Origin of the sequence: Candidatus Chlorohelix allophototropha (assembly GCF_030389965.1) — a bacterium.
GTDB classification, from domain to species: domain Bacteria; phylum Chloroflexota; class Chloroflexia; order Chloroheliales; family Chloroheliaceae; genus Chlorohelix; species Chlorohelix allophototropha.
The window spans coordinates 1-57,671 of the sequence record NZ_CP128402.1 but is presented as its reverse complement, the minus strand read 5'-3'; the positions used below and the strand labels follow the sequence as shown (position 1 = coordinate 57,671).

General features: G+C 46.3%; 37 protein-coding genes, 2 pseudogenes and 1 CRISPR repeat array (1 of these 40 running past the window's edge). Of the genes and pseudogenes, 30 read left to right on the top strand and 9 right to left on the bottom strand.

Features of this window, described 5'->3' with window-relative positions; translation table 11 throughout:
- The 24 genes from cas7d to OZ401_RS24710 form a co-directional block, all read left to right on the top strand.
- Positions 1-776, top strand: the 3' portion of a protein-coding gene (gene cas7d / locus OZ401_RS24825) for a type I-D CRISPR-associated protein Cas7/Csc2 (protein ID WP_341472244.1). Its footprint begins 238 nt before the window's first position; 776 of the gene's 1,014 nt are visible here — the last part of the coding sequence; its start codon lies off the left edge, out of view; the stop codon is at positions 774-776.
- Positions 777-793: 17 nt separating this feature from the next.
- Positions 794-1,501, top strand: a complete 708-nt coding sequence (cas5d, locus tag OZ401_RS24820; protein WP_341472243.1) for a type I-D CRISPR-associated protein Cas5/Csc1 — start codon at positions 794-796, stop codon at positions 1,499-1,501.
- Entirely contained in the window at positions 1,498-2,376 is an 879-nt protein-coding gene (gene cas6 / locus OZ401_RS24815; protein ID WP_341472242.1) for a CRISPR-associated endoribonuclease Cas6, read from the top strand. Before cas5d ends, cas6 begins: the two co-directional genes overlap by 4 nt.
- Positions 2,363-3,001, top strand: a complete 639-nt coding sequence (gene cas4, locus OZ401_RS24810) for a CRISPR-associated protein Cas4 (RefSeq protein WP_341472241.1) — start codon at positions 2,363-2,365, stop codon at positions 2,999-3,001. The genes cas6 and cas4 overlap by 14 nt, the downstream gene beginning before the upstream one ends.
- On the top strand, positions 2,979-4,076 hold the full coding sequence (cas1d, locus tag OZ401_RS24805) for a type I-D CRISPR-associated endonuclease Cas1d (RefSeq protein ID WP_341472240.1): 1,098 nt from the start codon (positions 2,979-2,981) through the stop codon (positions 4,074-4,076). Before cas4 ends, cas1d begins: the two co-directional genes overlap by 23 nt.
- Positions 4,077-4,082: 6 nt before the next feature.
- Positions 4,083-4,382 carry a CRISPR-associated endonuclease Cas2 gene (gene cas2 / locus OZ401_RS24800; RefSeq protein WP_341472239.1) on the top strand — a complete coding sequence of 100 codons (300 nt, stop codon included), beginning with the start codon at positions 4,083-4,085 and terminating at the stop codon, positions 4,380-4,382.
- Between the two features lie 192 nt (positions 4,383-4,574).
- Positions 4,575-10,101: direct repeats of the CRISPR family, unit length 37 nt; unit sequence GTCAGATTGAACCTAATTCCGATTGAGGAATTGAAAC.
- Positions 10,102-10,146: 45 nt separating this feature from the next.
- Positions 10,147-10,380: a hypothetical protein gene (locus tag OZ401_RS24795; RefSeq protein ID WP_341472238.1), complete on the top strand. Its 234-nt coding sequence runs from the start codon at positions 10,147-10,149 to the stop codon at positions 10,378-10,380.
- A 565-nt stretch (positions 10,381-10,945) separates the two neighbouring features.
- Positions 10,946-14,512, top strand: a complete 3,567-nt coding sequence (locus tag OZ401_RS24790; RefSeq protein WP_341472237.1) for a helicase-related protein — start codon at positions 10,946-10,948, stop codon at positions 14,510-14,512.
- Between the two features lies 1 nt (position 14,513).
- Complete coding sequence (locus OZ401_RS24785) at positions 14,514-15,233, top strand: hypothetical protein (RefSeq protein ID WP_341472236.1); 720 nt, start codon at positions 14,514-14,516, stop codon at positions 15,231-15,233.
- A gap of 106 nt (positions 15,234-15,339) precedes the next feature.
- Positions 15,340-15,840: an REP-associated tyrosine transposase gene (locus OZ401_RS24780; RefSeq protein ID WP_341472235.1), complete on the top strand. Its 501-nt coding sequence runs from the start codon at positions 15,340-15,342 to the stop codon at positions 15,838-15,840.
- 214 nt (positions 15,841-16,054) lie between these two features.
- Entirely contained in the window at positions 16,055-18,937 is a 2,883-nt protein-coding gene (locus OZ401_RS24775; RefSeq protein WP_341472234.1) for a DUF1156 domain-containing protein, read from the top strand.
- Positions 18,938-19,110: 173 nt separating this feature from the next.
- Complete coding sequence (locus OZ401_RS24770; protein ID WP_341472233.1) at positions 19,111-19,479, top strand: four helix bundle protein; 369 nt, start codon at positions 19,111-19,113, stop codon at positions 19,477-19,479.
- A 129-nt stretch (positions 19,480-19,608) separates the two neighbouring features.
- A complete protein-coding gene (locus OZ401_RS24765; RefSeq protein WP_341472232.1) occupies positions 19,609-22,977 on the top strand; it encodes a Swt1 family HEPN domain-containing protein in 3,369 nt (1,122 codons plus the stop codon).
- Positions 22,978-23,048: 71 nt separating this feature from the next.
- Complete coding sequence (locus tag OZ401_RS24760) at positions 23,049-24,308, top strand: TIR domain-containing protein (protein WP_341472282.1); 1,260 nt, start codon at positions 23,049-23,051, stop codon at positions 24,306-24,308.
- Positions 24,305-26,506 (top strand): serine/threonine-protein kinase, encoded by a 2,202-nt coding sequence (locus OZ401_RS24755; protein WP_341472231.1) that lies wholly within the window; start codon positions 24,305-24,307, stop codon positions 26,504-26,506. Before OZ401_RS24760 ends, OZ401_RS24755 begins: the two co-directional genes overlap by 4 nt.
- A gap of 806 nt (positions 26,507-27,312) precedes the next feature.
- On the top strand, positions 27,313-27,663 hold the full coding sequence (locus OZ401_RS24750; protein WP_341472230.1) for a DUF4258 domain-containing protein: 351 nt from the start codon (positions 27,313-27,315) through the stop codon (positions 27,661-27,663).
- Positions 27,664-27,761: 98 nt separating this feature from the next.
- Positions 27,762-28,415, top strand: coding sequence for an RNA polymerase sigma factor (locus tag OZ401_RS24745; protein WP_341472229.1), 654 nt, complete (start codon positions 27,762-27,764; stop codon positions 28,413-28,415).
- 1 nt (position 28,416) lies between these two features.
- On the top strand, positions 28,417-29,019 hold the full coding sequence (locus OZ401_RS24740; RefSeq protein ID WP_341472228.1) for a hypothetical protein: 603 nt from the start codon (positions 28,417-28,419) through the stop codon (positions 29,017-29,019).
- Positions 29,019-29,753: an ImmA/IrrE family metallo-endopeptidase gene (locus OZ401_RS24735; protein WP_341472227.1), complete on the top strand. Its 735-nt coding sequence runs from the start codon at positions 29,019-29,021 to the stop codon at positions 29,751-29,753. Before OZ401_RS24740 ends, OZ401_RS24735 begins: the two co-directional genes overlap by 1 nt.
- Positions 29,754-29,835: 82 nt before the next feature.
- Complete coding sequence (locus OZ401_RS24730) at positions 29,836-30,831, top strand: hypothetical protein (protein WP_341472226.1); 996 nt, start codon at positions 29,836-29,838, stop codon at positions 30,829-30,831.
- A gap of 12 nt (positions 30,832-30,843) precedes the next feature.
- The gene (locus OZ401_RS24725; protein ID WP_341472225.1) at positions 30,844-32,667 is read left to right on the top strand and encodes an ATP-binding protein; all 1,824 of its coding nucleotides are present in this window, start codon (positions 30,844-30,846) and stop codon (positions 32,665-32,667) included.
- A 75-nt stretch (positions 32,668-32,742) separates the two neighbouring features.
- Complete coding sequence (locus OZ401_RS24720) at positions 32,743-33,969, top strand: metallophosphoesterase family protein (protein ID WP_341472224.1); 1,227 nt, start codon at positions 32,743-32,745, stop codon at positions 33,967-33,969.
- Positions 33,966-37,076, top strand: coding sequence for an AAA family ATPase (locus OZ401_RS24715; RefSeq protein WP_341472223.1), 3,111 nt, complete (start codon positions 33,966-33,968; stop codon positions 37,074-37,076). The genes OZ401_RS24720 and OZ401_RS24715 overlap by 4 nt, the downstream gene beginning before the upstream one ends.
- Before the next feature lie 267 nt (positions 37,077-37,343).
- Positions 37,344-37,673 (top strand): hypothetical protein, encoded by a 330-nt coding sequence (locus OZ401_RS24710; RefSeq protein ID WP_341472222.1) that lies wholly within the window; start codon positions 37,344-37,346, stop codon positions 37,671-37,673.
- Positions 37,674-37,900: 227 nt separating this feature from the next.
- Here the strand turns inward: OZ401_RS24710 and OZ401_RS24705 are convergent, their stop codons facing one another.
- Together OZ401_RS24705 and tnpA are read right to left on the bottom strand one after the other, a co-directional pair.
- Positions 37,901-38,980: an RNA-guided endonuclease InsQ/TnpB family protein gene (locus OZ401_RS24705; RefSeq protein ID WP_341472221.1), complete on the bottom strand. Its 1,080-nt coding sequence runs from the start codon at positions 38,978-38,980 to the stop codon at positions 37,901-37,903.
- On the bottom strand, positions 38,981-39,379 hold the full coding sequence (gene tnpA, locus OZ401_RS24700) for an IS200/IS605 family transposase (protein ID WP_341472220.1): 399 nt from the start codon (positions 39,377-39,379) through the stop codon (positions 38,981-38,983). It abuts the gene before it with no gap.
- 257 nt (positions 39,380-39,636) lie between these two features.
- Between tnpA and OZ401_RS24695 the strand changes: the two genes are divergently transcribed.
- From OZ401_RS24695 to OZ401_RS24670, 6 genes and pseudogenes are all read left to right on the top strand, one after another.
- Positions 39,637-40,422 (top strand): A24 family peptidase, encoded by a 786-nt coding sequence (locus OZ401_RS24695; protein WP_341472219.1) that lies wholly within the window; start codon positions 39,637-39,639, stop codon positions 40,420-40,422.
- Positions 40,423-40,505: 83 nt separating this feature from the next.
- Entirely contained in the window at positions 40,506-43,166 is a 2,661-nt protein-coding gene (locus OZ401_RS24690; RefSeq protein WP_341472218.1) for a preprotein translocase subunit SecA, read from the top strand.
- Positions 43,167-43,342: 176 nt separating this feature from the next.
- Positions 43,343-44,485, top strand: a pseudogene (locus tag OZ401_RS24685) (IS3 family transposase).
- A gap of 39 nt (positions 44,486-44,524) precedes the next feature.
- Positions 44,525-44,719: pseudogene (locus OZ401_RS24680) on the top strand (transposase); the annotation flags it as partial.
- A gap of 48 nt (positions 44,720-44,767) precedes the next feature.
- Complete coding sequence (tnpC, locus tag OZ401_RS24675) at positions 44,768-46,216, top strand: IS66 family transposase (RefSeq protein ID WP_341472217.1); 1,449 nt, start codon at positions 44,768-44,770, stop codon at positions 46,214-46,216.
- Positions 46,217-46,546: 330 nt separating this feature from the next.
- A complete protein-coding gene (locus OZ401_RS24670; protein ID WP_341472216.1) occupies positions 46,547-47,644 on the top strand; it encodes a DNA cytosine methyltransferase in 1,098 nt (365 codons plus the stop codon).
- 52 nt (positions 47,645-47,696) lie between these two features.
- Here OZ401_RS24670 and OZ401_RS24665 read toward each other — a convergent pair whose 3' ends face one another.
- The 7 genes from OZ401_RS24665 to OZ401_RS24635 all read right to left on the bottom strand — a co-directional run bounded on the left by OZ401_RS24665 (position 47,697) and on the right by OZ401_RS24635 (position 57,668).
- Entirely contained in the window at positions 47,697-49,481 is a 1,785-nt protein-coding gene (locus tag OZ401_RS24665; RefSeq protein WP_341472215.1) for a hypothetical protein, read from the bottom strand.
- A complete protein-coding gene (locus tag OZ401_RS24660) occupies positions 49,481-52,774 on the bottom strand; it encodes a DEAD/DEAH box helicase (protein WP_341472214.1) in 3,294 nt (1,097 codons plus the stop codon). Before OZ401_RS24660 ends, OZ401_RS24665 begins: the two co-directional genes overlap by 1 nt.
- Positions 52,775-52,794: 20 nt before the next feature.
- Positions 52,795-53,583: a phosphoribosyltransferase gene (locus OZ401_RS24655; RefSeq protein WP_341472213.1), complete on the bottom strand. Its 789-nt coding sequence runs from the start codon at positions 53,581-53,583 to the stop codon at positions 52,795-52,797.
- Between the two features lie 818 nt (positions 53,584-54,401).
- Positions 54,402-55,262: a ThiF family adenylyltransferase gene (locus tag OZ401_RS24650; RefSeq protein WP_341472212.1), complete on the bottom strand. Its 861-nt coding sequence runs from the start codon at positions 55,260-55,262 to the stop codon at positions 54,402-54,404.
- A complete protein-coding gene (locus OZ401_RS24645) occupies positions 55,252-56,019 on the bottom strand; it encodes a Mov34/MPN/PAD-1 family protein (protein ID WP_341472211.1) in 768 nt (255 codons plus the stop codon). The genes OZ401_RS24650 and OZ401_RS24645 overlap by 11 nt, the downstream gene beginning before the upstream one ends.
- Positions 56,020-56,832, bottom strand: coding sequence for a hypothetical protein (locus OZ401_RS24640; protein WP_341472210.1), 813 nt, complete (start codon positions 56,830-56,832; stop codon positions 56,020-56,022).
- Complete coding sequence (locus tag OZ401_RS24635) at positions 56,763-57,668, bottom strand: hypothetical protein (RefSeq protein ID WP_341472209.1); 906 nt, start codon at positions 57,666-57,668, stop codon at positions 56,763-56,765. The genes OZ401_RS24640 and OZ401_RS24635 overlap by 70 nt, the downstream gene beginning before the upstream one ends.
- Between the last annotated feature and the right edge of the window lie 3 nt (positions 57,669-57,671).

Here is a 57,671-nt window from a genome sequence, read left to right as displayed (position 1 = left end):
AGTTGTTGCGCCGCTATGGTGTCACCAGTGATGTGCCAACTGCCGCTAATTACTGCGAATATAACAGTGAGCGATTTTGTAAGGTCTGTCCGGATTGCATCTATTACGGATTTGCTATCGGTAGCGAGGGTAGCGAACGTTCCAAAGTGCTGGTGGATTCGGCTTTCTCACTCTCCGATTACGATGAGTCGCATCAGTCAATGACCTTTAACGCCCCTTATGAACATGGCACGATGAGCAAAGATGGTGCAACCCGTAGTAGTTTCGGGGAGCAAGACCATGTGTTACCCCAGGTCTTTTTCCCAACGGTTATTACGGTGCGTGACCCTACCGAAGCCGAGTTTATCTATGTTTTGAACAATATCTTGCGTACTAAACGTTATGGCGCACAGACTACCCGCACCGGCACGCTGGAAAATCATCTAGTGGCGGTAGTATTTGCCGATGGCGAGATTTTCTCCAACCTCAAACTAACCCAGACCCTCTATGACACTCTTGAGGAGAAAAAGGGACCATTTGTAGCGACCAACTTGATACCAAAAATAGAAGCCGCCTTGCCTAACTTGCTGCAAGAAGACCGGGTGGTTAGTACGCTGGTAAGCGGTGAGCAACTGACGGCGCTGGTTGATGAAGTTGGCGTATTGGTCAGTGACGAGGGTCGCCTTAGAGAAGTTTTACAGCAGGCTTTTGCTGAGAGTAAAAAATATGCTGAAACCTTTGGTTCAAAGGCGGGCGACAAAAAGGGTAAGGGCAAAAGCAAGTCCACCGAAGCCTAGTTGGAAAGGGTTTTATTATGGCTAAATATGTAGCCCGTTGTCTTTTGACCTTGCATGATAATCTCTACTATGCTAGCCGGGAGTTAGGGCGGTTTTATGAAACGGAAAAATACCTGCACAATTATGGTCTGACCTATGCGTTAGGTCTGGTGAAACCCGCTCCAGCCTATTTCAATAGTGTGCAAGTGCCGCGTTATCAGGAGGAGTTAAAACTAGAGCGGGTGCGGGGTTGTTATGTCACCCCTGCCCGCCCGCTCAAGGTAGATTTTGCTTTTAATACCTTCAAGATGGCGACTGTGCCATATTATAGTTTTACTCCCCAAGTAATCGAAAATCGGGTGGTGTTTGGTCGCGCCAAAGAATTAGCTCCCGAGTCAGTTTTTGAGTTTTTTGTCTTTGCCCCTCAGAAGTTAAATTTGCCGCGGTGGGTACGGCTGGGGAAGTGGATGGCAAAAGCTGAGGTTGATAGCCAATGGTATGAGTTGGGTAGTAGTGAAGCTCCTGTTGTGGAAGTAAACCAACCCCAACTTATAGACTGTCCGCTTAATCCACTGGACATACCGCGCCAACGTCTTTTTTCTTATGATGTTATCCCAATGCCGCCTGTCAGTTTGCTGGCTAATCCCAGCGTTACGGGAGCGTGCTGCCGGCTAGGAAAAGAGCGTGATAGCAAGTTACTTCCCTTGAATATGGGCTTTTTTGCCGGGGAGGGAACTGGAAAATGAGTCAAGCCCAATTGTTTTCGGTGTTAATCCATTTACGGGCAACGGCGGCTGGTCAAATTAATAGTTTTGCAGGTTATTTGGCGCATGCCGCTTTTCTTGATCTGCTCAGACAGGTTGACCCTGCTTTAAGCCAGACTTTGCACAACTTGAACCAACGCAAGCCTTTTACTCTGAGTAGTCTGCTTGACCTTGAAAATGGCATACGACAGACTGAAGGTGGTCTCAAGATTAGCCCATCCCGGCTCTATCAATTGCGTCTCACCAGCCTTTCCCCAGAAATTTTTAACACCTTTACGGCTCGGTTTTTTAGCTTAGATTCCAGCCAACTAAAAGTGCGAGTAGGGGAGATGCTTTTTCAGGTGGTGCGGATTGAGGGAAGTGGGGATAGCCATTGGGTCGGGCGCAACAGCTTTGAGCAACTAGCTGAAGCGCCTCAAGCCCGTGCCTGGACTTTTCAGTTTGCCAGCCCCACCGCTTTTAGTTTGGGGGAACAGGATTGGGGCGGACGCAAGTTTAACCTTTTTCCTGACCCCGGCAATCTTTTTGACAGTCTGGCGGGTGGCTGGAACGATTTTGCGCCAGAGGGCTTTTTGACAATTGATAAAAGCGAGCTTCGTCAGTATGTAGAAAAATATCTGGTGGTTTCGGGCTACCACTGCCAGACCGAGCTAATCCAGTTCAAACAACATCAGCAGCTTGGTTTTACTGGTCAGGTTAGCTACAAATTGATGGAAAAACAACCTTCACCAACTTTATTGCAAACTCTGAACCGATTGGCGGCTTTGGCTCTATATACTGGGGTTGGCTACAAAACCACTATGGGTATGGGGCAAGTCCGTTGCATGAGCCTGACTAAATACTATGAAACAAACTGAACCTGAGACAATTGCATTATCCTATTTGAATGCTTTGGAATATTGCCCACGACGTTTCTATTACGAGTTTGTCGAGGGCGATATGCTGGTCAATGAATTTGTGTTAGCCGGTACGCTGTTGCATGAACAAGCTGACCAACCGGGTCACCGCACCACTGCTGAGGGCGAGGTGCAGATTAACCATCTTTATCTTGCCAGCGAGAAACTGCGCTTGACCGGGTTCGCCGATATAGTGGAGGAACAAGACGGGCAGTTTATTCCGGTGGAATATAAACACGGACGACAGGGCAAATGGTTAAACGATCATGTACAGCTTTGCGCGCAGGCTTTATGTTTGGAAGAACGTCAACCCGATAAGCCGCTCATTGCTTACGGTTTTGTTTTTTATTTTGGTTCACGACGGCGAGTGCGGGTAGATTTCACACCAGAATTGCGAGCCAGAACCGAGGAGCTTATCCGGCGGGCTTTTGAAATTGCGGTACAGCCTAGCCCGCCCCGACCGCTGGATGGCAAAATGGCAGTGCGCTGCCGGGATTGTAGTCTGGCTCCACTCTGTCTACCAGAAGAAGTTAAACAGTTAAATTCACACAAAGGAGGCTGGCTTGCCGACTCTTTATCTGACTGAGGATCGTGCCTTGGTGCGTCGGGATAGCGAAGATTGTTTGTTGGTTCAAATTCCTGATAGACGTGGCGAGGGCGGGGTTATTTTGTCGCCAGCCCGCAAGGAGCGCATACCATTAATTAAAGTGGATGGGGTGGTGGTGATGGGGGAAGTGACCATGACCGCTTCGGCTTTACATCTGCTATTGGAGAGAAATATTGAGGTTAATTTCCTTAGTCATTTTGGACAGTTCAAAGGTCGTCTTTCGCCACCGCTTACCAAAAACTCGCTGTTGCGTCTGGCGCAGCACCGTGCTCATAACGATTTAGCCAAACGAAGCGAACTGGCACGCCGTTTTGTCATCGGCAAGCTAAGTAATCAGCGTACTTTGTTGCAGCGATATAATCGTCGCCAGTCTGATCCAGCAATTAGTCAGGAGGTGGATTTAATTGCTACTTTGCTACGGAAGCTGGCAACTCTGGCTATTGATAATCCGGGTGAGGGTGCGGTTTTATCCAATGGCGATAGGGCAATTGCCAATAGTTCGATAGAGACTATTCTGGGACTGGAAGGGGCTGGGAGCGCCGCCTATTTTCGTTGTTTTGGTAAGTTGTTGACCGATCCAGAGCAGTGGCCTTTTGGAGGAAGGGTTAAACGTCCACCTACCGACCCGATTAACGCTATGCTCAGTTTTGGTTATTCGCTACTCACCAATCAAGTAGCGAGCGCGGTTCAGTCGGTGGGTTTTGATCAATATATTGGTTATTTGCATAGCTCGGTTTATGGTCGTCCGGCGTTGGCGTTGGACTTGATGGAGGAATTTCGCCCATTAATTGTGGACTCAGTGGTGTTGACTTTGCTCAACAATCGGATGCTATCTATGACGGATTTTACGGTGGAGTTGGATGCTTATCGAATGAAAAACGAGCCGCGCAAGATATTTTTAACTAAATTTGAGGAGCGGCTGAATGAGGAAATTACACATCCTGTGTTTGGTTATAAGGTTAAATATAGGCGGTGTATCGAATTACAGGCGCGGCTAGTAGCGAAATTTCTAACTGGCGAAATTCCTGAATATGTGCCGTTTACGGTTAGGTAGGTTCAGATGTCAAATAATCGTAGCAATTTGACCACCTGTTATATTATTGCGTATGATATTCCTAACGATAAGCGACGTTCTAAAGTCCACAAAATTTTGTGTGGCTTTGGGAAATGGACGCAATATTCGCTATTTGAATGTTTTCTGAGCAAAAAAGAGTTGGTGTTGTTGCGTTCCAAACTTGCCAAACATCTGATTGCAGAGAAGGATAGTGTGCGTTTTTACCCTTTGTGTGCCAATTGCTTAGACAAAGTGGAGACGGTGGGTGGGGCGTTACCTGCCGAAGATACTCTATTTATCTTATAGCAGGGCGAGAGGCGGAGCGCAGGAGTTAACAGGCGTAACCTCTCGCGATGGCTTTGCAATGGGGCAAAGATTCAATATTGGGTGTTAAAATTGGTCAAATCAGGGGTTGCAAGGATATGGTATACTGGAAATAATGAAGCCTCTCGTAAACAAGTCAATTTTTGGCTTTGGAATGGGTTTCCGAGAGGTCCTGTCAGATTGAACCTAATTCCGATTGAGGAATTGAAACTTTTATCTCAAAAAGGGAACTAAAAAGCGCATGCTTGTCAGATTGAACCTAATTCCGATTGAGGAATTGAAACATGACCCGCCGGCAATACCTGACCCCGCAATATCACGGTCAGATTGAACCTAATTCCGATTGAGGAATTGAAACGTACATATGCTATTGCCATACAATCGCGCGCCGCACGGTCAGATTGAACCTAATTCCGATTGAGGAATTGAAACATAACATCTAATTTGTATGTCATTTTTACATATTCCGTCAGATTGAACCTAATTCCGATTGAGGAATTGAAACAAACGTATTAGAGGCTGTGTGTGCCTTTGTGTTCGGGTCAGATTGAACCTAATTCCGATTGAGGAATTGAAACCCGTTTGGAGAAGATTGTCGCCGGGCAATGATGGGCGTCAGATTGAACCTAATTCCGATTGAGGAATTGAAACCGTGCTGGTTGGAGCTTTGAACAAATAGCTTGGTATCTGGTCAGATTGAACCTAATTCCGATTGAGGAATTGAAACATCGAGAAACTTGAGTTGGACAGCCACATCGCCCTCGTCAGATTGAACCTAATTCCGATTGAGGAATTGAAACATAGCCGGTCAAGAAGCTTACACCGAGAACGCCGTTGGGTCAGATTGAACCTAATTCCGATTGAGGAATTGAAACATGAATTTTTAATCAAGCTACTCAGAGATAATGCCGTCAGATTGAACCTAATTCCGATTGAGGAATTGAAACGCATTTGACGGACAAGAATAAACTGTAGTTCATATGGTCAGATTGAACCTAATTCCGATTGAGGAATTGAAACTATTACAAACCAAGTCACTACCTGTTTTATTACTTCGGTCAGATTGAACCTAATTCCGATTGAGGAATTGAAACGGTCTGTTGGTTGGAGCATTAACAGGCGTGATTAACGTCAGATTGAACCTAATTCCGATTGAGGAATTGAAACATGACACGCCGTAGCTACCTAACGCCGCAATATCACGGGTCAGATTGAACCTAATTCCGATTGAGGAATTGAAACTGTAAGGGTCTATACTCGCGTCATCTGAGTTTGCAGTCAGATTGAACCTAATTCCGATTGAGGAATTGAAACATTAGTGCTTTGCTGGCAGCGTTTATTTTGCTTGCTAGTCAGATTGAACCTAATTCCGATTGAGGAATTGAAACTCAGAAGAAAAAAAGCAGGGGCGGTAACACGCCCCGTCAGATTGAACCTAATTCCGATTGAGGAATTGAAACAGTTGTTATCGGAACACCGGAATAATTGACACTAGCAGTCAGATTGAACCTAATTCCGATTGAGGAATTGAAACTGTTCTGCTCGCCCCATGCGTGGGCTTCGGTGATGTCAGATTGAACCTAATTCCGATTGAGGAATTGAAACCCGACAAATACCCACTCGACCGGGTCTAGCCCCTCTGTCAGATTGAACCTAATTCCGATTGAGGAATTGAAACACGCGGATCGTCCGTTTGCCTTTTCCCGGCTGTGCGTCAGATTGAACCTAATTCCGATTGAGGAATTGAAACGCAATTGTCAGATAAATCTTATCTCGTTGGCGAAGGTGTCAGATTGAACCTAATTCCGATTGAGGAATTGAAACGACGCTGCACTGGCGGTAGTGGAAATGTTGTTGTCAGATTGAACCTAATTCCGATTGAGGAATTGAAACCAGAGCGACTTGCCATTATTCATACTCGCAAAGCGTTTGTCAGATTGAACCTAATTCCGATTGAGGAATTGAAACACCTTCTCGGCAAAGGCTTTAATGGCTACTTCGCTAAGTCAGATTGAACCTAATTCCGATTGAGGAATTGAAACCCTTTAATGTATTGGCATGCGGATTCAGTCTCCACCAAGTCAGATTGAACCTAATTCCGATTGAGGAATTGAAACATTAGCAGGGGCATATTCTCCTGTAATACTGAAATTGTCAGATTGAACCTAATTCCGATTGAGGAATTGAAACATCATAATACCACTCTCTCAATTCGTCAATATATAAAGTCAGATTGAACCTAATTCCGATTGAGGAATTGAAACAATATATTATAGTCTATACACTCTATTATAGATGATGTCAGATTGAACCTAATTCCGATTGAGGAATTGAAACTCCATGTAATTAAAAACAGTACCTACGCCACGAACGTCAGATTGAACCTAATTCCGATTGAGGAATTGAAACTAAAATCACCTTCTGCTGTAGAAAATAGGGTTTTAGGTCAGATTGAACCTAATTCCGATTGAGGAATTGAAACAATCCGCAAAGGCTAACGCACCCTGCATAAAGATATGTCAGATTGAACCTAATTCCGATTGAGGAATTGAAACATTGACATTGTAGACCTTTACAGACAAGTTTTAGGGCGTCAGATTGAACCTAATTCCGATTGAGGAATTGAAACACCGACTTCAACTTGCCATGCGTCGGTGTAATAAGGTCAGATTGAACCTAATTCCGATTGAGGAATTGAAACATCAGGTTCCGGCTCGTCATAGCAACCTTGGCAAAGGTCAGATTGAACCTAATTCCGATTGAGGAATTGAAACCACTCGCTGGCGCGGCCTATCTGTTTGCCACCTTCACGTCAGATTGAACCTAATTCCGATTGAGGAATTGAAACTTTTAAGTATTCAATCTGACTTTGATAAGGGCAGTCGTCAGATTGAACCTAATTCCGATTGAGGAATTGAAACTCTTCTTTAGTCTCGGCAAGCTTGTGGATTGCGGCGGTCAGATTGAACCTAATTCCGATTGAGGAATTGAAACGTTGCTGACGTTGTGGACTGGCATGCTGATGCTTCCAGTCAGATTGAACCTAATTCCGATTGAGGAATTGAAACACTGAGCATACTGGTTAAAGCATCGCGCTCTTTAGTTGTCAGATTGAACCTAATTCCGATTGAGGAATTGAAACATTTTTCACCGTTTGAGCCTGAGTAAAGTTTTTTATTGTCAGATTGAACCTAATTCCGATTGAGGAATTGAAACAAAGATTACGCCCAACTGAGCAAATCCAGCATTGACGGGTCAGATTGAACCTAATTCCGATTGAGGAATTGAAACAGCCTTCATTACCAATAGCTGACCATGACGTACCGTGTCAGATTGAACCTAATTCCGATTGAGGAATTGAAACTCTTCTTTAGTCTCGGCAAGCTTGTGGATTGCGGCGGTCAGATTGAACCTAATTCCGATTGAGGAATTGAAACAAACAGAGGGGCGTGGCAACGCGCTTCTACTCAAGGTCAGATTGAACCTAATTCCGATTGAGGAATTGAAACAGGCGGTGTGCCATTGTTGACGTAACCGTATATTTCGTCAGATTGAACCTAATTCCGATTGAGGAATTGAAACGATAAGCTCATCATCGCTCATTTTCTCGAATGATACTGTCAGATTGAACCTAATTCCGATTGAGGAATTGAAACGAGGAGTAACGCCGTCCTGAGAACCGCCAACATTTAGTCAGATTGAACCTAATTCCGATTGAGGAATTGAAACTCAGTCCCCTTCAACGGGGCAAAGTAATTTCAAAAGTCAGATTGAACCTAATTCCGATTGAGGAATTGAAACATTGGCTTGTCCCATGCCGGACACGTTGGAAGGAAGTCAGATTGAACCTAATTCCGATTGAGGAATTGAAACCTTTGCCTGACCACTGGGGGGTGATTGCCGTAAACGCGTCAGATTGAACCTAATTCCGATTGAGGAATTGAAACGGATTAGCACCTGTGGGACTACTCGCCCAGCGTCGTCAGATTGAACCTAATTCCGATTGAGGAATTGAAACGCAAAGAGAGACGCATAAGCCCTGTTGATAATCTGCCGTCAGATTGAACCTAATTCCGATTGAGGAATTGAAACAGAAAAAGAAAGATACGGGCGTTCGCCTCCGCTATGGGTCAGATTGAACCTAATTCCGATTGAGGAATTGAAACACCTGAATATGACACCGCCATGAAGTATATAGCCACAGTCAGATTGAACCTAATTCCGATTGAGGAATTGAAACGGAATTCAAACGTGCCGTTTCCTGTCGCCACCACATCGTCAGATTGAACCTAATTCCGATTGAGGAATTGAAACAACCCAAACATCACCGAAGTGGAGCTGTACCGAAGAGTCAGATTGAACCTAATTCCGATTGAGGAATTGAAACAGTTCGCTATCCTCGGCTTTGTCGTTCTCGCGCCAGAGTCAGATTGAACCTAATTCCGATTGAGGAATTGAAACACTAGAACTGTAACAACGCTATTACTGGTATTAACTGTCAGATTGAACCTAATTCCGATTGAGGAATTGAAACAAGGCAACTTCTGCTTGCTCCATGTCAGCCGCGACTGTCAGATTGAACCTAATTCCGATTGAGGAATTGAAACTTCCGGTTCGTGGCGCGGGCGGGGTAATCCTGAAGTCAGATTGAACCTAATTCCGATTGAGGAATTGAAACGCCCCTTCGGGTGGCACGAAGCCGGGGAACTATAACGTCAGATTGAACCTAATTCCGATTGAGGAATTGAAACGATATGCTGAACGTATCGGCAAGCTGGGCGGGTGATGTCAGATTGAACCTAATTCCGATTGAGGAATTGAAACTTTTCGACTACATAAATCAGGTGGGGCAGCTATTCAGGTCAGATTGAACCTAATTCCGATTGAGGAATTGAAACAGGCTATATCGGTCTCGAAATCGAAATCGAGTATTTCGTCAGATTGAACCTAATTCCGATTGAGGAATTGAAACTATCCAACGATGGTGGGGATATCGCCCTGGTGGCAGGGTCAGATTGAACCTAATTCCGATTGAGGAATTGAAACGGGAAATACAGCAGGAGTGCGGCTGGGGTACGAGTAGTCAGATTGAACCTAATTCCGATTGAGGAATTGAAACACCCAGTCCGGCATGGAAAAAGCTTTCGAAAAAGCCGTCAGATTGAACCTAATTCCGATTGAGGAATTGAAACTCACATTTTCTACAAAGACAGCGAAAGCCCGGAATACGTCAGATTGAACCTAATTCCGATTGAGGAATTGAAACAGCAAAAGCCCGGTCAATCCGGGCGCAATGGAAAGGGTCAGATTGAACCTAATTCCGATTGAGGAATTGAAACAACCCAAACATCACCGAAGTGGAGCTGTACCGAAGAGTCAGATTGAACCTAATTCCGATTGAGGAATTGAAACGTCAAAATCGGCATAGTCCACGCGCCCGCCGTGCGTCAGATTGAACCTAATTCCGATTGAGGAATTGAAACAAACCAGTGTGCGAGGATATGGGGTTAGACCCCACGTCAGATTGAACCTAATTCCGATTGAGGAATTGAAACGACATCTCGACTGCCGGTACAGGCGAAGCGATTTACGTCAGATTGAACCTAATTCCGATTGAGGAATTGAAACATTTATCCCCTAACGGTTGGTTGACCGCTTTTATTCGTCAGATTGAACCTAATTCCGATTGAGGAATTGAAACACGGTCGTTTGCAGCCGTTCGTCTCCGCCGACCCAAATTACCAGCTTGGAACTGGCGGTTAGAACGGGAGTACGCGCCGAAGCGGAGTTGCATCGGGGTTTGTGCCTACCCAACAACTATTGCCCCTTTGCCAGCGATTGCACCGAATTGGCAGCGCACAAGAAGGCACAGGCAATTCAAAGGCGTGGGTCAGCGCCACCGCCACCGCCACCCACTACCAAAGCGCCAATACCGATACCAATCCGGTTGCACGATGCCGCTACCTTTGATGTACCCTGACATATCCCCTTTGCCACCAAACCAATAGTTTAACTAAAAGGCAGGACTCAGCAGTTTACTTTAAGACTTTATGGTGATAAAGTATCTATACAACATGCTGCCTGTATTTTAAGCAGCATTTACGGGATGGTGGACACAAAATCCCCAATCAGCGCTACATTACTGAGTGAAATGGAATTTTAATAAGGGCATTAAATCGGTCAAGGAAGGTCGGTTGCGCCATAAAGGTAAGCAGAAACGGTGAAAAAGTTTTGGGCTTATTTTTGGTTGCCCGTTCTAACATTACCAGTCTGCTTACCTGTCTGTAGTGGTAGCAAGTCTACCCTTCCTTCTTAATAGAAAGAATGCTTGGCAGTATGGGCTGTGCTACAAAATACCCATCGAAATTCGTGTCGAACTTTCTCAAAATGATGGGAATATATCATATAGGGGTTAGAGTTTCACAATATCAGTTCATTGCCGTATGGTTTCCTAACATCGGTTTACGGGCAGCTTGCGACGACTCTTCCACCGCCACTTCCGACAGCAGCAGGCTTGTCGTTTCGTTTAGAAAGATAGCGCTAAAATGACCCGTCTTGAGGATTTAAACCGTGGTGTGGCGGTAAAAGGAGTTCTTCCCGTTGGTATTGTGACGGTGGTGGATGCGGTTTGGCGTGGCTCCGCGGCGCTAGAACTAACCTACAAAACCGCTGAAGGCAGCCTAGGTAATCAATTGCTCTACCGCTACGATGAAGCTACTTTGGAAATTGTCATGCCTGCCTATACCTGGAGTTTCGAGGCGGATGGGGCTATGCTCAGGCTGGTTTCAGAAGCCTACCGCATCCATCTGGCGCACCTCTTCGACCCCATGCTCGCGGTGCATACCTCGCTGGTTGAGCCGTTACCCCACCAAATAACTGCCGTATATGGCGAAATGCTATCCCGTCAACCCCTCAAATTTCTGCTGGCGGACGACCCCGGCGCGGGCAAAACCATTATGGCAGGGCTGCTTATTAAAGAGTTGCTCATTCGGGGCGACCTCACCCGCTGTTTAGTGGTTTGCCCCGGCAGTCTGGTGGAACAGTGGCAGGATGAACTGGATCGTCGTTTTCACTTGCCCTTTGAAATTCTTACCACCGACAAACTGGAAACAGCCCGCAGCGGCAACTGGTTTGCCGAAAACAATCTGGCGATTTGCCGTCTGGATAAACTCAGCCGGGACGAACGGGCGCAAGCCAAGCTGGAACAAACCGATTGGGACCTTATTATCTGCGATGAAGCCCACAAAATGAGCGCCCATTTTACCGGAGGCGAGGTGGGTTACACCAAAAGATACCGGCTGGGACAGCTTTTATCCAAACTCACCCGCCATTTCCTACTAATGACCGCCACTCCCCACAACGGCAAAGAAGCGGATTTCCAGCTATTCATGGCGCTGCTCGATCCCGACCGCTTCGAGGGCAAATTCCGGGAAGGGGTACATGCCAGCGACAATTCGGACATGATGCGACGCTTGTCGAAAGAGCAACTCCTGAAATTCGATGGCACGCCCCTTTTCCCGGAACGATTGGCTTACACCGTCAACTACAAACTGTCTGGGGCAGAGGAATACCTGTACGAGGAAGTGACCGCCTATGTGAGGGAGGAGTTCAACCGGGCGGATATGTTGGAGAGTGAGGGACGCAAGGGTACAATTGGCTTTGCTCTCACCAGTCTGCAACGGCGCTTGGCTTCTTCTCCCGAAGCAATCTACCAGTCCCTCAAGCGCAGAAAGGAACGCCTCCAGAAGCGGTTGCAAGAGGAGAAGCTAAACAAGGCGAGCGCTAACGACCCGCTTGAAATATTGAGCGACCTGCCAACCTATACGCCCGATGATTTGGAAGAACTGGACGATGCCCCTGATGAGGAGTACGAGCAAGCTGAAGAACAGGTAGTTGACCAAGCCTCTGCCGCCCGTACCATTGCCGAACTGGAAGCAGAAATCGTCATACTGGAAGGGCTGGAAGCGCTGGCGTTGCAGGTTAGGCACAGCCGCAAGGATGCCAAGTGGGAGCAACTCTCCAACCTGCTGCAAACCGGCGCCGAGATGTTTGACCAAAGTGGCACCCGCCGCAAGTTGGTAATTTTCACCGAACACCGCGATACCCTCAACTACCTGACCGAACGCATCCGCTCCCTACTGGGACGCAGCGAGGCAGTGGTGACTATACATGGGGCGATTAATCGGGAAGAACGGCGCAGGGCGCAAGAAGCCTTCACCCAACAGAAAGAAGTGCAGGTTTTGGTAGCCACCGATGCTGCCGGAGAGGGTATTAACCTACAACGGGCGCACCTGATGGTGAACTACGACCTACCCTGGAACCCCAACCGACTGGAGCAACGCTTCGGGCGCATACACCGCATCGGGCAGACCGAAGTATGCCACCTTTGGAATCTGGTGGCAGCCGATACCCGCGAGGGTGAAGTGTATTCCCGTTTGCTGGAGAAGCTGAAACAAGAGCGGGAATCGCTGGGCGGGCAAGTCTTTGATGTGCTTGGCAAAGTCACCTTCGATAACAAACCCCTGCGCGAACTGCTGCTGGAAGCCATTCGCTACGGGGACAGCCCCCAAGTACGGGCGAAACTTACTCAGGTGGTGGAACGCGCCCTTGACCACCAGCATCTGATAGAACTGCTGGAAGAACACGCCCTAGCACGGGATACCATGGATGCCTCGCGGGTGCAACGAGTACGCGAAGAGATGGAGCGGATCGAGGCGCGGCGTTTACAGCCGCATTACATCGCCTCCTTCTTTCTGGAAGCCTTCAAGCAACTGGGCGGCAGTATTCGGGAGCGTGAACAACGCCGCTATGAGATAACCTTTGTGCCGGCGGTAATCCGCAATCGGGAAAGAGGGGGCGGCAGTCGAGAGCCGGTATTGCCCCGCTACGAGCGCATCACCTTTGAGAAAGAACTGGTGCAAGTGCCGGGCAAGCCGATAGCAGCTTATGTCAGCCCCGGTCATCCCTTGTTGGAAGCTACGCTCGGTCTGATTCTGGAACGCAATCGGGCTTTGCTCAAAGCGGGCGCAGTTCTAATAGACCCGGCAGACCCCGGCGAAGAAATCCGGGCATTATTCTACATCGAACACGGCATCCAAGATGCGCGGCTGGACAAGAACGGGCAACGGCGGGTTATCTCGCGCCAGATGCAATTCGTGGAACTGGAGGGGCAAGACAAGGCGCGTACTGCCGGATATGCCCCGTACCTGAACTACCGCCCTCTGGAAGAAGGGGAAGGGGCGTTGTTGGCGCACGCGCTGGAATCGGAATGGCTGAAGGGCGATTTAGAACGGCAGGCGCTGGAGTACGCCATCAATGAACTGGTGCCACGCCACATGCAGGAAGTACGCGCTCCCAAAGAGGAACTGGTGGCTAAAACAATGGCAGCGGTCAAAGAGCGGCTGACCAAAGAGATAATCTATTGGGATAAAAGAGCCGATGAGTTGAAGGCTCAAGAGCTTGCCGGGAAAACCCCCCGCCTCAACTCCGGCAAAGCTCGGCAACGCGCCGATGATTTGCAGGTGCGTTTGGACAAGCGCATGGCGGAACTGGAGCAAGAAGGGCATCTCTCGCCGCTGCCCCCGCTGGCAATCGGTGGGGCGTTGGTAATTCCTACCGGATTGTTGGCGCGGTTGAAGGGCAATCGGCAGACGGCAGCCAGCTTGTTTGCCCGCGAGACAAAGCGGGTGGAATTGGCGGCAATGGCAGCGGTGATGGCGATGGAGCAAGGATTGGGTTACGTGCCGAAGGATGTGAGCGCGGACAAATGCGGTTGGGACATAGAATCGAAAGTACCGGGCACGGGCAAGCTGCGCTTTATTGAGGTGAAGGGGCGCATAGCCGGCGCGGAAACGGTGACGGTTTCCAAGAATGAAATATTGGCAGCATTGAACAAACCGGAGGATTTCATTCTGGCGTTGGCGCAAGTGCCACAGGATGCGGAGTTTAATGAGGGGGATGCCTACCGGATAGCCGAAAGTAGGGGAAATTACAGCCCTGCTAACGGTTGCGTGGTACGCTATGTTAAACAGCCCTTTAATGAGAAGCCGGATTTTAGTGCAGTGAGCGTCAACTACGACTGGCAAAAACTATGGGAAAGAGGAACAGCATAAAATGAGCCTAAATAATGACCAAGCACAATATAGCGAGATTATTCAAGCACTGGCGGCTGCCGCCCAAGAAGTGGGTAGAGAAAAGGGAGAAACCCTTGCAGAACTGAAAAGCGAATACCACCGTTTGGAACAGACCGGGTTTTTATGGTTTCTGATATTGCAAAGCGCTTCTACCTTGGGCGGTTCTAATGGGTCTAAAGGGTTGATAGATAACAAGGACAATTATAACAGGGTAGCTTTTGAAGCCCTTGTCGCGCTGAGTGGAGCTGACAGAATAATGCTGCTTGAGGAGGTTCTGCGGCTGGCTAAAGTACGCTATCCAGAAAAAAAGTCTAAAGAACTTTCTTACAATGTAGCGCTTATTTTAGATATGGGCGGGTTGAAAGCGGCAGAAGACAAGCTTTTGAGCCAAGAGGGTCGAGCTGGCAAGATTAAGTTCTTGAAGTTATTTAAGGGCATCGGAGATAAATATTCCCGCAACATGATGATGGATGTCTATCACCCTGATTTTCGAGATTCGATTGCGCTTGACTCACGCTTGAAAGAAATAGCCGAGAAAATAGGGTTGCCGGAGAAAGCGCGGGAGAGCTACGAAGGCTTGGAAACCTTCTATCTGGAAGTGGCGCATCAAGCTGGTTTGGAAGGCTGGGAGTTGGATCGCTTGCTGTATCAATTTAAAACCGAAATACTGACAAGCTTTAAGAATAAAAGGGTCGGCTGACAGAGCAGCCTCTCACTAGAATGCCTCTCACTAGGCAGGCTCTCACAAGGGGAAATTGGTGGGAGGGAGCTCTGTCTCCCGATGTTCTGTATGACAAGGTGTGGAAATGGCAATAATTTTACCTCCAATAGGTTCTCAGGCTCTTCGGAAGGGCAGAGTTTCTGAAGCAGGTAGCCTATATTTCATAACCAAAAATGCCCGTGAGCGCATTAATAAAGACTGGTCGGTAGAGGAAAAAATGAGAAATGGCACTTTGGTGCAGGAAGGCGTGCCGGAAATTATTTTCAAGTCGCTGGCTTGGTTACAGGAAAAGCAACTTATAATACTGATAGCATATTGTCTCATGCCAGACCATTTGCATTTATTGTTTCAGCTAGGGGAAAAAGATAATCTGGCATCGGTAATGAAAAGGTTTGGCTCTTTTACTGGGCTGGAAGTAGCTCGAAAGACCGGAAAAGGGAATTTATGGGTAGAAGGATATTATGATCATGTCTTGCGAACCGAAGATGAGATTTCGTCAATAACAACATATATCGAAAACAATCCACTAAGAGCCGGTCTGGTGGAAAATGTAGAGGACTGGCTTTGGTTATCAAGGGTGGGCTGATGTCGGCTGACAGAGCAGCCTCTCACTGGAGCAGCCTCTCACTGGAGCAGCCTCTCACTGGAGCAGCCTCTCACTGGAGCAGCCTCTCACTGGAGCAGCCTCTCACTGGAGCAGCCTCTTACTGGAGCAGCCTCTTACTGGAGCAGCCTCTCACTGGTGTGAAGGAGTTAATTAGTGTGAGGGAGCTCTGTCTCCCGAAGAAAGAATGGACACAATGACCGAATACCGCAAGAAACTGATTGAAGTGGCGCTGCCGCTGGAAGCGATAAATATTGCCTCGGCGCGGGAAAAAACTATCAAAGTTGGAAAACCAACATCAGTACACTTATGGTGGGCTCGTCGCCCACTCGTTGCTTGCAGAGCAATTATTTTCGCCTCGATTATTGATGACCCAGATCAGGAGGGTGTGCCTGCCGCGCTGCTAAAAAGAATTGATGAATTGCCCAATCCTCCCGGCATTTCCCTGAGTATGGAAAAGCTGCGACTGGAATTTACCAAGCTGGACGAGGCGACGCTGAATCAGAAACGTATCGGGATGGTGCGCCGCGCCAAGCTGTTTAACTTTATCGAAGGGTTGGTGCAGTGGGAGAACAGCAACGATGAAAAAACGTTGAAAACCGCCCGCGAGTTGATAATGGCGGCAACGGATGGCAACCCCCCGACTTTTTTAGACCCATTTTGCGGAGGCGGCTCTATTCCGCTGGAGGCGCAGAGATTAGGATTGGAAGCGCACGGCAGCGACCTCAACCCGGTGGCGGTCTTGATTACCAAAGCCCTCATCGAGCTACCGCCGAAATTTGCCAACCAACCGCCCATTAACCCGGAATCGCGTAAGAAATTCGGACATGGGACGAGTTGGAAAGGCGCGTCAGGATTGGCGGAAGATGTGCGCTACTACGGGCAGTGGATGCGAGACGAGGCTTTCAAACGTATCGGTCATTTGTACCCCAAAGTGCAATTGCCTAGAGAAAAGGGCGGGGGGGAAGCAACTGTAATAGCTTGGCTATGGGCGCGAACGGTAAAATGCCCCAACCCGGCTTGTGGGGCGCAAATGCCTTTAGTCAGTTCGTTTTCTTTATCTACCAAAAAAGGAAAAGAGGTATGGATTGAGCCACAAATAAGCAACGCACAAAAAACTATTACTTTTAATATAAAAAGTGGTGCTGGGACTCCTTCCCTTTCATCAAAAATGAGTAGAGGTGCTAAATTTAAGTGCCTAATTTGTAATCAATCTGCAGAAGAGAAGTATATTAAACGGGAGAGTATTGAGAACAGAATGGGGGCTAAAATGCTAGCAATAGTAGCGGAAGGTTCTAAAGGACGTATATATCTTCCCCCAAATATAACTCATGAGAGTATATCTCTTGTAACACGCCCAACAGATGTTCCAAACTCACCACTTTCTTATGATCCACGAAATATTTGGTGTACCTTATATGGTCTTGATACATTTGATAAATTATTTACACCAAGACAGTTAGTGGCACTAACAACATTTTCTAATTTAGTTGACTTTACTTTTGATCGAATAATCAAAGATACTAATAACCTGGATTTAGGGATTGAGAAAGCAAATGCTTATGCAAATGCAATAATAACCTATTTATCACTTGCAATTTCAAGAACTGCCGATTGGGGAAGCACCTTGGGCAGATGGGAAAGTAAAGCCCAAGTACCACAACAAATATTTGCAAGGCAGGCAATAGCAATGGCTTGGGATTACTCTGAATGTAATATTTTTTCTATAAGTACAGGTTCTTTTATTGCTTCTATTACAAATGTTTGTAGAAGTCTTCTAAATTTGCCAATTCACGATAATTGTAAGGAAGGTAAAGTTTTAAACAGAGACGTCACATCAATAAGTAATTGGTCTGGTTTGATTTCGACTGACCCTCCTTATTATGACAATATAAGTTATGCAGGATTATCCGACTTTTTTTACGTTTGGTTGCGTCGCTGTTTAGGAAAAATTTATCCAGATTTGTTCAGTACATTACTTGTACCTAAATCTGCTGAATTAGTAGCCGATCAATATCGTTTCAAAGGAAATAAAGAAGAAGCACAGATATATTTTGAGAATGGTTTAAGTAAAGCTTTTACCCGTTTGCAAGAGTTAACCCATTTAGACTATCCAATAACAGTATATTATGCCTTCAAGCAAGCTGAAATTGGGAACATTGTTGATAGCAGTTCAACATCAATTTCTTCAACTGGCTGGGAAACCATGCTGGAAGGTCTGATAAAAGCCGGTTTTGCCATCACAGGCACATGGCCAATTCGTACTGAAATGAGCTCAAGAATGGTTGGACAAGGTACAAATGTTTTAGCCTCTTCCATTGTATTGGTGTGCCGCTCGCGTCCGCAAAGCGCGGCTTTAGCCACCCGCCGCGATTTCCTCAACGCCCTCAAGCGGGAATTGCCCGCCGCCCTGCGCCAACTGCAAGAGGGCAACATCGCCCCGGTGGACTTGGCGCAAGCCAGCATCGGACCCGGCATGGCGGTTTTCTCCCGCTACTCCAAAGTAGTCGAATCGGATGGCACACCCATGCGCGTCCGCACCGCCCTGCAACTCATCAATCAGTCGCTGGACGAAGTGCTGGCAGAGCAGGAAGGCGAGTACGATGCCGACACCCGCTGGGCAATAAAATGGTTCGAGCAGTACGGCTTGACCGAAGGGGCATACGGTAGCGCGGAAACTCTCTCCAAAGCGGTAAACACCGCCGTAGAGGGCTTGGTGGAAGCGGGCTTTCTCTATTCCAAAGCGGGCAAAGTGCGCCTGTTGCACCGTGATGAGCTTGACCCGGACTGGGACCCGCGCACGGATCGCCGCCTGACCGTCTGGGAAGTAACCCAACATCTCATCCACGCGCTGGACAAGCAGGGAGAGCCAGCCGCCGCCGAACTGCTTACCAAAGTGGGCGGGCTAGGCGAAATCGCCCGCGACCTAGCCTATCGCCTCTACACCACCTGCGAACGTAAAGGCTGGTCGCAAGAAGCGCTGGCATACAACACGCTGGTGGTACAGTGGCCCGAAATCCTGAAGCTGTCGGCGGAGAAACAGGCTAATACAGTGGTGCAGGGAAACTTAGGATTTTAGATTTGGGATTTTGGATTTTAGATTAAAAACAGAGGGAACTCGCAATCTAGGAGATTTTGGATTTTAGATTAAAGACAGGGAACTCGCAATCTAGGAGATTTGGGGTTTTAGATTAGGGAATTCAATCCAAAATCGGCAATCCAAAATCTAAAATGGAATGTGGGTAGATTTGGATGAATGAACAAGAGTTTAAAAACAGGACGAAGCAACTTGGACTTCGGATAATAAAGCTGGTAGAGGCTCTGCCGCCCGGAAAAACAGGAGATGTGTTGGGTAAGCAAATATTACGCTCAGCTACTTCCGTTGGGGCAAATTATCGGGCAGCTTGCCGAGGCAAATCTGCGGCAGATGTAATCGCAAAACTAGGGATAGTGGAAGAAGAAGCGGACGAAACACAATACTGGCTGGAACTGATTGCAGAAGCGGGACTCGTTCCCCTAGCGCGAATAACCGACTTGATGGCAGAAACTAATGAAATAGTTGCTATGACAGTCGCATCAATCAAGACACTCAGAAATCGTCAAAAATCAAAAAACCAGTAGAGGATCGGATTTTAGATTTTAGATTAAAGACAGGGAACTCGCAATCTAGGAGATTTGGGGTTTTAGATTAGGGAATTCAATCCAAAATCGGCAATCCAAAATCTAAAATGGAATATTGGAGGAATATAGATGGCATTGAGCAACCGGGATAGAGTATCAAAAGGATTGGATTTGCTGAGAGATGGCTTGAAACCCTATTTCCAGCGAGAATTTCAGGCATTGTACAAAGATGGCTGGATGGATTACGCTCGGCAATCGCTGGCTAACGACTACGCCCTGAACAACCAGCCCTTTGCCAATTGGGATGCCGCCCCGCTGCTCAAAATCATGTGGGATCAGTGGAATATCGTTTTTAACCGCACTCTGGGGCAGAGCGAGCGCAGCTTAGTCAGCGAATTGCGGACGGTACGCAATAATTGGGCGCACCAACAAGCCTTTACCCTAGACGATGCCTATCGCGCCTTGGACAGCATTCAGCGTCTGCTTACCGCAGTCAATGCCCCCGAAGCCCGCGAACTGGAGAAACAGAAACAGGAAATCTTGCGGTTGCGCTTTGAAGAGCAAGCCAAAGTGGAGAGTCGGAAAGTAGCCATTGCCCCCATCGAGGGACAACCCGCCGCAGGTTATCGCCCGTGGAGGGAAATCGTCACTCCGCATACAGACGTAGCGCGGGGCACTTACCAGCAAGCCGAATTTGCCGCCGATTTGGGTCAGGTGTATCGGGGTGAAGGTACGGATGAATACCGCGACCCCCGCTCCTTCTTCCAGCGCACCTTCCTAACCGAGGGCTTGAAAACCCTGCTATCGGGCGCGTTAAAACGCCTCAGCGGAACGGGCGGTGACCCGGTAGTAGAACTGCAAACCAACTTTGGGGGTGGCAAAACCCACTCCATGCTGGCATTATTCCACCTCTTTTCCGGCGCAATTCCCGGAGATTTATTGGGCGTGGAAGAGATACTAAAAGAAGCGGGGGTAACTACCCTGCCAAAGGTGCAACGGGCGGCGCTGGTGGGACAAGCCCTCTCTCCGGCGCAACCGCAGCGCAAAGCGGACGGCACCGAAGTATTCACCATGTGGGGCGAACTGGCGTGGCAACTACTTGGGCGGGATGGCTACGAACTGGTAGCCGAATCTGATCGTAAGGGGGTTAGCCCCGGCTCGGATATATTGCGCCAATTGTTCAGCGCGGCTGCCCCCTGCCTGATACTGATTGACGAGTGGGTCGCCTACTTGCGAATGTTGTACGGTAAGTATGACTTAACGGGCGGCTCTTTCGATTCCAACCTGACCTTTGCCCAAGCTCTAACCGAAACCGCCAGAGCCGTCCCCCGTACGTTGGTAGTCGCCAGCTTACCTGCCTCCGACATCGAAATCGGGGGAGAGGGTGGGCGCGAAGCTCTCTCTCGTCTGCGTAACACCTTTGGGCGCATGGAATCGGCATGGCGACCTGCCAGCGCGGAAGAAGGCTTTGAGATAGTCCGCCGCCGCCTGTTCGAGCCAATCACCGAACCCTCGCTTTATACTGCCAGAGATGCGGTGGTAAAAGCCTTCACCGAGATGTACCGCACCCAGAGTGCCGAGTTCCCTTCTGCTTGCCGCGAAGCCGACTACGAACGGCGCATGAAAGCGGCTTACCCCATACACCCGGAACTGTTCGACCGGCTCTACAACGACTGGAGTACCCTTGAGAAATTCCAGCGCACTCGCGGCGTATTGCGTTTAATGGCGGCAGTAATCCATGCCCTGTGGGAAAGGGATGATCGCAGCCTGCTCATACTGCCCGCCAACGTGCCGGTGGACGACTCTACCGTGCAGACCGAACTGACCCGCTATCTGGACGACACGTGGGTTCCGGTAATCGAAAAAGATGTGGATGGGCAACATTCCTTGCCTTTGCGCCTTGACCGGGAAAACCCCAATCTAGGGCGTTATTCTGCCGCGCGTCGGGTAGCCCGCACCCTCTATCTCGGTTCTGCCCCCACCCTGAATACCGCCAACAAAGGGCTGGACGACCAGCGCATCAAGTTGGGATGCGCCCAACCGGGGGAGAGCGTGGCAACCTTTGGCGATGCCCTGCGCCGCTTGACCGATCAAGCCACCCACCTTTATGTGGACGGCAAGCGTTACTGGTTCTCCACTCAACCCAGCGTAAACCGACTGGCGCAGGATCGTGCCACCCAACAAAAGGATGACGACATTTATCTGGAAATCTTGGCGCGGTTGCGAGTCGAGCAGAAAGACCAGAAGAACCGGGGCGATTTCAGCGCAGTACATCTCGCTCCGGCAAACAGCAGCGAAGTGCCGGACGAGCGAGAGACGCGCTTGGTGATGCTTGCCCCCGAACATTGGCACAGCCGCAACGCCAAAGACAGCCCGGCACGCAAGGAAGTCGGCATTATTCTCGACCAGCGCGGCAGCAGCCCCCGCCGATACCGAAACGCCTTGGTATTTCTTGCGCCGGATAGCGCTCGCTACAAGGATTTGGAACAAGCGGTGCGGCAATACCTCGCTTGGAAATCAATTGAAGATGAGCGCGAAACCCTAAACCTCGACAACTTCCAGTCCAATCAAGCTAAAGTTAAGCGTGGGCAGGCAGATGATACTATCAAGCAACGCATCCCTGAAACCTACATCTGGTTGCTGGTACCGGGACTACCCAGTCCCAACGCGCCCAACACCGAACTGGAGTGGGAAGAATTGGGCTTGCAAGGGAGTGACCCGCTGGCAGTAAGGGCGAGTAAAAAGCTCAAAAACCAAGAACTACTCATCACCCAATTGGGGGCAACTCGTCTGAAAATGGAACTGGATCGGATACCCTTGTGGCGGGGTGAACGGAACGGCGCAGATGTGGGAGTAAAGCAGTTGGTGGACGACTTCGCCCAATACCTCTACTTGCCGCGCCTTAGAGACCCTCATGTATTGACCGAGTCCATTCAGGCAGGGGTGGCTTCGATGATGTGGGAGAGCGAAACCTTCGCCTATGCCGAGGGCTGGGATAGCCAATGGGAAAAGTACCGGGGGTTAAAAACCGGGCAAATAACCTCAGTAATTTTAGATGGGGAAAGTCTGGTAGTTAAATCCGAAGTGGCACAACGCCAAATAGAGGAAGAAGACGCGACACGTCGAGCAGCCGAAGCGCGGCGGGAACGCGAAAGAGCCGAGAAAGCCGGTAACCCACCCCCACCGGCACATATCCGAAAGCTAGAACCGGACGTACCAGACGAGCGGGATGTGCCGCCAATTGATACGCTCAAGAAAGAAGGACTACACCGCTTTCATGGCAGCATCACACTGGATGCGCTCAGACTCAGTCGGGATGTAGGGACGATTTCAGAGGCGGTAATTCAGCATCTGGCGGGGCTGCTGCGCTCGAAGGTTAAAATTACGCTGGAGATAGAAGCCGACTTGCCGGAAGGCACACCGGATAACGTGGTTCGCACCGTCACTGAAAACTGTCGCACTCTAAAATTCGAGCAGTTCGGGTTTGAGGAAAATTAATATTGTAGCTAAGTTTTCACAAAGTCTGTTTCTCGACCCATGGAGAAGATGGTTGCGCTCAAGCTTTGACAATGCTCAAGCTCAGTATAATTTATCAAGAACAATACATGCTAAAACTTATAATTCGCTTTAATAAAAACCCTGAAACTAGTTTTCGCACTAATAGCCCTGAAATTATCCTGGGTAGGACCAACAGCACTAAAAATCCGGATTACCTGGATCTTAGCCCAGATGAATCGGTCTCACGAATGCATGCCAGAATCTTCTTTGAGTCCGGGACTTGGTGGTTGGAAGATAAAGGTAGCAAAGCTGGTACCAGGCTTAACGGTAAAATTATTGCTCAGAAAATCGCTCTTTCATCTGGAGATACTCTCTATCTTGGGAAGACTACAATTAAAGTTGAATTTGCTGCTCCAGAAGAAGCAGGCTATATTGATGAAATTCTGGAGATTGATGAAACGAAAACTCCTACCATTATCTCAGAGGACCAACATCTGGCAATTTTTGCCCGGCTCTCTGAACTGGTTGCATATTCTGAGAGCTTACAAAATATACTACAGGGGTTTATAAGTGAAATTAGAAGTAGATTTCCTCTGGCAGATAATATATCGCTGGCTTTAATCGAAAACAATGAGCTGATAATAAGAGCGAGTTGGCCTCCTTTTCAAGCACACCTCAGTTTTACTCTAGCAAACAAAGCAATAGCTCATAAACAAGCATTTAGATGGATTTTAGATGATGTTAAAGATAAACTGGTGCCCAGTGTTACCGATGCAACTTCGGCATTATATGTTCCGATGATTTTCAATTCAAAAATAATTGGTTTGATACACCTGGATACTAGCAGAGTTGGGATTAGTTTTTCCGAACTTGACCTCCAGCTTTTAAGTGTAATTGCAAATATAATAGCGCCTTCTCTTAAAGCCAGTGAGAGAGATGAATTGCCTGAAACCCCTTCAGTGTTTATTTCCTATAGTCACAAAGATATTGCCTTTGTTAAAAAACTCGCAAGCGATTTGCGAAGGCGAAAGATAAAAGTCTGGTACGATGAACGATTGAGAGAAGGCGAAGTCTGGCGGAACCAGTTGGCACTCAGTATAAAGAATACAGATGTCTTCCTTCTCATATTATCCCCTACCAGCACTAACTCAGAGTATGTAGAGTGGGAGCTGACTATCGCACAGTCTTTGCATAAAAAAATTCTTCCCGTTATGTATGAGAAAACCCCGTTACCTTTAACAATTTTACCGCTGCAATATTTTTCAATTGGGCAAGATTATCAGGAATTTACCCTTTTATTGGCTGAAAGAATCTATAAGGAGCGCACATGACAGTTGAACTACGTTATAAGCAAGGTGACCAGATCGGGGGGAAGTATATAGTGCATAGTGCACTTGCCGGAGGAATGAGCGAAGTTTATCTTTGCCTTGAAAAAAATAACAATAGACCCTTTGCTTTAAAAACGTTACAGGCTAAATATTTTAACAATTCCAGGTTTCTTGAATCCTTCAAGTTAGAGGCAGGAATTTGGAGTTCCCTCGGGAAGCATCCAAATATTGTGAGGTGCCACTACCTTGATGAATTAGACAATATCCCTTTTCTTTTTTTAGAATGGGTTTCCAGCGATCAGAATAAAGGTACGGATCTGAGTAGTTGGATTAAACAACGTCCCCTCTCTCTCAGGATGGCTCTTGATATTTTAGCTGACCTCTGCCGAGGACTGATCTATGCCCAGGAGAAACAAGCCGGAATAGTACATCGTGATCTGAAACCAGGCAATATATTGATGGGTCAGAGTCATACTGCTAAGATAACTGATTTCGGCATTGCAAAAATAATTGAGGCTACTGGGATAAAGTCCAATTCCTTCCTGAAGAAGGATATATTCGTAAGTGATGGTACCCCTGAATATATGGCACCCGAGCAGTGGTTAAGGCAGGAACTTGATTACCGGACTGATATATATGCGCTAGGTTGTATATTATTTGAAATGCTTACGGGCGATCATCTCTTTGGTAAGATCCCCAGAGATAAGCTCCGCGAAAAGCATTTGCACTCCAGTATCCCTGATTTTGCGGTACAGCTAAATCTTCCATTTACGGTTAAAAGGTTACTGGAAGGATGCCTGGCAAAGAAAAAAGAGGATCGCTTTCCCTCTCTTCAAGCCCTTTACCAGGAGGTGGTAAATTTCTATATTTCCAAATACGGGGAAGCTCCTAGAGAATTGGTGGCAAACCAGGATTTTTCTTATGCCGATTATAGCAATAGAGGCGCTACTTATCTGGATCTGGGAATGTACCAGGAAGCTTTACTGGATATTAATAAGGCTTTAGAATTTACGCAATCAGAAGCCCTTATTTACAGTAACCGCGGTCGGGTGTATATGAACCTGAAAGAGTATGAAGCTGCTCGTAACGATTTTGAGAAAGCTCTTGCACTTGAACCGGATAACGCTAATTATCATAATAATCTTGCGAATCTCTATCTGGAATTAAAGGATTATGATAGCGCTCTCGAATATTATAACCTGGCAATTGAACTTGATCCTAAACTTGCTTATCTTTATTCAAATAAAGCCCGGATATATGACCACTCAGGAGATTATACCAGTGCTTTGGTATGTTTGAACAGGGCCGTGAATCTGGAACCTACTGATGCAAAGTACTTACATGATCGAAGTATTATCTATTCGAAGTTAAATCAACAAGAAAACGCACTATCAGACTGTAATAAGGCCCTTACAATGAGGCCTTATGAAGCCGCTTTCTACAGTAGCCGCGGCCTAATTTATCAAAAATTACAAGATTATCCCTTGGCTTTGCAAGAGTTTGCCAGAGCACTTCAGCTTAATAGTCAGGATTCTATCACCTATTATCAGAGAGCTTCACTTTTCAATAAATTGGGACGTTCTACTGAGGCTATAGCGGATTTAAATACAGCGATTGAGCTCAAACCAGACCATGCCGATGCATATCTTGAACTTAGCGGTGCTTATTATGTACTAGGTAATAAAAAGAAAGCCGTCGAAGTTTTAGACACACTGATTAGTATGAAGCCCGATAACAGTAGCGCTTTCCATAATAGAAGTTGTTATTATTCTGATCTACAAATGTTTAATGAAGCTTTAAGGGATGCCAATCGAGCACTGGAACTGGAACCTGATTTACTTTATACCCACAATATACGCGGATGTATATTCTCCGAATTAGGAGATTATGAATCAGCCTTGATGGATTTCAATCGAGCTCTAGAAATGAATTCGGAGTATGCCAAGGCCTATTCTAACCGGGGGAATACCTTTTGGAAACTTAATAGAGACAATGAGGCTCTATCAGATTATTTTCAGGCAATTCACTTTAATCCGGCTGATGGTATAGCCTACTTCAGCATTGGACGGATATACTTAAAATATGGAATGCTGCACGATTCTCTCCCTTTTCTGGAAAAGGCTAACCAGCTAGGTTTTTCTGAAGCTGCTGCATATATAGCTAGAATAAATGAAGCGCTTCCCGAGAATTCTGCTCAGTAAGCCACATAAAAATACCCTAGTTTGGGAGTGGAAATAATTGGGATAGGAATAATGTAATTATTGCGAAGATTCACACAATAGGGTTCAAAAGCTATGGCTATATACTCCGTATATACCTCAGATTAAATTTATCAAAGTTCTAATCGGAATTAATTTAGATGCCACTGATCTTTGATATATTCGTTGCCAAATCCTTAAAGAGCTCCATAAAATAACTTATGATAATAGTTAGTTAGATATGGTTCTACATTTCTACATTTTTGATAGGTTCGGGTAACCGTTCACGGGTGGTATTTTTCTTCTGGTCTTAGCCACAAGCTAACCACAACAGATTGATTTGGTTAGGTTACCACAAATCAAATTTTTTCATGAGTTATACAACATATTATATAGCTGTAAATCAAACTATACGAATTTTTAACCTCCGTGAACAGTTACAGGCTCGGTGGTAGTTACAGGGATCCGGTTTATAGATCTGAGTATAAAGAACTAAAGATTTTGATGGGTTTTTAGCCTCAAAATCAATTTAAGAAATTTAGATGTTAACGCTCAGGTCTAAAAAGTCTTCCTATGACTATGTAGAATAAGAATTACAACCCCCGTAATACTTCAAATATTTCATTGCGAATTAAAATTTATTGTAATCTACTTTGTAATCTTGAAGGGATAAACTTAGGTTAAATATTAGCAATAACTGAATATTTCTAATTATAAAAATGGTACTTCCGATCATGTAACATTTTCTGCTCTTCTTGGAATAACATTTCGAGAAGCACATAAAAAGTTATTAAGAGGAGGCAGTATTTATGAAAAGGAAAAAATCACGAATTGCATTTGCTAAACAAGTTGAACTAATGGAAATAGGATACCGTTTATCCCGACATGCCTGGGAACGGATGCAGCAGCGAAATTTAAGCCAAGAAGAAATTTATTACGCAATTAAATATGGTCAGCTTTTGAGGCGAAACGGTCTTTACTTCCATTTCCTGGCTGAAAAAGATATACCTACTGCTGATTGCACCCAACCCTGGATTAAACGAATAATTGGCCTGGTAGTGCTAGTAGACCCTCAAGATAAATATATTATTACTGCCTATCGGCATTGCAAAGGGTTGCGTGAGATTAAGAAACTGCCTCGTTACCGATTCGTAGCATAAAGGAGTTTTAAATTTCCTGGTTATAACCTGTAACAAATCGGTCTTCAATTGGAATATATTCTCAGCGGTAAGATAGATAAGGAGGTTAAAGTTCAAGCGTGAAAAATGAAGATAACCTGCCGGGAGGTGGGATAGTTTCACAGATTGAGATATATGATTCCACCTCCCATAATAAAATCCTTATTAGTCAGTATTTGGAAGAACATAGCCAGAAATTTGAAAAAACGCTATGTGTACTCGTTTGGAATAGGCTGGGGTCGGGTCATGATACAAAAGGTATTGCCGGTGAAATATTGAGTGAGGTAACCAGTATTGCTCTTTCTAAAGCCCCCGATTTTGATACCTCACAGCACGTTGAACAGTGGCTTTACGGAATAGCCCGAAATGTCGTGAGACAACGCTTTGAAAAAATAGTAAAACTGAATAAACGAGAAGTAAGTGTAACAACTTTAGCTGCTAAGTCAGCGTATCAAGCAGAGGGTGACTTTTTTGATCAATTCACCGCTATGGCAATTGAAGATTTTGCGGAGGCTTCAGTTATACAACTCTCCTTCCAGCCTATTTTTGAAAAGGTTTTACGCACACTTTCTCAACCAGATCAAGAAATTTTACGACTGTATTTAATCAAGCAGTTGGATGGAGCCGAAATGGCCAGCGCATTAGGCATTGGGGGAGGTGCGGCAAGAGTACGTTTATCTCGAGCCCTGAACCGAGTGCGAAATGCCATGATTGAACAGGGGTGGAGTCAATAATATGAGTGATAGCTTCAATATAGATAATAAGAAAGCTCAGATCGAGCGTGAGAAGATACTATATCGCTACACCACTGCCCTGGAACAAGGGGATGATGAAACAGTTCTGGTTTTGCTTTCACAAGCTCAGAATGACCCGGTTCTCAAACAAAAGATGAATGAAATTACTGAATATTTCTATGCCGAAGTCGTAGAAGAGATTAAGGCAGCCGAAGATAAACTCGTCAGAGATTTAGCCCTTCAACATATCCAGCAAACAGAAGAGCCAGGTGAACTACCACCACTCACTCTAGGCAATGTTGTAGCGCGATTGCAGGCAGAAGCCGCTACCGGAGGACCATTACGCCTCGAAATTAACCAACTGCTTTCACAAGTGAGCCAGGAAGCCAGTTCCCTACCCCTGCCGGCTACACTTAGTCAAGCGGCAATCAAATTCCTTTTCAGACAAGCAGGCTTTACAGCCAGTGACCGCTTACTCAAATTGTTTCGGGAAAAAGCAGTTTTTCTTTCAATGGGTCGAGAGAAAGGGATGGCTCAACTAGCTGCCGCTCGCCGTCAGGCTAGAGCACGTAATAAAAAGCTGCAAGGAGAGGAACATTCTTGATGTTAGAAACCAATCTTGATACTGCCAGTATTAGGCAGGTTATTGCCAATTTATATAAGGGGGCAGGGATAAATTTCCCCACGAGTACCAGACCAATCACTTCACTTGGTGGTTTAACTGGTAGTCTTAGCCTGATATGGCATGAGGTCCCCAAATTAACCAGTCGTTCCGCCAGCGAGATATTATTACAACAGGGGGGTCTCCTTAACCCCTTAACTGAGGTAAACGATGAAAAGTTGGCCGGGTTTATGTATGCAAATGCAAGCTGTGGGGCTATTTTTGTGGAGCAGGGAGATCGCTTAACCCGTCGGCGCTTTTCTGCTGCTCATGAGCTAGGTCACTACCTTTTACATTTTATCCCTCTCCTGGAAGCCGCAAAAGAGACCGGGGAAGAGGAATTGCCAGAATTGATCGACGGTTTGCCAATTACAAGTGAGGAAGCTGAACCGGGAACAGAATTTCAGGAAGGGATTGCACTACCGACTGTAACTTCTGGGATTTCGGCCAAACTTCCAACCTATGAGCAGATGGAGCACGAAGCCAATGAATTTGCGGCAGAGATTTTGATGCCGGAGGCATTAATCCGCGAATTGTTTCAAAATTATTCGGGTCGTTTTCAAGGACGTTATCTGGTACGACGATTAGCTGCCGATTTATTGGTCAGTTTATCTGCTATGCAGTGGCGGTTACGCAAGTTGGGATATCTTCCACCTACAACCGTCCAGTGGAACTAAAAATATTCAATTCACACTGATAGGTAAGAGTATGGGATTAGATTTCTTACGTTCAAATGGAGCTCACCGGATACGCGACTATATGGCTCAACCAATGCTTTTGACCGAGGGTCAGGCTTTGAGCGAAAACGATGAAGAAAACCCACCGGATCTGGATTATGAAGTTTCCAGCGATAAGTGGAAACCTCATAATCCAGCCAGGGGGGACATTCAAGGAGAATGGGCAGAACGACCAGTTCGCTTTGTTGATGGTAAAGATGTAGGCCGGACGGTAGCCTGGTTGCAAAGCCGGGAAGGGTATCCGGTACCGATACGGTTATCCGAGGTAGGGGCAGTAGTAATGAGACATGTAGGCGATGAACTCCGCTGTGAGCATCGCTATCATGAGAGGGTAGTCTCTTTTATGGGCGATATGTTTCCCTGGGATGAGGTAGAAAGCTTTGCGCGGGCTCTCCAGGAACATGATTTTCGCTTGTTGCTATGTGAACCGATTAAGGGCGGTTATACTTATGACTTTGAACCGATGCGAAAAGCTACCGAAAACTGTTCAAGCAGCGAGATGCGACAATTAGAGCGACAAGCCCTTTCACTAGGGCCAGACACCCCTACGCTGGTGGATGGTAGTCTAGAACCCCGGGTGGCGGCATATGATGTTAATAATAGTCCGGTTTGTGGGTTAGTTAAGTCTCATTATAGGAATTACCTGCATCCCCAAGGCTGGCGTACTTATTACGAACTTAAAGCCGGGCAGCGTACCCCCGCTTTTCTGTTAAATGGTCTGGAGCTGGAGGTGGTTTCCTGGTACTTACGCCTGGAAGGGAATGGCGGTGAGATGCCTAATTGGGGCGTTGTCCGGCTGGAAGTACCACGCCTCTACTTCGAGAAGCAATTAGGTAAGAACTGGGAACATCTGGATTGGCTTTCTAACCTGGTTTGCGACTATCGTTGTCGTGACGAGTCTTATAGCCGTGCTCCGGTTTCAATTTATCCGATACAACGGGCTGAAGAAACCCTCGGCGCACTTTTCTCCCGCTCTGAGACCCTAATCAACCATTTCTATCACCTGACCAGCTTGTAGGAGGGCTGCCGAATGTTTGAGCACTTTGAAGAAAACGAGACCTCTAACTGGCAAAAGCCACGTGGTCCGGTCACGGACGGAGATGGCCAGATTTGTATTGGGAGGGTTGGCGCACCCCCAATGAATGAATCTACCAGCGACAGATTCTTTTTCTGGATACCGCCTAGCACCCTGGTCGAAAAGACCCAGCTAGTCACCTGCAAAAGTACCATCGCGGGTAAACTTTACACTTTTTATGCAATCGTGGATGAAGTGCGTCGCCAGAGCCGCCAACGTAGCATGAGTAGTGAGGTGGATCAGGCAGACGGAGATTTGAGCTACGAGCCGCCCTTTAAATTCGAGGGTATTACTTATGCCCAAGCCAGTATCCTTAGAACTGAACCACCAGTCTTAACCGCCCCCCTGGAACGAAGTGAGGTATTTCTGGCGAGCGAAGAAGACGCTTTTAAGGCTTATGGAGCGGATGAAGTTGACAACCCCCTGGCGGTTGGTCTGATTAAAAACGGTGGGGAGCAACTTGCTGGCCCAGGCTTTATTGACCTTGACTATCTTTTGGGGGCTAATGGTGGGCATCTTAATGTAAACGGGGCCGCCGGACGTGGCACCAAATCCAGTTTCTTGCTAACCGTTAACTGGCTCTTGTTGAAAAAAGCCCGTGAGCAGGAGGCAACTGAGCCTTCCAATCCGAGCCGCTTACGGATTGTGCCAATAATTTTTAACGTAAAGAATTTTGATCTTTTTTATATAGATAAGCCAAGCACTCGCTTTATAGCCGAAAAACATCTGTCTGATTGGAATAGGCTTGATATAGAAACCCCTGCTCCCTTTAGTGGAGTAGCCTATTTTGCGGCCCAGCAGCCTGCCACCCAACTGGCAATTCAGACTGGTCGCGGTAGTGGGGTAAAACCTTATAGCTGGAGTTTGAGTGATATTATCGAACGAAATTTACTTTCTTACCTTTTCGCTGAAACGGATGCGAATGACGCAAATTTTGGCGCGCTAATCCTTGATATTGAAAACTGGCTAACCCGCGAGACTGTGGCGGGTGATGGCACCGTTACCCGGCATTTGCAAGGAAGCGGGCCTGCTACCTTTAACGCTTTTGTAGAATGGGTGAAAACCCAATCAATGGAACGTGAAGACAACCAACGAGATTTGAAAAGTCATCATACTGCCACCTGGAAGAAGCTGCACCGCCGCCTGATAAAACTCACTTATGAGAGTAAAGGAGTTTTGCGCCGTGATGAACAGAAGGGTCATCCACTTGAACTGGTGAAGGGTGATACTGCTGATCCACAGGTGGTGGATTTATCGGCCCTATCTGCTACCCCAGAGATGCAGCGTTTTGTAGTAGCGACACTGCTCAGACAACTGGTAGAAGCTCGCACCGGAGCGAGTGCCGTTCCAGGTCTGATTTATCTTGTTACGCTGGACGAGTTAAACCGTTTTGCCCCGCGTGGCGCCCATGACCCGATAACCCAGCTAATTGAAACGGTAGCGGCGGAAATGCGTTCTCAAGGGATTATCCTGTTGGGCGCACAGCAGCAGGCTTCCAAAGTTTCAGACCGAATTATTGAAAATTGTGGGATTCGGGCGTTGGGCAAAACTGGCACATTAGAACTTGCCACACCGGGTTGGCGTTTTTTAAGCGATAGTGCCAGACAGAAGGTGCAGGCTCTGGGGCCAGATGAGAAACTGATAGTACAGGATAACTTCCGGGAGCCAATGCATGTGCGTGTGCCATTTCCGGTCTGGGCTATGAATCCCCGTGAAGCTGTGCCAGAAACTGTCACTTCGGAAACAGCCGGAAAATTCTCCGACCTGCTTAAATTTTAATTTGCGGGAGTGGCTTTGTACCCAGGATTATTCGTCCCCGTAAAGGTCACTTCCCTAACTCAAGGAACCTCGAATATGAAGATTCTACACACCTCTGATTGGCATTTGGGCGATAGGCTTGGTCGGATTGAGCGTCGCCCTCACATCAAAAAATCTCTTTACCAAATTGCCCGCTATCTTGAGGAATACCAGGTAGAGGTAATGATAGTGTCAGGGGATATTTTTAGTGACCGACTACGAGCTGAACAGCGTCGTGACGCTATGGATGATTTCAAGGAAGTTTTTTCGCCCTTTCTTTATCGGGGTGGCTCAATAGTCGCCATAAGCGGTAATCATGATAACGAGGTTTTCTTTGAAACGCTTCGTACCACGATTTCTATGCTACCAACCGGGGTTAAAAAACCAGATGGTAGCTATAGTGGTGGTTTTTATATCAGCTCCCGGCCTGACCTTGTACGGCTTATTGATAAAGAGGAGCAGGTTGTCCAATTTGTCTTGATGCCCTACCCGCGTGCTAGTATTTATCTACGCGACGAAAAGTTAAATTATACAAATCTTGCTGAAAAAAACCGCAACCTCCAGGAAGCCTACACTTTAGTTTTGAGTAGCATCCAGGAAATGTTGGAGCGTTCACAACCCTCGGTATTGGTCAGCCATGTGCATGTGCGGGGCGCACAAGTCCATAACCTGTTCCACCTTACCGAAAACGAAGATGTTGTTTTTGAGCCTTCCCAAATCCCTTCCCATTTTTCCTATGCGGCTTATGGTCATATCCATAAATCGCAGAGGGCAATACCTGGAGCTGACCACGTTCGTTACGCCGGGAGTATTGAGCGGCTTGACCTAGGCGAAAAAGAAGACCAAAAGAGTGTGGTTTATCTGGAAATAAAAAATGGGCGGCGGGTAGACGTACCTAAGTTATTGTCGCTAGAGTGTAGCCCTATTTATCAGCTTGATATTACCGACCCTGAACAGATAGACCACCTGCCCGATATTTATCCCGACCATAACGAAGCATTGATAAGTTACAACCTGCATTATCATCCGACTACCCACAATCGAGATGTCCTAATGCATAGAATTGAGGAGATTTTCCCTAATTGGTATAAACGTGACATCATACAATTCGGGCTTGATATAGGGAATAGTCCGCTCACTAATTTCGATTTTAGCCAGCCCTGGAAAGAAATTGTCCGAAACTATCTGAACGAGGAGTTAAAAAAACAGTCAGACCAATCCTTGGGGGAGGAAATACGTGAACTAGCTAATCGCTTGATGGAAGAAAATGAGGTGCAGGCATGATTCCTCTTAAGGTCAAACTAAAGGGCTTTCTCAGTTATCGGGAAGAACAAACCCTGGATTTTCGGGATGCCACTCTCTGGGTTCTCTTCGGGCGAAATGGGCATGGTAAATCTGCCGTTTTTGACGCTATCACTTTTGCTTTGTTCAAGGAGCATCGTGGCGGTAAACAGGATGCCATCGAGCTGATCAATAAAGACTCAACCGAATTACTGGTTGAGTTTGAATTCCAGATGGATCAGGATATCTATCGAGTGAAGCGGACTCAGAGCCGCAAGGGTAGAGCCAGCCGTCAGGCAATTCATGTATGTGGGCCTAGCCGACCTTACTTCAACCGTGAAGGGGAACAGTCCATACCAGGGACGGAGGGTGATAGCCAGTTTGAAGAATGGGTAAAGAATACCATCGGACTGGATTATGAGGCGTATACCGCTTCTTTCCTATTATTGCAGGGAAAGGCAGATGTAATTTTACAGGCTAAAGCTCCTGTTAAACTGGAAATGTTAAAACAACTTGTAAAACTGGATAACTTTGACCGCTTATATCAACTTACAAAAAAACATTCAAATGAATTTTCAGTAAATGTCAGAGTATTAATGGGGCAAATCGGGAAGTTGCCAGAATATACTGAAGAACAAGTTGCCTTCGCCGAAGAGGCGGTTAAAGTGGCTCAAGAATCTGAGGCTCAAGCTCAAAATCTACTGGTGAAGCTGGCTGGGCTAAAAGAAAAGGCCAGAAATTGGCAAAAATTGTTGGCAGAAGAAATTACCCAAAATGCTCAAGTAGCCGAGGCTGAAAATTTACTTTCAGAGGAAGATGAAATAAAAATTAATGCCGAACGTTACCACTCTCTTGGGGCGGCCCTGCCAATATTGCGGCGTTTACAGGAAGAACAAAACCGCCTGGATGAGAGCAATCGTTTAGGCGAAAACTACCATCAGGAAGAACAAAAGCTGGCCGCTAATGTAGCCCAACTTACTACCGCTCTCGAAAATGCCGAAAAGCAGGTAATAGAGCTGACTAAAGCATTTAATGCCGCCAAAAACCAGCAAAAAGAAGCATTACAGATCAAGCTCGAACTTTCCCAGGCTGTATTTGCGATTGGTGAGTGGGGAAAAAATGAAAAAAATCTAGAGGCCCTGGAGAAGCAGTTGGTTGGGTTTCCCCTGAATTTGTCAGAGCAGCTATATGCCCAAACTCAGCTAGTGGGAGAAGCTGATAAGGCTAGAGTAGTGCTAGACCCCTTGCGCCGCTATACCGATGCCCGCCAAGAGTGGCAAAAGGCCGATGAGCAGGAAAATCAACACCAGCAAGACTTGCGAAATATTGATGCCCATATAGTTGAATTACAAAAGTCACTAGCTGAGTCCGAAAAGCTGAAAACCGAGGCTGGACAGGCGGTAGCAACAGCAAAAGTAATATCTACAACGAGCGAAACCTTACAAAAGGAACTTGAAAATCGACTCAAGCGGTTTAAACAAATTGAGGGAAAGCCCACCTGCGACTATTGTGGGCAGGAATTAACGCCTGAACATATTGAGACTGAACGCGCCCAGCTTGAAGGAATAGTGGCGGAAGCTAAACAAACGACTCTTGAAGCTAGAAAGTGCTGCACTGCCCTAGAAAAAGAGGAACAAGCTACCATAGCCTCTTTTACAGCTCATGGGGAAAAGCTGAGGCAGTCAGGTTTGGACCGGCAACAAATACAAAATCATCTGGATACGTCTCAACGTGACAAAATGCGGACTGAAAAAGCTGGACGTGAGGTTATTAGTCAGTTACCCGAACAATATCGTGCTAACTTTAACCTTGAGGCCGGAATTGTAGCCTGTTTTGGCCTGCCCTATCCTCAAATTGAGGTGCTGACGAGGTTGAAACAACAAAATGATAGCTATCCAAGAGCAAAGAAAGAGTTTGAAGAGCTTCAAAAGCGGGCTAATGAGCGTCAGTTATTGGTTTCTAAACTTGAAGAAGTTCAGCAAAAGATTGTGACCTACCAGGAGCAGTATCCCAGTTCTCGCCGTCAGGAAATTATTGAAGCTAACCAGGAAGCTGAGAACTTGGAGGCCCTGGCTAACCTGGAAACCCAAAAAGTGCAACCGCAGTTCGTTACTGCCACTAAAGAGCAAAATAAGTTGCAGAAGGATTTGGACAAGGTCAAAGAGTCTCGCCAGAATGCGGCTAATGCGGTCCAAAACGAGCTAACCAAACAGGCAGAAATCCGCCGGGCCTTGCAGCAACAGCGCGATTCCCTGGAGGCAGACTGGCAAAGTCAGGTTGCTACTCTTACGCTGGAGCAAGTAAAAGCCTGGGAAGTTGAAGCTAGAAAGTTAGTTGGCGCACCCGCTCGCCTTGAAAAACTAGCAGAAGCTCATTATGGTTTTGTGTCGTTAAAGCGACAGCTTGACATGGTTAGGGCTCAACTTGAGGCGATACCGCCCGAAGAAAAACTAACCGCCCAACAGGTAGAACAGCAGGAAACCACAGCCCAGAAAGCTTTGGAAAAAGCCAGAGGTCAGCGCGAGGCTTCTGAGGAGCAACTACGTATCATTCAGAACGTTAATCAGCAAAGGGCCAATTTGGAAAACCAACGTCAAGAGGCCAACCATCAAGCCCTATTACATAAAACACTGGCAGACCTTCTTGGACCGAATCATCTCCAGCGTCACTTGCTTGATCAAGCTGAAAAGGGTATTGTAAGTAATGCAAATCAAATTCTGGACAACCTTTCCAACGGAACGATTCAACTCAAACTTGTGGGGAGTTCCCTGGATTTGGAAGCCCTCATCCGGGATGGCGATAATGTCAAAAGCATTGGGGTAGCTTACCTGAGTGGTAGCCAGAAATTTCGGGTAGCCGTCAGTTTGGCTTTAGGTATGGGTCGTTACGCCAGTCGTAGCGGTAGGTTAGGGGAGTCGGTTATAATTGATGAAGGCTTTGGTAGCCTGGACAAAGAAGGGCGGCAGGAAATGATTGATGTCTTGCACGAGCTTAAAGATATGCTCGCCCGCATTATCCTGGTATCGCATCAAGAAGAATTCTTTGAATCATTTGAGCAGGGTTACGAAATCCGGTTAGTAGATGGTACTTCTATCGCTAAACGTAGGTAATTATTTTTATAAAGATTTACCATGAACTCATATGTAGATTGCGGTTGTCAATAGGGCCTCCCGCAATCTCGCTGATTCAAATACATTTTGAACCGGAATTTTTGTAACCTTAACCGTAATCTAATCTCAAAATGGTTTGCACATCAGCGAACCTGCGGAAGAGCCGACTAACCGGGTACGACAATAAGAATTGCCGCATAAAGCAAGGCTGAGAAAAGGTATATCATGGTGTTCCCCAACAAGCAAAGAAATCTTAAGGAGAACACCGTGAAGAAAGATAGCGATGTCCAGCAATTGGTATTACAAACCAACTCTGGAACTACCACCGAAACTGTACTTGTGCCAACAAGAGACATTTGGAAAAACCTAGATACCGGTTTAAACTTGGGTAATAATTGGAGTACAAGCAACTTTAATGACACCGGTTGGGCTTCTGGTAAAGCTAAACTGGGTTATGGGAATGGCGACGAAACTACTACTGTTAATTTTGCTGGTAACTGGCTACAAACTGTCATTCTTTTGTTAGTTCCGGTACGGGTTTCTATTTCCTATAGCCCCGTTTATCTAAACGTCAAATATCAGTGTTTCCCCTATTAAAAATCAAGTACTAAAATACTATCTGCAAAGCTAAACAACTTCTTGACAAATTCCGGCCGTTATGGCTAAGTTAATGCTGGACACCTAATATTCTTTTTCAAACCGATCATATTATTAGGATCGGCTATATAGCTTTTCTGGCATTTTAACCGACCTCCCAGCAACTCCCTTTTCGCCGCTCCTGCCACATTCCTTTACCGTTAAAAGCCCAACAGAAACAGGAGTGATTACTCCCCACGCCTTGCGGCGGCGGTATCACGGTGCATCTCACACCCACACGGGCAGGAGTGCCATCTAACGCTAAGTTCTTTCTTAGTAATTACGCCGCAGTTGGGGCATATCTGTGAAGTTTGACGAGGGTCTATTTCTATCAGCTTACTACCAGTCTTTGCAACTTTGTAGCGAAGCATAGCGATGAAACAAGACCATCCGGCATCGTTCACAGACTTGGCAAGCATACCAGCCGCCAAACCCTTGATATTCAAATCTTCTACAGCTATCAAGCTGTAGGTATTGACTAGGTTTCTCGAAAGTTTATGTTGAAAATCCAAACGACAGTTCTTAACCTTACGGTGGGCGCGACTGAGTGCCAGACTAGCTTTGCGTTTGAGAGGGTTACGGCGGGACAACCGCTTAACCTTATCACATTTTCGTTGGATTTTGGTAAGCTTTTTTTGGGCTTTACGGTAGAAACGCGGGTTTTCAACCTGTTCCCCGTTGCTAAGATTGACGAAATGCTCAATCCCGACATCAATCCCGATAGCATAGCCGGAATGATACTGGGGCGTTTCTATCTTAGTTTCAACCGAAAAGACTACAAACCAGATGTTACCCGCTTCCCGTTTGATCGTACAGGTTTTGACCCTGCCCAACACTTCTCGATGAAACTTGACCTTGATTGTGCCGATTTTGGAGAGGGTCAGCTTATCGTTTTTGAGAGCCCACCCGCCCTGCGGGAAAGTAAAACTATCGTAACGATTACGGCCCTGGAAACGTGGAAATCCGGCCTTTACCCCGCGCTTAACCCGGCTGAAAAAGGCTTTGAAAGCAAGGTCTACCCTTTTGAGTACATTTTGCAAAACCTGACTATGGATAGTAGTCAGGTCTGTACGTATTTCTTTAATCTCAGGAAGCTGGTTTTGCTGGTCATAGTAGTTGAGAGTGATACCCTTCATGCGGTAGGCTTCACGACGTTCTGTGAGGGCAGCGTTGTACAATTCCCGGCACAATCTAAGGGTATTTTCCAAAGAGTGTTGGGCTGGTTTGGTTGGGTATATTCTGAATTTGCACATGCGCCGGGTTTGCACTTATTTGCCCTTCTGGTTCTCTACGTACTTTTTGATGATCTCAAGGGTTACGTCCCCTACTGTGTAGCAAGCATAAGAGTTAGTCCAAAGGCTAGAAAGCTTGTGTTTGAGTTCGGGAAACTCTTTTCTAAGTTGAAAGCTACTCGCGCCTTTGATGTACTTTACCAATTTATGAACACCGAATTGAGGTTCACACCCTACCAAAAGATGAATGTGGTCTGGCATAATTTCCATTTCTACCAATTCTTGACCCCACTTTTCTATTATTTCCAAAATAATAGTTTTGAGCCGCTCATCTATTGGCGAAACTAGTACAGACCTACGGTATTTTGGACAAAAAACAACGTGATAATGGCAGTTGTAAGCGTTATTATTGTTGGTTTTAAGTTCAGTTTTCATAAAACATTTTATAACACAAAGATAGTAGATAAGTCAGACTAATCTACTGCCTTGCTATTGCAAGAAAGGAGTGCCTTATATCCCAATAGCTAAAAGTTACTGTTGGCAAACTCAAAAATCGAAAGAAAAACAGTTTTTTCACCTACGAAACTAAAGTCATTTCCTATTTCACTAACGAAATTAAGGTAAAACAGCTAATTTTTTTAGTTTTGTAGGTAAGCCAACAGTAACCCAAAGCTAGGGGGCTTACGGCACGTATGTTAAAGAGATTGGCTTTAAATTTCATTTTACCAATCATTTTTATAGGTCTGCTGGGGGTGGTGGCCGGCCGGCTGATAGACCGCCTTTCGGCTAGAACTCTTTCAACCAGCAAAAAAACGGGAGTGCCAGACCATTTTTCCGGCTGGCTATTTCCGTTTATTACGGCCGGTGTCCAGGTGGTAGGCTGGCTGCAAACCCCTTACAGGGTGACCCCTTTATATGTTTATGCCCTCAATTTGATTCTGGTCTGGTTGCTATTATTGATAGCGGCAATTGACCTGTATACCCACCAGATCTTCCCTAAAACTCTGGTGCTGTTGGGGGCGGTGTCACTCGCGCTTCCCACTATAGCCGTGTTTTTAAATCCGGTGGTGGGAGTAGCAAAAGCCAGTGACAACACGGTTTGGCCGGTACTGGCCGGAAATCCGGCGGTCAAAGAGCCAGAGTTTATCCAATTATGGTCGCTAAACTTGCTGGATAGCCTGGCCGGAGCACTGGTCATGTTGCTACTGTTTGGACTGTTTTTTATTATTGGACGGGCTTTCTTCGGCCGGGAGGCGGTAGGCGGCGGAGATGTAGTGCTTGCAACAGTGGTGGGTCTGGCGCTGGGCTTAAAGCGCACCCTGGCGGCACTCCCGGTTATATTTCTAGCCAGTCTGGTGGTAGGGTTGGGTTTACTGGTAGCAAGCAGAATTCAAGGCAGAGACACCCAAGTGAGCAGGACACTGGCCTTTGGACCCTTTATCTGTGGCGGGGCTATCTGGGTTCTGCTGGTAGTTTGAGATTCTACCGATGCCGCCCCTGCCCGAAGGTAAACCCTTTTCCCTGATATTTCCAGCATTTAGCCCATGAACCCGGAGTAATTATGTTTTCAGGTCTAAAAAATCAGGCTTTGAGAATAATCAGAAATTATGAGAAGCGTTATGCGGCACTGACTGAGGCAGAATTGCTGGGGCTGGCTGGTGGGTTTCAGGCAGAACTTGCCAGTGGAGGTATCACTTCCTCGTTACTACCCAGGGCTTTTGCGGTGGTGAGGGAGGCGGCCTGGCGGGAACTGGGTTATCGCCACCACCCTGAGCAACTCATGGCCGGGATCGCCCTTTCTGAGGACAAGTTAGTGGAGATGAAGACCGGGGAAGGCAAGACCCTGGCCATCACCGCCCCGGCTTTCCTTGCTGCGTTAAGGGGTAGTGGGGTGCATATTGTCACTGCCAACGACTACCTGGCGAAACGTGACTGCGCCACCATGGGTGGGGTATATAGCCGACTGGGTATTTCCTGCGGGGCTATTACTGCTGTGGCGGAAGCACAATACCGCTATGAACCCCGGCGCAAAACTCTGGTGCCCTGTACCAGGCAGGAAGCTTATCAAGTTGACATAACATATGGAACTGCTCCTGCCTTCGGGTTTGACTACCTGAGAGATAATCTGGTGCAGCAGGCACAGGACAGAGTGCAACGGGGGTGCTACTTTGCCATCCTGGATGAGGCCGATAATATCCTGCTAGACGAAGCCCGCACCCCTCTTATTATTAGCGGGCGGAGTAACCAATCGGTGGAGGGTTTTTACCGGGCAACCGAATTGATTAAAAGGTTGGCACCAGATCAAGATTACGAAGTAGCTGCACTAAAGCGCAAAGCGCATTTCACCGAAAGCGGGATTACCCGGCTGGAAAAGTGGCTGGGATTAAAAGAAAGCCAAACTCTCTATGACGCGGAACGTTCGGAACTCTACTACCTGGACATAGCCCTGCAGGCTCTTACTCTCTACCACCAGGGGGAGGACTATCTGGTGTTGCTGAAACCCTCCCTGGCTGGAAAGAGGCCCTCTGAGGGAGGTGACTGGGAGCAGCTTGCACGCCAGCGCGAAAAGCTGCTCCCACCCGGTCTGGAAGCCTCCAAGCCGTTTCTTACTCTGGCACAAGCCGAGAAACAAGCAAAGCCCGGAATGCTGGAGGGGGAAATAGTGCTGGTAGACCGGGAGCGAAGCGGGCGCCCTATGCCGGGTAGAAGGTTCAGAGGTGGACTGCATGAGGCCCTGGAGGCCAAAGAAGGGTTAGTGGTGCAACCTTCCCCGGTGACATATGCCACTATTTCCTTGCACGCCTATTTCAGAGGGTATGAGAAACTGGCTGGATTAAGTGGCACTCTTACCCAGGACCGGGACACCTTTCACAAACTATACAGGTTAGAAGTCTTAGAAATTCCCTCCCATAAATCCTCCCGCCGCCGGGATAAAAAACCGCTATTGTATCGCACCAGGCAGGAGGCACTGGAAGCCCTGGTAAGCGACGCAATCAGGGTCAGGGAGAGCGGCGCAGCGGTGCTGATCGGTACCACCGGGATAGCGGATAGTGAGGCGGTGTCCGGCTACCTTGCAAAACGAGGCATACCTCACCTGGTACTGAACGCCAGACAGACCGAGAGGGAAGCCTTGATTGTGGCACAGGCTGGTTTCCCCGGTCGGATTACAGTGGCAACCAGCATGGCGGGTAGAGGTACCGATATTCTCCTGGGTGGCCGGTATGAGGATCACCTGGCGGATCTGGCCCAGAAAAGGGGACTGGTAGAACAGGTGGACCGGGGTAGCTCGGCCTGGCTAAAGCTAGAGGAAGATGCCAGAGAGAGGACCAAACGGGCCAGGGAGCTGGTACTCAACTCAGGCGGCTTACATGTAATGGGGTTGGGGTTGTCAGCTACTAAAAGGCTGGATCTGCAACTGATCGGGCGAACAGGGCGGCAGGGCGACCCCGGTTACTCCAGATTATATCGTTCTCTGGAGGAGGAACTGGTGCTAAAGTTTGCCGGTGGGTGGGGGGACGGGTTATCAGAGCGGTTGGGTTCTGGAGTCGAATGGGGTGAATCTATTACCAAAAGACTGGCTGAAACGGTGGTAGAGGAATGCCAGCGCAAGCAAGAGGGGCAGCACTACGAGGAGTTGAAAAGAGGTATTGAATACGACCGGGTGCTGGAGGTACAACGGACGACCTTTTACAGGGACCGGGAGCAGGTGCTGGAAGCAGATGCTGGTCGGCTGAAAATGTTCGTCCTGAAACTTGCCAGGGAAGAAATCTCAGAGTTGGGGACAGCTTGGCTGGAGGGGGAAAATGAAGTTGGAGGGCAAGAGGGTACAGCAGGGTTAGTGGAAGCGACCACTGCCCTGTTTGGTTTTAAAATTGCGAGTGAGTTACAGCTTTTTCTGGGTTCAAGAAAAGAAGTAAGCGAGGACGCGATAAAAAAGTGGCTGTTAGCTAAACTTGAACAGGTTATGGAGCAGGCAGGGCTTGGCTTGAGAAAGGTAAACCTCTCTGAAAATATCCGAGATACCTTGCTTAAAACGTTAGATGGGGAGTGGGTCGAGTATTTAACCCCGCTTGAAGAACTCAGGCACGGGATTTTTCTAAGGGTCTATGGTGGGCAGGAACCCCTCAGGGAATACCAACGGGAAGCCTGGCACTTATGGGCTGAGTTTCAGGTGAAAAGCCAGAAAAAAATATTGGAGAATATAACTGTTTTTTGCAAGTGAAAAAGGTTCTGGTACACAACGCGTGAATCGGTGGAAATGGTACTTATAGTGTAAACGAGAGCCTTTCATAATGTAGTAAAGCATCAAAATAAGCCAAAACTTGAAGTTAACCCGGATTCGTGGAGTATAGGAAGAGGAAGAGGCAGATGCTATAATAATCTACGAAAGGGGCAGAAATGGGAGATAAGCAGAAAGAGTATCCAGTAGAATTTAAGCGAGAAGCAGTGCGCTTATTGGAAAACAGCGGTAAAACAGCGGTCCAAATCGCTAGAGAATTAGGGGTATCCGACAGTGTACTCTAGCATTGGCGTAAAATATTGGCTGAAAAAGGGGAGCAAGCTTTTCCTGGTAAGAGTTATCAAACTGAGGCTGAAGAAGAACTCCGTCGGCTGCGTCAGGAGAATGAACGACTACGGATGGAAAGGGATATCTTAAAAAAAGCCATAGCCATCTTCAGTGAAGTTTCAGTTCATTTATGAGTACAAGCAGGAATTTCCAGTTAGCCTGATGTGCAAGGTGCTGGTGGTTTCTGAGAGCGGCTATTACGCCTAGCGGAAACGACCAGAAAGTGCCAGAGCCTAGGCTAACCGGGAACTGGGAGCAGAAATTGAGCCTATATTCGAGCAGTCTAGGCAAACTTACGGTAGTCCCAGAATAAAGGCGGCGCTAAAGCTTAAAGGGATAAACTGTTCGAGGAAGCGGGTAGCCAGGCTGATGCGGTTGCTGGGGCTAGTCTCCTGTCATCGTCGTAAAAAGCGAAAGGTCATAACGACTGATAGCCAGCACAGCAATCCGGTGGCACCCAACAGGCTAAAGCGGGATTTCACGGCTACCAGGCCTGATGAGAAATGGGTGGGAGATATTACCGGGGTATGGACTAATGAAGGTTGGTTGTACCTGGCAGCCCTGGTAGATATTTATTCGAGAAAAGTAGTGGGTTGGTCGATGGGTGCCAACCGGGATGAAGCGTTGGTGGAAAGAGCCTTGGTTATGGCATTGGAGCGACGTAAACCGGGAGAGGGGCTTTTACATCATATCGATCGGGGGAGCCAATATACCAGTAGGGGCTACCGGGGTTGCTCGAGCAGTACGGGATCGAAACCAGTATGAGCCGAAAGGGTGATTGTTGGGACAATGCTCTCATGGAAAGCTTTTTCGGGACGTTGAAAGTGGAATGTACGGATCGTTATAAGTTTGAGAGTAGACGCGAAGCCAAGACAGTTATTTTCGAATATATGGAAGTGTTTTACAATCGGCAGCGGCTACATTCGGCGTTGGGTTTTATGACACCAGTGGGGTTTGAACAGCTAAATGTTTGACTATTCTCACACTCCACTAAACCGGGGCAAGTTCACAAAGAAAGTGGAGGCAAACGGTTAAGTGGACGTACCACCAAGGGTAGTCGTTGGCTTAGACAAGCACTGGTCGAAGCGGCGCAAGCGGCTCTGCACACCCGTGACACTTATCTTTCGGCTCAGGGTCGCCGATTAACAGTACGGCTGAGGCGCAAAAAAGCGGTGGTTGCGGTTGCTCACAGTATTTTAGTAATTATTTGTAACAATTCAGCCAGGGTCAGTTGACGAGGCTGGTAGACTAATAAAATGACATTAGAAGAGCAATTAGCCCAACTTCAAAACGATTACGCCCAACTTGAAGCTAAAGCCGCTTCACAGGCAGCTTTGATTGCCCAACTGATAGAACGTATTCAAACCCTTGAAGCCCGGCTCTCTCAAGATAGCCATAATTCTTCCAAACCGCCTTCTTCCGACGGGTTTAAGCGCTCGCCCAAAAAACGCAGCTTGCGCAAATCCAGCGGTAAGAAACCGGGTGGTCAACCTGGTCACGAGGGTCAGGCTCTTAAACAAAGCGAAAACCCGGATACAGTGATTGCGCATCTGCCCACCACCTGTGAAAAGTGCCAGACTGACTTAACCAAAGAAGCAGCGCTACCTCACTTCGAGCCTCGTCAGGTTTTTGAGCTGCCTACTCAACTCAAACTGCACGTCACCGAACACCGCACTTACAGCAAAAAGTGTCCTACTTGTCAGACTGTTACCAAAGCCAAATTCCCGCAGTCCGTCAAGAATTGGGTGCAATACGGACCTGGGTTTCGGGCTCTGGCAGTTTACCTGATCACTTATCAACTGCTGCCTTATGCCCGGGTGTGCGAGCTACTTAATGAAATCTACAGCGAAAGTCTTTCACCCGGCAGTTTGGTCAATATGATAGCGGAGTGCTACGAGCAATTGGCTGAGCCAGAAAAAACCATCAAGACAGCGCTTACCCAGGCCAAAGTGTTACATTGCGATGAAACCGGGTTGTATGTAGAAGGCAAGCGCCACTGGCTGCACGTAGCCAGCACACCACATTTAACCCACTATGCTCACCATTTACGGCGAGGTAGTAAAGCCACAGACGAGATTGGGATTTTACCGGCTTTCCAGGGCGCAGCGATCCACGATGGTTGGTCTAACTATCTGCGCTATGCCTGTACCCACGGTCTGTGTAACGCCCATCATCTCAGGGAACTTGCTTTTGTCTACGAACAACTCAAGCAGGCGTGGGCGGCTGAGTTCACCACCCTTCTTGTGGACTTGAAAGAAGAAGTGGAAGTCGCCAGGGCTAGGTCTGAAACCAGTTTAAGCAGTGCACGGTTAGCGCATTTCGAAGAGCGCTACCAGCAATTGATCGCACAGGGTCTGGCAGCTAATCCTCCTCCCCAGGGTGGCTGGCCTTGTGGAAAACGGGGCAAGCCCCGGCAGAGCAAGCCTAAGAACTTACTGGATCGGCTGGATAAACAGCGTCATCAAGTGCTGCTGTTTGCCTACCGTTTTGATGTGCCTTTTGATAACAATCTGGCCGAGCGTGATATTCGGATGGTTAAAGTGCAACAAAAGGTTTCAGGTTGTTTTCGCAGCCAGGAAGGTGCCAGCTTCTTTTGTCGGATAAGAGGCTACCTTTCCACCATGAAAAAGCAAGGTGAAAACTTGTTGGTTGCGCTCCTTGACACTTTTTGTGGGCAACCTCCCCTTCCCAAGCTTTTGGTCTGAACTGTTACAATTATTTACCACCTGCTTCTGCGCAGAGAATATTACAAGGAGATAGGCGGGGATTACTTCCACAAGCTAGATCAGGAGAGCATCAAGAAACGGGCTTTACGGCAATTGGAGAGCCTAGGTTATACCGTCGAACTCCAAAAGGCCAGCTAGAACTGTTTTAGCTTCAAAACTCGATTGCAGGTAAAAGGAAGCTACCCTTGCGGGCAGGCGGTTTAAGTTACCCAAATTCCATTAGCCTGTTGTTAAGTAATTTTCAGAGGAACGTCAAACCTGATTGATGCAGAACACTACAATTGATTTTGTAATTGAAGAGGATTTTGGATGCTAAAGTATATTAGTTTGTTTTCAGGTGGGTTTGGGTTAGATCTTGGAATAGAACAAGCCGCCTACAAGTCAAATGTGCAAATTGATTTGAGAGTATGTTTAGATATAAGTTTGGCAGCTAGAGAAACTATTAGACTTAACCGACCATCGTTAAATGTAATTGGAGACAACGAAGGAGATTTCGGAGGAGATTTATACCAAATTAATAGCAATCTAATACTGCAAAGAGCTAATTTAGCAATTAAAGAGGCTGATTTAGTAGTTGGAGGTCCACCGTGCCAGTCTTTTAGCATTTTAGGAAATCGCCAAGGATTTGAAGATCCAAGAGGAAACCTGATGCTCGAATTTGTGCGGGTAGTACGGGAAATACAGCCAAAGTGTTTTGTGATGGAAAATGTGGCAGGATTTTTAAGTGTGGATAAAGGGAAATCTTATCAAAAAGTAATAGACTTATTTACTGAAGCAGGATACTTAAATACACTTACTTGGGTACTAGATGCAGTGAATTTTGGTGTTCCACAGTTTAGAAGACGAGTCTTCATAATTGGTTTTAGAGAAGGCATGGAAGTACGAGGTTTAGTTCCGCCTGACTCAACGTACTTTCCACCAGATGCCATTGGCAATAATAGAAATGGTTTAATTTATCGTTGTGTGCGTGATGTGTTAGAAAATATGCCAGATGGTCTAGCAAACAACGAAAGACGAATTCATAGTGAACGAGTGCGTACAAGATACGAGCAACTTGTACAAGGAGCTAGAGATAGAATTGACCACACTGATAGATTAGCTTGGGATAGACCGAGTGGAACAGTTTTAGTGGGCTCAACCAGAGGAGGAGGTAGGCCATTTATTCATCCATTTGAACCACGACATTTAACAGTCCGAGAGGCTGCCCGTTTACAAGGCTTTCCAGATGATTGGGTTTTTGCTGGAAATCAAACTGACCAATATAGGCAGGTTGGAAATGCTATACCACCTTTACTGTCAGAGGTAGTCACAAGACAAATAATTGCTTTCTTAACTCAAGAGAATCCAAATCCAAATGAAGAAACCTTGGAAACGAATGAAAATTTATTATTAGAGATGGCAAAGTAAAGTTCTAGGCTGATCAGTTAATAAGACTGTTAAATAAATTTGTTAAAATATTTTATGACTTAAGAATGCTTCTACCTCCTGTTCTAGAAAGCAAAATGTTAGGTGGTAACCATCTATTATTAAAATCTTCCTGATGATACTGACAATACATATCATTGATATAACTACAACTAGGACATCCATCAAAACACCCTTGGGCGCAACCATTAACATGGTCAGTAGCAGCCAAAATAAGTTTGACTAACCCTTGTCCACGGTTTATTAGCTGAACTACGCCACCCCGTCCGATTGACTCACGTTCGTATAAGAGAATCACTCCCGCCTGTGGAAATAATATAGAACCAAGAACTTCATTGCCAATTTGACGATGTGCATTAATGAGTATGGCATGCTCTAAGGCATGTAGCGCACTTATTAATGGAAATTGATTATGTTGTAGAGATATAGGTTGTAGTAGTTCACGTAATGGAATAATACCAAGTTCCTCGCGTTCTGTTTGTAACAAGTCATTATAAGATGTAGTTATATAAGGATAAAGCTGTGAAAGACGTTCAATGATTTTTGATTTATCTAACTCTATAACTAGGGCTGATCCTTCATTGATCATTCCAAAACATTGATAATCAGTTAAGCCCTCTGGATCTCTAAAAAAACGTGCAAGGCGATCAGGGAGTTGGACGGGTGAGCGAGGATGCTTCATGATGTCACCAGCCTGATAACCATAAATAGTAGTAACAACGCGCACACGATTAAGAAGATATGCATTTGAAATGCAAGCATTCTCAATTACTTCTATCTTGTCTAGGTCTAAAATAGAATTTGTAATATTTGCAAGCGGTTTTAACTCGAAGTAATCTGCCCAATTCTGAGCACTTTCTATTGCGGCTGTAGGAAAGGTAGCTGGTTCAAGAGGTTCATCTTTGAGAAACATTTGAACATCTACAAGAGGATGAAGAGCATTTGAAGCAGAAGCTGGAAAGGCACTCATAAAAGTAATATCTGTTTTGTCATCGGAATTTTCTTTAGGTAAATAACACTTTAAACAAAGTTCTTGAACGTTTTCTAAATATTGCTTACAAGAATTGCACTTCCATTGCCAAGAAACTAGATTATTAGTATTGTGTTTTTCGAGATGAATATGTCCGGAACTGCATTCTGGGCAAGGAGGAGGTGTGCCTAAAAAGTTATCAATATTAATTGTCCGCCGATTGGTAGGGGTAGAATTTGAACGTTCTCCTTTAGGAAAAAGTTCTATGACATTAGCACAACGAGCGCACCCAAAAACAATAGGCTCTTGAATAAGCTGGTCATGACGGCAACAAGGACATGTAAGATTAAGAGGGGGTCGTGCAGGATTAAGGGCAAGAAAATGACCACAATATTTGCAGTGGAAAGTACGTGGATAAAGTTTAGTACGTACCTTTGCTTGTTCGTTTACTAAGATGAAGCTTATATGACTTGCACGGACAGGAGGAAATTGGGTTGCGTCAATAGTAGTATCTAGATCTTCTTCCATTAAGGGTAAATCACCAAAAATTTCACTGAAGTCAAAGTCTTGTTCCCCATTATCAGCAGCCGAGGTAGTTGTAGAAAGTTGCAATTGTTGTAGATTTCTACGACGTTGTTGCTCTTGAAAATGTAACTCAACTTTGTCATGCTCTCTTGTTAAATGTTGGGCAAGACGTTGAAGAACGTGAGTAATCATTCGATTGCGAGTGTCCCCATCAGCATTATCAATATACACAACTTTAGTTATCGCATTAGAAGAATTCCAAAATGCATCAGGATATACTTTGAAAATTACAGCGGCGGGAGAGAGTAAAGTTGTCTTAGACATTAAAGGTTCTCCTCTTCAAGTATTACAGGTTCAGGATTAGCAGTACCAACCAAGATCTCTACGGGCTCGTCCATTTCTTCTTGTTCAGGATCAGTAGTAGCACCAATTAAATCCAGGAGTCCCTGATCAATACAATTAATACGTACAATATTATTAGCACGACCGCGTAGGCTATAAGTGAGCCATTGTTCGCTAGATTCAGTCATAACTTTAATTAAAAACTCATTCTGTGTTCTTAATTCTTGAAAAAGCCTGCGACTTTTATCATTAACAATTGTATTAGTATCGATTCTAAGTTCTTCGTCATTGCAAAGCACCCGAGAAATCCCACCTTTAAGTATATTAAGACCTTTGTTAAAATCATTTCTTCCAATATTGGATATAACTTGATTTACGCCGTTCGCGTTCGCCCATTTAGGTTCGCGCAAACAGAAGGAGCTTAAAAGAGCTTTAGCAACATTACCAAAAATTTGATCAGAGCAATAAAGATTAGTACTCTTTACTGGAAGTGCGTCGTAATATCCTGAAACATCGGATAAGACAGCATGAAAATGTCGATAAAGATAAACATCACGCGGGTAAGCTGGAAGCAAAATAATATTGACATGACCACTAAAATAACCACGTCCTGTACGCCCTGCCGTCTGAACGTACTCAGTAAAACCTTTGGGAACTCCAAACATTATCATATGGTTAAGGTCTTGGATGTCAATTCCTAAACTAATAACCAAATTTGCAAGAAGAAGGTCTAATTGACCTGATATAGCTTTCTGAATAATCTCACTAATTTTGTTTTTAGGAGCTTCACCACTTAAAAAATCTATATTGAGGCTTTGGCCGTAACGATTCCGATAAAAATCCCTCAAAGACCGTTGTAGGTCGAATCCGTCTTGTTTTTTAAAAACATAACCAAGTAAAAAATCCCAAGAGGTGGGTTTAGTAGTAATATTTTGTAGTATTTCTTTAAGATCGGGTGCTTGGTTATATCTGCCTCGTAAATGTAGATGGGAATTCAGAACAGCGCGGAGGAAAGCCTGTTTCGAAGATATGCGCGCTGGCATATTGACCAAAACACGATAGCGGACAGTTTTAGGCTGAATAAGAAAATAGTCTGTAAGCTGGTTTGTGGCAGGAATAGGAATGATCTCATCCTTAGTTGTGTCTTTACGTGTAATGGCTTCAAGGAGCTGAGTCTCATTTGCAATTGTAGCAGTAGCGGTTTCATAACGTATAGACAGAGTACTTTGCTTAGATAGAATACGTTGCATCGCTTCAAGAGTAGAGAGAAATACAGAAAGATATGTAGCAGATTCACCATACAAGCTATGAACTTCGTCAAAACCCATATAACGAATTGGTTTGCTAATGGCGTTAGACGTGAAGGTACCGGGGCAAGTTGAGTCAGAAAAAATTTGATTGCATAAAAATTTTTGAGGTTTTAGTTGCAAACCTGCATCTGTATAAGCGCGGGCACAAATCTGACAATAACGTACAGGAGATCCAAAAAGACCGTAACCATATTGTTCAAAGGATTTTACAGTAGCTACGTGAAAGAGTTTATCTGGAGTAGCAATAATAATATCAGGTAAAAAAGTAGCTACTTCATGTGGGTTACGCATATAGTTAATAATATGGTTGCACTTAGGACAGCTGGCTAATATTTTTGCATCTATCTCATTTAAAGCAGAGTGTCTTTGTGCTACCAATGGAGCATGCCCGCAGGCAGGACACTTGCCAAAGTAGTACATTGCTTCACCTACAGCAGGTTTAAGAACCAACCGATAAAGTGGGTCACTTGCACCCATTAATAATCCACCAGTAACATTCAGCTCAGGCAATTTTTGGCGCATTTGATAAACAAAAGCAGTAAGACGACGAAACATATCTTCGTTCAAAATACGGGTAGGAAAAAGCAATATTGATGTAGAACGTTGATTTCCACATAGAGAAGAAATTGCAGCATTGACCATAAAGACAATTGTTTTACCAGACCCTGTTGGAGCACGAACAATAGTAACAGTTCGTTCCTGACCAGTAGATTCAAGTTTTATACCAGTTGTTATAGCTTCCCATTGGAATAGGTGAAATCGTTCAAATTTAAAAGCTTCCGCAGCTGCAAGTAAAATATTACGAATCGTTGCCCAATGATTAGTTATAAAACTATCAAATTGCGAATTGCGATTAGAACAAATACTCAGAAAGGACTCGGGACTAACAGTTATTTCAGAAATCTTCGGCCCAGGAGCAGGGGTTTCGCGTGGGGTGTCGAAAACTCCAAAAGTAGTTAAGGATAATTTACTACTATCTCTAGGATGCAGTGTAGCGATACATCCTGACTGCGGCACCTGATAGAGACGTTTTTCTGCTTCCTCATGAAGCCTCTCTTCATCAAGCGATATAACGCTTTGTTTTACGTCTGCATACTGTTGAAGCGGGAAATCAGCTTTCGCTCCGACAAGTGTAATTTGCATATGAGGTAAAATAAGGGTACTGAGCAATATATTGTTGCGATTTGTATTTTCTACGTTTGATTGATTGTGGAGTGAAATAGTGATTTTGGCAGAGGTAGGGGAATAACGTTTCCAGGAAAAATTTAGTTGAAGAGAACACTCGTTAACTTTACGTTGGAGATAAAAAAATCGCAGGTTTGCTGGAAGTTGTTCAGCCGGTATTGGATGTAAATTATTTTCGTTTTGATTTAAATGCAAGTTATCTTGTTCATCAATATAAGCATAGATATTTTTAATTCCCTTTTGGATAACAGGAATTACCTGATTTCCGCTTGGAATATTTATATCGAAAGTATGAGAAAAATCAACAACCTCTAGTTGCCCAGCTAAAGCGCGCAACCGGTTACCTGCTGCTTCTTGTAGTTCATATTGTGTGCCGTTAATTAAGGGGAAAAGCATTTCTTCAGGGGGTTGGGTGTTTGGCTCAATATTTGGATAAAACCGATCTCTTCCTACTGCTAAAAGTGATGGAAGTGCAGCACGTAAACGAATTTTACAAGCCCAATCAGCGTTTTCGATGTTTACAGGAAAAGTAACACTCATTGTGGAATTTGTGCCAATTCCTCTATACGCCTCATTCTGAACAATACTGGCAGGGAAAAGTGCATTAGCTGCAACAGCTTCATCAAGAACAGTACCTTCTAAGTAGGTTAAATCGATAACTTCAGAAGCACTAATTTCATCTAAATAAAGACGGTCGTTGCTATCATAGGTAGTCCAGTCCAATATTTCTTTTATCCATTGAGTAAGTAGATAACGAGATGAAGCTGGTTGGTAAAACATTATTTTAACATTCTCCTTATTTAGACTTCAGGTAACCTTTGTGGAAGATGGAAAATACAATTTTTTTCTTCTATAGATAAACCTGTACAGCGTTGTAGAATACGAGGTGAAACGTAACGTTCAATTGCCACTGGGATTATTTCAATATGATTTGTAGCTCTAAGCAAATTTACAGCATGTAAAATAGTTGCACCTGTAGTAATATTATCGTCAAGGAGAAATATGCGTTTATTTGATAATTTTACTGCTACATTTTTATCAAGTTCATATTCATTTTTAGTTAAAATTTGTCGTTCTTGAAAATTAGATTGCCTAGTAGATTTTTTTTTATTACGAATAATTGCAGGAACTATTTCACTTCGAAAATAAGAACTAACTCCACTTACAACCTGAAACCATCCGTTGGTTTCAGATATAGAGTTTCCCAGAGGTATTGGAACAATAACTGAGTCTGACCAAAGAAAATTTTGAAGAAAAGCAACAAGGAGATTAGAAACAGGATGTGTATAAGTGAAGTTGATTTTGTGTAAATTATTCAGGATTTTTGTAGATGTAGGCGTGGCCCAACCCACAGCCCTAATAGTCAGTTGATTTCTAATAAAAATACAATTAGAGACATGATTATAATCTTTTCGATGGAGTTCTAAACAATAGGTACAAATCTGATGGGTTTCACTTAATTCAGAAGGGCACTGGATTGACTCCAGGAAAAATCGTTGGAAAACTTTCCCACACTCAATGTTGAGTGAAGGCTTAATACAAGTATTACAAAAGTTCTTGAGCATTTGGCTTCGCTGCTCTTCTGTCACTGGTGTTTTTTTTGTAAGTCTAAAATAATCTGAGTTAAAAATCATAATTCTAATTTTTAGCTAAACCTGTAAGACAGTTTTAAAGATAACTTGTACTATATAACTTGCATTTTTAGATGACCTAATTTTACAACAAATACAAATCTAAGCAAAGTAAGCTTTGCTTACAATCAGGGCGAACGCCCAGCTTTGAAACCTCTCGTTTGAAATTGGGCCAGGGGAAATGGTAGGTATCTTCTCAATAACTGGTGGCAAACGGTGATTTCTTAAAGAGTTTAAGTTCAGAATATACAGCCAAACTGTGTATTACCACATAATATTGAGAAGATACAATGGTAGCTCCCTTGCTATATATGGCACAATTCCCAAAAACTGGCAATTCTTGGATAAGACAGCAGATAACAAAATCGAGCTAGGGGAATCCAAGTGAGCGTTGACACGTGGGTTGCTCCTGAGCATATCGGCCATACGCACCACCGGGCATAGGTTTTTTTACTAGCCTTGGCTGGCTAAACTGTTACAAAAGAAATATTGTTTTAGGGTAAGCGAAGAGATTTAGCTTCAAAACTTGCCATTTCCCAACCCCTGTAATTACCCGGTTATCTTAAATCCCAACCCCAGTAAATACCCGAAAAGTGGCAAAAATATAAGATGCTGCGGTTTTAAAATAAATCTGTCAAGGTAACAATTTCCGGTTTCCCTTTCCTTCTTTTGATGTAAATTGGAGAAAAAAGGCCAGGGGATCCTCTTCAGGATAGTTTCCCCGGCCTTTTTTTATTAAATAGCGGTTACTACAAACCCCCTCTCCGAGTAATCCTCTATTTCCCCGGCTCTCGGTCGAAGAAACCCTCGGGTAATTCCAGTGTTTCCCTCAACCCCTCCCGGCTGGTATAACGGCTGCTCATAGTGCCTGCTCCCAGGTCTAGCCAGGTACAAAACCGCTTGAGATCTCTAGTTAGCATAAGCCGGAACAGGTAGTCAGCCGCTACCCCTGCCATCGCCGCATTTATCGTCAACCCCTGCTCATTAAGTAATGCCAGTTCGGCACAGGAGAGTTTACCGGTCTGAGTTTCCTCTTTCCTGGGCTTTAAGAGATCAGGAAATTGAAGGGCCGGAGATGGTAATCGGGTGCAGTAATCAGCAAGCTCAAAAGCAGTTCTCAGCTCTTCTAGGCTGCTACAATTTCCCAGGCAGACCTGGCCCGCAGACTTTTCGTTACCACTGTCAAGCCACCAGCGCTGCTTCTGCCTTTCCCAACCGGGTAACGGCAACCACTCGGCGATAGAGTGCCTGGCAGCGGCGTTATCAACACAACCCACCACCAGTTCCAAGTCGGCTCCCTCCAATTTCCGACTGACCAGTTCGCGGCTACATGGCTCTGCCAGTGTCACAATCTCCAGACCCCAGGCGGCCCCATACCGGCGCGCCAGGGTGACCGCCTTGGACCTGGATATTTCAGCCCGGCAGAAGTGTTGCCTTTCAATATTCTTCTCAGCGACAAAATCCGGATCAATAAAGGCCAGCGTAACCGCTTTACCTTTACTTCTAAGGAGGGCGGTCAGCCTGGCTAGATGGACCGCCAGGTACGAGCCGGTTCCCCCGCAGCCCACCAGCATCACCAGTGCGCTATTCCAGGACCTGGTCAGTACCGGTTTGGCGTTTAGATAATCAAAGCGCATCGTCAGCACCTCCCGTTCTTACTTCATAGCACCTCTGTCCTTTACCAGATCCTGTCCAACCTTTCCAGATCTTGCTCCACCTTTGAATTGGCCAGAGCCGATTGGTAACAGCATTTCCAACGCTTCCCGGTCTATTAACCGGCAAGTTAACATTCTCCCCTGATAGGGCATCTTCCAATCCTTCCGGTAGAGCTAATAGAAATGTCGCCGGGAGCGGGATAAAATGGCCGTAAATCCCCAACCTTAGCCGGATCTGGGGTTTATCGAAAAGGTCGCCTATAACCCCCAGGAAACGGAAGCCCCCCTGCTCATCCAGGTCGTCAGTCTCTGAAAAATAAGCTGGAAAATGGTGGTGAGAATGAATTTCCAGCAGTGCCTGCCGGTAGCTCTCTTCCCCCCGACCTACCGGACGGCAATAGGTGTGACCCTGCTCCTGTTCAGGCACTACCATCCGCCACTTCCCTCCTTCCACCAGGAAGTGAAATATCACCTCCAACATCTCGCCTTTTTCATCCCGCTGCTTGTGGCATATCTCCAACATCTGCCTTAGCAGCTCCGGGCTTATTCTCGGCAGATCCGTAGATAAATACGGCTCCAGAGGAGGAAGCCCTCGCACCGTATAGCTTGCCAGTACCACCAGCACATTTATATGCTCGCGCCACGCCTGTAATAGCAGCCCGTTACCGGCCAGCACATAGCGCAGAGCACAGTTTAGAGGAGGCAATACCCCTCCCCGGTAAATCAGGTAATCCAACATTTAGGCCTCCTTTAACACTAATTTTTCTACCGCCTGGGCGACTGTGACCTGCTGCCCCTCTCGACCGCTATAGCCGATCAGCTCTCTGACCGGAAACTTTGAGCACCCTTCCAATCGGTAGAGTAGTTGCCGCACATCCTCAGGATGGCGGCGGCATTTGTTATTGGCCTGGTGCTCGTTAAAAGGGGTCTGGATAAACATATTCCAGGCTTCTCCTATGGTGCCGGTAGAGGTTTCGGGTACACGGTTGCTGCCGTAACAGACCAATCCGTTTCCGCCCAGGTTGGGCAGGGGAGCCAGATAGAGCTTTCCGGCCGGATCAAAACCCCGGCTTTTTGTGGCCCAGACGTAGTAATTAGTTCCGCTACCGGCCAGCACCAGCCCCGGTAGGGGCACTTTTAAGCGTCGCTCTATTGCCTGTACCCCTTCCAACAGAATGAGGGAATGAGTACCCGGCGGAATAAATTGCACTGCCCACTCCTGCCCGGCCAGAATACCCCAGCGTACCAGACCGGGCGGCAACCAGCCTGTATCCACCGGCAACTGACTAAAAGCCTGCCGGAGAGTCTCGGTGGAGAGGTATTTCCAGAGCTCCACTCCCTGCCGGTTACGATAGCCAAAGACGGCTTGTTCGTTTTCCAGAAAGAGCAGTTGCCCCACCACCGCTTCTGGACGGACCAGTGAGGCTGCCGCCCCTTCTTTAAGGCTCAGTTTTGGAGCAATGTAAGGTTCCCTTTCTTCACTCATCCGGTTTTCTCCTCTCCCGGTACCGCCCCTTCTTCCCTGAGCGGTACCCGGTATAACACTTTCCACAACTCAAAAGCTACCTCCAGGTGTGCGGGGTCTGCCAGTAGCCAGTTCCCCAGTTCTTCCATTTTCTGCCAGGTCTCTTCGGCCTGCCGGGTCTCCTGGGCCAGCCAGTCCAGGTTTTCTTTATCCCAGAAAGCCTCGATTGGCATTTCGTCCGAGGCGTCCAGCATGGCACAACCGGTCTGGTGGAAAATAGCGTCAAGGGCCAGGGGTAGCTGCGCCAGCGGATCATCCCTGAGCTGGCACAACTCCTTAAGCCGTTTATTGTCGCTACCAAAGTAGGGGGACCATTCTTCCGCCGGACTACTCCGGCTTGTATAACTCTCCAGATAAGAGTCCAACCGGGGTGGGAGATAAGCCTCCCGCTCCATAACAACCTCCCGGTTAAATTCTTCCAGGTGTAAGAGGATCTGAGAATATTCGACCGGTAGCGTCAACTGCTCCGGCGAAGCACAGCCGGCCAAAAGCAACAGGATTTGGAGACAGGGAGCAAAGTCAGAAGGAGCGGTGTCATACCAGTCTATTTCCAACGAATAAACCGGGATTTCGGTGGAATACTCCCCTTCCTCGGCCATCTCCTCCAGATACTCGCTGGAAAAGGGGAACAGCGCCTGGCAGAGGTTGAGAAATTCCAGCTCACGAGGAGTGTAGCCGTGTTCCTGTCCTGATGGCAGTTCTAGCGAAACCTCGGAACTCTGCCACTTCTCAGGGAAATACTGGCGGTAAAGTTCCACCAACACCTGTAGAATACGGGAAGGAAAGGAAAAGGATTCCGGGATAAAAATGCCGTTTTGGGTTTCTCTTAGAAGACCAATTTTGTAGAATAGTTGTTCTAGCAACAC

What these genes read in the sequence shown, in the direction of transcription:
- OZ401_RS24775 (WP_341472234.1), top strand. Translation starts at nt 16,055, where the DNA reads ATGACCGAATACCGCAAGAAACTGATTGAAGTGGCGCTGCCGCTGGAA.
- cas5d (WP_341472243.1), top strand. Translation starts at nt 794, where the DNA reads ATGGCTAAATATGTAGCCCGTTGTCTTTTGACCTTGCATGATAATCTC.
- OZ401_RS24650 (WP_341472212.1), bottom strand. Translation starts at nt 55,262, where the DNA reads ATGCGCTTTGATTATCTAAACGCCAAACCGGTACTGACCAGGTCCTGG.
- OZ401_RS24690 (WP_341472218.1), top strand. Translation starts at nt 40,506, where the DNA reads ATGTTTTCAGGTCTAAAAAATCAGGCTTTGAGAATAATCAGAAATTAT.
- OZ401_RS24770 (WP_341472233.1), top strand. Translation starts at nt 19,111, where the DNA reads ATGAATGAACAAGAGTTTAAAAACAGGACGAAGCAACTTGGACTTCGG.
- OZ401_RS24785 (WP_341472236.1), top strand. Translation starts at nt 14,514, where the DNA reads ATGAGCCTAAATAATGACCAAGCACAATATAGCGAGATTATTCAAGCA.
- cas6 (WP_341472242.1), top strand. Translation starts at nt 1,498, where the DNA reads ATGAGTCAAGCCCAATTGTTTTCGGTGTTAATCCATTTACGGGCAACG.
- OZ401_RS24715 (WP_341472223.1), top strand. Translation starts at nt 33,966, where the DNA reads ATGATTCCTCTTAAGGTCAAACTAAAGGGCTTTCTCAGTTATCGGGAA.
- OZ401_RS24755 (WP_341472231.1), top strand. Translation starts at nt 24,305, where the DNA reads ATGACAGTTGAACTACGTTATAAGCAAGGTGACCAGATCGGGGGGAAG.
- OZ401_RS24730 (WP_341472226.1), top strand. Translation starts at nt 29,836, where the DNA reads ATGGCTCAACCAATGCTTTTGACCGAGGGTCAGGCTTTGAGCGAAAAC.
- OZ401_RS24670 (WP_341472216.1), top strand. Translation starts at nt 46,547, where the DNA reads ATGCTAAAGTATATTAGTTTGTTTTCAGGTGGGTTTGGGTTAGATCTT.
- OZ401_RS24660 (WP_341472214.1), bottom strand. Translation starts at nt 52,774, where the DNA reads ATGTTTTACCAACCAGCTTCATCTCGTTATCTACTTACTCAATGGATA.
- OZ401_RS24750 (WP_341472230.1), top strand. Translation starts at nt 27,313, where the DNA reads ATGAAAAGGAAAAAATCACGAATTGCATTTGCTAAACAAGTTGAACTA.
- OZ401_RS24740 (WP_341472228.1), top strand. Translation starts at nt 28,417, where the DNA reads ATGAGTGATAGCTTCAATATAGATAATAAGAAAGCTCAGATCGAGCGT.
- tnpA (WP_341472220.1), bottom strand. Translation starts at nt 39,379, where the DNA reads ATGAAAACTGAACTTAAAACCAACAATAATAACGCTTACAACTGCCAT.
- cas2 (WP_341472239.1), top strand. Translation starts at nt 4,083, where the DNA reads ATGTCAAATAATCGTAGCAATTTGACCACCTGTTATATTATTGCGTAT.
- OZ401_RS24735 (WP_341472227.1), top strand. Translation starts at nt 29,019, where the DNA reads ATGTTAGAAACCAATCTTGATACTGCCAGTATTAGGCAGGTTATTGCC.
- cas4 (WP_341472241.1), top strand. Translation starts at nt 2,363, where the DNA reads ATGAAACAAACTGAACCTGAGACAATTGCATTATCCTATTTGAATGCT.
- tnpC (WP_341472217.1), top strand. Translation starts at nt 44,768, where the DNA reads ATGACATTAGAAGAGCAATTAGCCCAACTTCAAAACGATTACGCCCAA.
- OZ401_RS24725 (WP_341472225.1), top strand. Translation starts at nt 30,844, where the DNA reads ATGTTTGAGCACTTTGAAGAAAACGAGACCTCTAACTGGCAAAAGCCA.
- OZ401_RS24665 (WP_341472215.1), bottom strand. Translation starts at nt 49,481, where the DNA reads ATGTCTAAGACAACTTTACTCTCTCCCGCCGCTGTAATTTTCAAAGTA.
- OZ401_RS24760 (WP_341472282.1), top strand. Translation starts at nt 23,049, where the DNA reads ATGCTCAAGCTCAGTATAATTTATCAAGAACAATACATGCTAAAACTT.
- OZ401_RS24790 (WP_341472237.1), top strand. Translation starts at nt 10,946, where the DNA reads ATGACCCGTCTTGAGGATTTAAACCGTGGTGTGGCGGTAAAAGGAGTT.
- OZ401_RS24720 (WP_341472224.1), top strand. Translation starts at nt 32,743, where the DNA reads ATGAAGATTCTACACACCTCTGATTGGCATTTGGGCGATAGGCTTGGT.
- OZ401_RS24695 (WP_341472219.1), top strand. Translation starts at nt 39,637, where the DNA reads ATGTTAAAGAGATTGGCTTTAAATTTCATTTTACCAATCATTTTTATA.
- OZ401_RS24765 (WP_341472232.1), top strand. Translation starts at nt 19,609, where the DNA reads ATGGCATTGAGCAACCGGGATAGAGTATCAAAAGGATTGGATTTGCTG.
- OZ401_RS24780 (WP_341472235.1), top strand. Translation starts at nt 15,340, where the DNA reads ATGGCAATAATTTTACCTCCAATAGGTTCTCAGGCTCTTCGGAAGGGC.
- OZ401_RS24645 (WP_341472211.1), bottom strand. Translation starts at nt 56,019, where the DNA reads ATGTTGGATTACCTGATTTACCGGGGAGGGGTATTGCCTCCTCTAAAC.